The following is a 55,503-nucleotide window of genomic DNA, read 5'->3' on the forward strand; positions in this document are numbered from 1 at the left end:
AAAAAGGGCGCCATCGAGGTTTTTTGCTTTGTTGTGGGGTTGGGAGATTTTGAAAAGACACAGCCCCCGAGACCGACCCGCACTACCTGCCCCGCCTCACCAAGGCCCTCAAGCTCAACAGCGCGACGAGTCACCGGCTCACCATCCCCGGCGCCGCACACCTCACCTTCATGGACGGCCCCCTGTACCTGCCGCCCGTGCCCTCCCTCGTGGGCTCCCTGGGCCGCACCGAGAGCCCGCGCGTCGTCGCCGCAACCACGCTCGCCTTCCTGGACACCACCCTGCGGCACGAACCCGGTGACCTGGCAGACGTTCTGTCTGCGTACGGCGACCTCAGCGTCCACCACCCGGGCAACAGCCGCTGATCAGCCGTGCCGTGACTGCCGAACGAGCGGCTGCCTTCCCGGTCGTGAAGGGGGATCTCCTTGTCGTGCGTCGGCGCTGTCTGCACCGGATGGTGTCCGCCCGCGTCACGCCGAGATGAACGGCTCCGTCAGATGCGGCGTCGCCAGGTGCAGCGGGGTGGCGGTTGTGCGGCTGAGCATGCGCTCTCGTGACTGCCTTGCCGCCTCCGGGTCGTTCTCGTGCGCGTAGGCCAGCTCGGGGTGGAGGAGTTGGAGCGCGTGCACCAGCAGGTCGCCGGTGACGAGAGCCAGCTCGCGCCCGTCGGCGACCAGCACACTCTGGTGCCCGGGCGTGTGACCGGGCGTGGCGACCGCGCGTCCGGCGCGCAGCGCAGTGTCCCCGTCCAGGAGCCGGAGCCGACCGGCCGCCGCGAGCGGTTCGGTGAGGGTCTCGCGAAGCTGCGGGTTGAGCGCGTCGAGGGCGTCGAACTCGGCACGCTGGAGCAGGTATTCGGCGTTCGGGAAATAGGGGCGTCGGCCACCGGTCGCACCGGCGGGCGAAGGCGTACCACCCGCTGAGGGGACGGCCGCCTCGGTGACGACCGCCCATCCGACGTGGTCGGTGTGCAGATGCGTGAGGACCACGGTGTCGACCTCGGCGGGGTCGATGCCCGCGGCGGCGAGCGACTCGGGGAGCACACCGGGCACGGGCGCCCATGAGCCGGCCGGGCTGTCCGCAGGTCCGATCCCGGCGTCGACGACGGTGAGGCCCTTGTCGCCACGGATGGCGTAGGCGCGGAACTGGAGCCGCCAGCGGCCCTCGGGGTCGACCGCTCCCGGGTCGTATCGGTCGGCCTCGGCCCAGTGAGCGGCCGTGGCCTCGGGGAAGGCCTCGCCGCGCGGGGAGAAGAACGGTCCCTCGCCGTCGGCGAGGGCGATGATCTCGGTCGAGCCGATCCTGAGGCGGGGCACGCTGAGGGACATGGCTGCGATCCTGCCACGCCGGGATTCCCGGCCAACGGCCTTCCCCGGCCCAGAGGTGTGGTGGGAAGGGATTCGAACGATCCTGGTCTGCTGACGACGGGCGGACCTCGGGCCTGAGGTGAGCCGGTGATCTTCAAGAGGAAGCGGGAGGCTTCGAGTCTCACCGCCCCCGAGTCCGAGTCGGCCATGTTCGACCACGTCGGCGGGCTGCGCCCCGAGGAGGCCGCCCGCTGGGTCACACTGGTCGAGGAGTCCCGGCCCATCCTCGCCAAGGACGGGATGGAGGCTGTCCAGACCTTCCTGGCCGAGCGCGGTGTGGGCATCATCCCGGCGATCGCCATCACCCGGGCCCTGCTGGGGATGGCGGAGACGCCTCTTCGAGTCGCCATCGACATCGTGGCCACCAGTACGGCTCGGCAGTAGGTCCGCAGAGCTGCGCCCTGCTGCCGAAGCGGGCCTGCGCGCGCCTCCTCGTCCATGACGCGACCCGGGCGGTCCGATTCGATGCCACCCACCTGCCTCGCACGGGTTGTACGGCGGGGGCAGCAGGCGCCGGGATGTCCGCGGCCGGGAGCCGGGCACGCGGAGATGTGCGCATCGGCGCCTGGCGACGGCTCTACAGGCCGAGCCGCTCCGCGAGTTCGCGGGTGCCGACGCCGTAGGTCTCCCGGATCCGTACGCCGTCGGGGCCGACGTCGAAGACGCCGCAGTCGGTGTAGACGCGGCTGACGCAGCCGACGCCGGTGAGCGGGTAGGTGCACCGCGGCACGAGCTTGGGTTCTCCGGAGCGGGTGAAGAGGGTCATCATCACGTAGACGTCCTTGGCGCCGATGGCGAGGTCCATGGCGCCGCCGACGGCCGGGATGGCGTCGGGCTTGCCCGTGTGCCAGTTGGCGAGATCGCCGTCGAAGGCGACCTGGTAGGCCCCCAGGACGCAGACGTCGAGGTGGCCGCCGCGCATCATGGCGAAGGAGTCGGCGTGGTGGAAGTAGGCCGCCCCCGGCAGCTCGGTCACCGGGACCTTGCCTGCGTTGGTCAGGTCGGGGTCGATGGCGTCGCCCTCGGCCCTCGGACCCATGTTGAGCATGCCGTTCTCGGTGTGCAGGACCACCCCGGAGTCGGCCGGCAGGTGATCGGCGATCTTGGTGGGCTGCCCGATACCGAGGTTGACGAAGGAACCGGCCGGGATGTCGCGTGCGATGACGGCCGCCAGTTCGTCCATCGTCAGCCGGTGATCGACGTACGGCTGTGTGCTCGGTGTGGTGGTCATCGGGCCCCCTGCACGGTGTAGTGGCGGGCCTGGACCTGCACGACCCGGTCGACGTAGATGGACGGGGTGACGACGGCCTCGGGGTCGAGCTGTCCGGGCTCGACGACCTCGTCGACCTGGACGATGGTCGTCGTCGCGGCCGTGGCCATCACCGGTCCGAAGTTGCGGGCCGTCCTCCGGTAGACGAGGTTGCCCATCGCGTCCGCGAGGTGCGCGCCGATCAGCGCGTAGTCACCCCTGATGGGGTACTCCAGCAGGTACTTGCGGCCGTCGATCTCACGCTCCTCCTTGCCCTCGGCCAGCGGCGTGCCGACCGCCGTCGGGCAGTAGAACGCGCCGATACCCGCACCGGCCGCGCGCATCCGCTCGGCGAGGTTGCCCTGGGGGACCACCTCCAGCTCGATCTTCCCCTCGCGGTAGAGGCCGTCGAAGACCCAGGAGTCGGCCTGGCGCGGAAAGGAGCAGAGCACCTTGCGCACCCGGCCGGCGGCCAGCAGGGCGGCCAGTCCGACGTCACCGTTGCCGGCGTTGTTGGACACGATCGTGAGGTCCTTCGCGCCCTGCCGGATGAGCGCGTCGATCAGGTCGAACGGCATGCCCGCCATGCCGAAGCCGCCCACGAGGACCGTGGAGCCGTCCTCGATGCCGGCGACCGCCGCGTCCGCGCTGTCGACGATCTCCGCCCTGCTCATCGGTGCGCCCCCGTGACAGCGCAGTTCTCCAGCACGACGGCCAGGCCCTGTCCGACCCCGATGCAGATCGCGGCGACGCCGTAGCGCTGCCCCGTCTCGCGCAGCACCTTGGCCAGCGTGGCGAGGACGCGTCCGCCGGAGGCGCCCAGCGGGTGCCCGATCGCGATGGCGCCGCCCTTCCGGTTGACGAGGGCGGGGTCGACCTTCCACGCGTCGAGGCAGGCGAGCGACTGCACGGCGAAGGCCTCGTTGAGCTCGACCGCGCCCACCTGGTCCCAGCCGATCCCGGCCCGCGCCAGCGCACGGTGGGCGGCCTCGACCGGGGCGTAGCCGAAGGCCTGGGGCTCCAGCGCCATCACGCCGCGGCCTGCGATACGGGCGATCGGGTCCGCCCCGATCGTGGCCGCGGCCTTCTCACTGCCCAGCAGCACCGCGCAGGCACCGTCGTTGAGCGGGCTGGCGTTGCCCGCCGTGATGGTGCCGCCCTGCTCCGCCGTACGGAAGACCGGCTTGAGCCCGGCCAGGACCGCCGGTGTGGATCCCGCCCGGATGCCCTCGTCGCGGGTCAGGCCGACGCCCTCTACCGGCACCACCAGGTCGTCGTAGAAGCCCGACTCCCATGCCGCGTGGGCGAGTCGGTGGGAGCGGGCGGCGAACTCGTCCTGCCGCTCACGGGAGATCCCGAAGCGTTCCCGGAGCTGCTCGTTGGCCTCGCCGAGGCTGACGGTCCACTCCTTGGGCATCCGTGGGTTGACCAGCCGCCAGCCGAGCGTGGTCGAGACCGCGGTGACGTCGCCGGCCGGAAACGGCTTCGCCGACTTGGGCAGCACCCACGGCGCACGCGTCATCGACTCCACGCCGCCGGTCAACACCACCTCGGCGTCGCCGGACTCGATCGTGCGGCTGGCCGTCATCGCCGCGTCGAGGCTCGAACCGCACAGCCGGTTGACCGTGGTGCCGGGCACGCTCACCGGAAGCCCGGCGAGCAACGCCGCCATGCGGCCGATGTTGCGGTTCTCCTCGCCGGCGCCGTTGGCGTTGCCCCACACCACGTCGTCGATCGCGGCCGGGTCGAGGCCCGGCACCCGGGCGAGCGTCGAGGTGATCGCGGCGGCGGCGAGGTCGTCGGGGCGGACTCCGGCCAGCGCGCCGTTGAAGCGGCCGAACGGCGTCCGTGTCGCGGCGTACAGGAAGGCACTCATGGCAGCGACGCTAGTGCCGAGCCGCGATATTCTGAAGTACGCATATACGAGCTGATTGATACGGACGGCATATGGATCTACGCCACCTGCGGTACTTCGTGGCGGTGGCCGAGGAGCGCCATTTCGGTCGCGCCGCCGAGCGGCTCCACATGGCCCAGCCGCCGCTCTCCACGCAGATCCGCCAGCTCGAAGCAGAGCTCGGCGTCGCGCTGCTGCACCGCACCACACGCCGCGTCGACCTCACCGAGGCCGGCCGGGCCTATCTGGAGCGGGCGCGCGCGATCCTCGCCGACGTCGACGAGGCCGCCCATCACGCACGGCTCGTCGCCGCGGGCTCGGTGGGCCACCTCGCGATCGGCTGCGTGGGCTCGGCGACGTACAGCCTCCTGCCCGCGCTCTCGCGGCGGCTCACCGAGGAGCTTCCCGGCGTCGACTTCTCCTTCCGCGGCGAGATGCTCGCGCCCGACCAGGTCGAGGCGCTGCGTACCGGCGCGATCGACGTCGCGCTGTTGCGCCCGGTGGCGGCCGACGTCTCCCTCACCGTGCACGTCGTGCGCCGGGACCGGCTCGTCGTCGCCGTGCCCGTCGACCACCCTCTCGCCCGCCAGAAGCGGTTGCGGGCCGCGGACCTGGCCGGTGCCGACCTGATCGTGCACTCCGCCGACCGCCGGTCGGTGATGTACGACGTCGTGCTGGGCCTCCTGCGCGACGCCGGCGTCGAGCCGCACATCCGCCACGAGGTCGGCGAGACCTCGACGCTGATCACGCTCGTGGCCGGTGGCCTCGGCCTCGCCATCGTGCCCGAGCCCGTGACCGCGCTGGCGCTCGACGGCGTCGCCTACCTGCCGCTGGCCGGGGCCGACGCACGCGTGGAACTGGCCGTGGCCCACCGTGCCGACCGCTCCGAGCCGCATCTGGCGCGCACCGTGGGGATCATCCGGGCGATGTTCTGAGACGTCCACCGCCGCTGGACGGGCCACCTCGGCGCAGGACACTCACGGCGTAGCCGTCCCGTCGGACACCGGCGGCGCGCCCCGTTCCCTCGCGGTCGCCGGAAAGCCGTGGCGGCGTCCGCACCGTGCCGCGTGGGTCCTCGACCCCGACCTCGACATCGTCGGACCCGTCACCGACTTCGTCCACCTGCTCTTCGACCAGGACCCTGCCGACGAGTGAGCGGATCGCCGCCCCCCGCACACATCGGTCCGCCCCCGCACACGTCGGTCCGTCCCGGAGGACCGGTGCCGTCCGCCACCAGGCACACAACGGCACTGAAACGAGGTGACCACTCCTGATCGCCTCCGGCGGACGGGTCCATCGACCGCCCGCCAAGGCCGGTGGTCGGAGCGCGAGTTCTGCGGCTCGGCGGGGGCCTGAACCGCGAGTGGCGAAAGCAACTCGATCCGCACGGCATCCGGAAGCAGACGGAGGGCCGAGTGCGCGGACACCCGATCGGTGGAGGAGGAAGACGCTGAGGCGGAGGAGAAGCCAGGCGGCTCATCGCGGGATCGGCAGCTCAAGCAGGCCGGTGAGTTCCGTGTCGGTGGCCGGCCTGAGCGTCGACAGAATGTGCCGGGCGGCGGAAAGATCGGTGCGGGAGCCCTCCACGGTCACGGTGTAGACGAGCGCGTCGCGGCGCAGGCGCAACTCCTGATGCTCGTAACTGCCCACGAAGGTCACCAGTTGGCGGCCTCCGCCGTCGTCCGTGCACCGGATGGGATCCCCGAAGGGAACCGGGCAACCACGGGCGTCGACGCGGCGGGTGTCGTGTCCCGCGGGCGCCACGTGGAGGTGTACCCGTGCGGAGTTTGGCCCCTCGTAGTCGACGCCGAAGCCGTCCGCGCTCGCGCCCATGACGTTCAGCGCGTAGCCGGGCGGCGGGTCCCCGACCCGCAGCAGGATACGGTCCACGCCGTTGGCCGTGATCCACTCATCGAGGGTAGGAGGCTGCCCGGCCGCCCAGGCTGCGTACATTCCACCGATGGTGAGGGCGCTCGCCGCTCCGAGAGCGCCCATCCTGACACGGAGGCCCTCCAGGAAGAGTGCGGCTGCGAGCGCGTAGCACGTGCCTCCGGCGAGGTAGAGCAGAAGCCCGTTCTCCAGGTGATCGATCTCGAAGCGCACCGCGGCGGCCCCGCACGCGCCGGCGGTGCCGAGCGTGTAGACGCCCGCCGCCCAGGCCCACCGTCCGTGCGTCCGGCGCAGGAGCGGCACGAGTGTGCGGGCGGCGGATCCGAGCCACGCCAACACGGCCACCGCCCCGACGACCACGCCACCGCCGACGACTACGACACCGAACAGCCCCGGTCCGTCGGCGAACAGGGCGATGAGCACCGCCTGCGACTGCAGGTGGGTCAGGGCACATCCGATCAGCCAGACCGCCGTCAGGTGTCCGACCGCACGCTCCGGTGCCTGCCTCTGCATCATTCCCGTGATCACGCCGGGGCGGCCGCCTCCGGTTCCCGGACGGCGGCACACACGGCACGGCACGGCACGACGGACCCACGGCACCTGGGCCATTGTGCGGATCTGCCCAGCGCACCCGGCGCAGCGCCCCCTCGGGGCCTTTCCGCGCCGGCGTGCGACACTCCTGCCATGTTCGGCGTCAACGACCTCCCCACCTACCTGGCGGGCCTCGCCCTGATCATTCTGCTGCCCGGCCCCAACTCTCTGTACGTTCTCTCCGTGGCCGCCCGGCGCGGGGTTCGGCCCGGCTACAGCGCCGCAGCAGGCGTGTGGTGCGGCGACGCCGTGCTCATGACCCTCTCCGCCGCCGGGGTCGCCTCGCTGCTCCAGGGCAACGCCCTGCTCTTCGGCATCGTGAAATACGTCGGCGCCGGCTACCTGACGTGGCTGGCCGTCGGGATGCTCCGGGCCGCATGGGGGATGTGGCGCAGCCGACGGGAGCGGACCGCGCCCGGCGCCCCTGCCGCCGCCGTCGCCGACGAGCGGCCTTTCCTGCGGGCCTTGGTCATCAGCCTCGTCAACCCCAAGGCGATCTTGTTCTTCGTGGCCTTCTTCGTGCAGTTCGTCGACCCCGGCTACGCGCACCCGGCCCTGTCGTTCGTCGTTCTGGGCATGTTCGCGCAGTTGGCGAGCGTGCTGTACCTCAGCGCGCTGATCTTCAGCGGGACGCGCCTGGCGTCAGCGTTCCGGCGACGCCAGCGGCTGGCCGCGGGGGCCACTTCGGCCGCGGGTGCGCTCTTCCTCGGGTTCGCCGTCAAACTGTCGCTGGCCAACGCCTGATCCTGAACGCGCCGGCAGCGCTGTGCCGACAGGTCAGTAGCGCACCTCGCGGGCCTCGTACCCCTTGAGCGCGCGCTCGTCCCCGCCCTCATCGTTGCGGGGCAGGTACCAGGCAGGGTCGGTGAATCGTGCCATTTTCCCGAGCGCGGTCAGGATCGCCGACTCGGCGTTGTCGATCTTCTTCGACCACAGCGTCGCGCGCCGGCCTCATCGACCACTGCCGCCCAGTGATGCCCCTTGCCCGCGTCGATGGCGACCCAGACCCGCGCCCGTCGCTCGCTCACTTGCCCCTCCTCGCTCCGAACAGCATGCCGTCGGCCCGAGGAACACACCCCGCTGTCATCTCCTAAAAGGCGACGTGGGCGCACTTCTCAATCAGCAGCCAGGGCGCCCCGAAGAGCCGGGCGGCCACTCATCCCCGCACGACTCCCCCGCGCCGACGAGGGCGCGTACAGCGGGCCCCGCGCCCAGGCCGCACAAGGGGCGGCAGGCCCCGTCCGCGCCCGCCCTCTCCACGGCATGGTCTCCGGGAGGGCGTGGACTACGCCTCCGCCAACTCCGCCCACCTGATCTCTTCGGACCGGCCCCCCGCCCGGCCGCGCGTCGCTACAGTTCACTGGACGCGTGTGAACGGGGGTGGCGTCGTGGGGACCAGGACGATTCCGGTGGTGCTCGTACTCGACGTCGGAGACGACGAAGAGTACGCCGAGGAACAACTCCAGCAGCTGATCGCCGAGTTGAGCGAGCTGGATCTCGACAGCCTCGACCGGGTGACGCAGGGCCCGCCACCACCGGGCGCCCGCTCCACCGAGGCCGTGCAACTGGGCGCGCTCCTCCTCGGCCTCGGCGGCAGCGGCGCCCTGCTCCCGGTGCTGGCCGCCCTGGTCCAGGACTGGCTGAACCGGCGCCGCTCGGGCAACGTCCGCCTCAAGATCGGCGAGGACGAGATCGAACTGACCGGGGTGAGCGACGAGGTGCAGCAGCGCGCTCTGGAGGAGTTCCTCCGCCGCCACGGGGACTGATCCGCCGTGACGAGCCGCGCCCTGATCATCGCCAACAGCGTCTACGACGACGACCACTTCGCCACGCTCCCGGCGGCCACCGCGGACGCGACCGCCCTCGCCGAGGTGCTCGGCTCCCCCGACATCGGCGGCTTCGAGGCCGAGACGCTCGTCGACGTAGCGCAGCGTCCCGCGATGCGCGCCCTGGAGTCCTTCTTCACCAAGGCGGCCCGCGACGACCTGCTCCTCCTCCATCTGTCCCTGCACGGCTGGAAGGACACCAGGGGCCGCCTGCACTTCATCATGCGGGACACCGAGCTCGACTACCTCCGCTCGACAGCCGTCCCCGCGGAGGTCCTCGGCGACTGGATGGGCGCGAGCCGCTCCCGCCGGATCGTCGTCCTGCTGGACTGCTGCTACAGCGGCGCGTTCCCCATGAACGCCCTGCGCCGGAACTCAGGGACGCCCACGGTCGACGTGGCCGAGCCCTTCGCGGGCAACGGCCGGGTGGTCCTGACCGCCTCGACGGCTCTCCAGTACGCGTACGAGGGTGAGCGCGACGTCCGCCACAGCCGCGCCCCGGCCCAGCCGTCCGTGTTCACCTCGGCGGTCGTGGGCGGCCTGCGCGACGGCTCCGCCGACCTGGACGGCGACGGCTTCGTCTCCGTCGAGGAGCTCTACGAGTACGTCCACGGCCAGGTACGCAACCGCATCGCCGGCCAGACCCCCACCCTCAGTGTGGACAACGCCCAGGGCACGATCTACCTGGCGCGCAGTCCCCGCCACCTGGACATCGACCGCCTGACGGAGATGCGCGCGGCGGCCCTGGACCCCCAGCCGTGGAAGCGCATCGGCTCCCTCCACCTCGTCGAGCAACTCCTGGGCAGCGTCCGGGAGCCCACCCGGGAGGCGGCCCGTACCTCCCTGCTCGGCCTGATCGCCGACGGCGACCGCGAAGTGGCCCGCAGAGCACGGCAGTTGTGGCACGAGCGAGGCTTGGGCGAGGTCCCCACGGCCCGCGCACCCCGCCCTGCCGCTGCCCGCCCACCCGTCGGCGGCTTTGGCCACGGCCCGGTCGTCGGCATCGATTTCGGTACGACGAACTCGGCGATCGCCCTGTTCGAGGGCGAGGACGTGCGCCTGATCCCCAACGCGGAGGGCGCCCTCACCACACCCAGCCTGGTGGCCATCACCGAGACGGGCGACATCCTGGTGGGAACTCCCGCCAAGCGTCAGGCGATCACCAATCCCGACTACACGATCCGCTCGGCGAAGCTGAAACTGGGCACGGACTGGAGCATCACCCGGGGCACGGTCCGCCTGACGGCGGAGGACGTGGCGCAGCACATCCTGCGGCGGCTTCGGGAGGATGCGGAGGCCTATGCAGGGGGCCCGTTGCAGGGCGCGGTGCTCACGGTCCCGGCCAACTTCGCCCGGGACCAGCGGGCGGCCCTGGTGCAGGCCGCCGACCGAGCAGGCATCCGCGCGTTGCGGGTCATCAACGAGCCGACGGCGGCGGCGATGACGTACGGACTGAGCCGCGGGCAGGAGGCACTCGTCCTCGTCTTCGACCTCGGCGGTGGCACCCTGGACGTCTCCCTCATCGACGTGACGGACGTCGAGGTCGTCGAGGTGAAGGCGACCGCGGGCGACAACCACCTCGGCGGTGACGACTGGGACCAGCGGATCGTCCAGTACCTCCTGCGCCGGGTGTGGGACCAGTACGGGGTGGGCCTCGGCCAGAACGTCGAGGCGATGCAGCGGCTCCAGGCGGCGGCCGAGGCCGCGAAGATCGAACTGTCGTCGGCGAGCACCACGACCATCACGCTGCCCTACCTCACGGCCTCCGAAGGCACTCCGCTGCACGTCGAAGAGACCCTGACCCGCCGGCAGTTCGAGGCCTTGACGCAGGACCTGCTGGAACGCTGCCGCAGGCCTGTGGAACGCGCGCTCCACGACGCCATGGTCGAGCGGTCCGAGCTGGACCAGGTGATCCTTACCGGCGGGGCCACCCGGATGCCCGCGATCGGCGAGCTGATGAGCCGGATCATGAACGGCAGGCGGCCCTACCGCGGTCTGATCCCGGAAGGGATCGTGACAGGCGCCGCCCTGCAGTGCGGCGTCCTCTCCGGAGGGCTGAAGGACATACTCCTCCTCGACGTGTGCTCGGCCTCCCTCGGCCTGGAGGTCTCCGGCGCAGCCATGACGAAGATGATCGAGCGGAACACCACCATCCCGACCAAGCGCAGCGAGGTCTTCGTCACCGGGGCGGCGAACCAGGCGACCATGGTCCTGCACATCCTCGAAGGCGAGGGCGAGCGGTCCTCGGAGAACACCTCGCTCGCCGTCCTCGAACTCACCGACCTGCCACGCCATGCGAAAGGCACCCCACTGGTCGAAGTGTCCTTCGACATCGACGCCAACGGGATCCTGTGCGTCGAGGCCAAGGAACTCCGGGTGTCCGGCACCCCCGCCTCGGCGGCCACGTTCACCGGCCGGACATGGTCGGTGAACGTGGACCGCTCCACCACCGCTCGGGCCGCCGACCTCGTCCGCTCGCCCCGCTGGCCGTCGCTCCGCGACCTCGTCCCCGGGGCCAAGGTCCCGTCCGACCGCCCCGAATCCTGACCCCCGAGACTGCACGCCGGCAAAGACCCGATGCCCGTGCTCGCGGTCGTACGTCGGCCCGATGCGGCTGACGCCCAGCCGACCAGGACCAACCCGAGCACGATGCAGGCGACACACCACGAACTGGCCCCGCCCCGCCGGCGCATGCCTCAAGCAGACCAGCGACGGGCGGGCTTCGTACGGGCAACGCGGATCCCCCGGTCGACACGGAGACACGCCGGGCAGCCGCCGTCCAGCCCCTCGTGAACATTTTGTTGCAGGTCGCACCACCGCCCTCCGCGAACCCGATACTGACCGGGTGACGAGGCAGGGAGCGGGGGCGTAAGTGGACTGGACAGTACTGGGAGGGCTGGCTGCCGGGCTGCTGATCTCGACCGTGACGGCACCGGCCGGCGTGTCCGGCGCCGTGTTCCTTCTCCCCGTCCAGCTGAGCGTCTTCGGCGTGCCCAACCCGGCCGTCACTCCGACCAACCTGCTGTTCAACGTCGTGGCCGGGCCCGGCCCCCTGTGGCGCTACCGCCACGACGGTGCCCTGCGCGGCGGCCTTGCCCGGCGTCTGGTGCTGGGCACCCTGCCCGGCGTCGTCCTCGGCGCCGCCATCCGCGTCTTCGCCATCCCCGGCCCGGACGTCTTCCGGCTCCTGATCGCCGCCCTGCTGCTGCCGCTCGGCCCGTGGCTGTGCCTGCGCGCCCTCACCCCGGTCCACCACCGGCCGCCGCCCAAGGGCGAGTTGTCCCCGCGTACCCTCACCGGCCTGGCCCTGGTCGTCGGCGTGGTCGGCGGGATCTACGGCATCGGCGGCGGCTCCCTCCTCGGGCCGATACTCGCCGGCCGCGGCCTGCCCATGGCACGCGTCGCCCCGGCCGCGCTCGCCGCCACCTTCGCCACCTCCCTCGTCGGCGCCGCCGCCTACGTTCTGCTGTCCTTGGTGAGTTCCGCCGACGTCACCCCGCACTGGTGGCTCGGGCTTGCCTGCGGCACCGGCGGACTGATCGGCGGCTATCTCGGCGCACGCCTGCAACCCCGCCTCCCCGAACGAGGCCTACGGCTCCTGCTCGGCACCCTCGCCACCGCCCTCGGCGTGCTCTACGCCGCGCAGACCCTGAGCTGAGGCCTCGGGGCACGCGCGCCTTTGCAGGCAAGGCCCAGATCTGGCCGGCGAACTCACCCCCCAAGGACCGGTGATCGCAACCGGACTCGGTTGACCTTGACACGGTGACAGGGTCTTCACTGCCTGGCAGGAGGTGCTCTCAATGACGATCACGGGACACGACAGGGATGCGGATGCGGATGCGGTACGGGTGCTCAAGGGGCTGGAGGACAGCTGTTCGTCCGTGCGGCTGCGGGCCGGCCTGGCGGCCGGCACGGCACCTGATCCTCGTTTCGTCGACAGGCTCGTCGAGCGGTGCGCGATCGAGCCCGAGTTCCTCGTCCGCGACATGCTGACCTGGGCGCTCACCCGCCACCCCGTGGCCATGACGCTCCCCGGACTGGTCCGTGAAGTCCGCTCGGAGCGGGCGCAGGCACGGAGCCAGGCGCTGCACACACTGTCCAAGATCGGGGACCGGCGGGCATGGCCGGCGATCACGCGGAAACTGCTGTCCGACGCCGACACCGACGTGGCGCGGAGCGCTTGGCGTGCCGCCGTCGTGCTCGTGCCGGACGGCGAGAGGCCAGCCCTGGCCGAGGTGCTGGCGACACAGCTCGGGCGCGGTGAGCGGGAGACGCAGCTGAGTCTCAGCCGGGCACTGGTCGCGTTGGGTGACGTGATCGGACCGGCCGTGAGGGCCGCGGCGACGTCCCCTGACCCGTATGTGTGCGCCCACGCACTCGCCACACAGCGGCTGCTGCGCGACCCGGACGCCGGATTCGAGTTCGCGATCGAGGAAGCGAAGCGCGTCATCGCCCTCGGCGGCTCCCACCAGGGGGGACGCTAGGGACGTGTTGATCGGTGAGGTGGCGCGACGGTCCGGGGTCAGTGCCCGCATGCTCCGCCATTACGAGTCGCTCGGCCTGGTACGGCCCTCCGGCCGCACGGGCTCCGGCTATCGGGAGTACTCCGGGGAGGACATCCGGCGGATCTTCCATGTCGAGAGCCTTCGGTCGCTGGGGCTGTCGCTGCGCGAGATCGGACGCGCGCTCGACGATCCCGGCTTCACACCGACCGAGCTCGTCGGCGACCTCATCGGCCGGACACGCGAACGCATCGCGGCCGAGACCGAGTTGCTCACACGGTTGTGTCGGATCGATGCCGCGGACCCTGACGGCTGGGAGGACGTTCTCCGCGTCGTCGCGCTCCTCCAGGCCCTGGGCTCGAAGAGCGCCGACACGCGCCAGCGCGCGGCCCTTTCCTCGGTCGACGAGGCCGGGGTGCCGGTGGAGGCGCTGGTGGAGGCGGCACTGAGCGAGACGGAGCCCAACGTGGCCGGAGCCCTGCGGTGGGCGCTGGCGCGATCGGGCGACGGAGGTCCGGCACTGCTGGCGGAGGGGCTCGGATCACCGGTCGCCGCGGTGCGGGAACGTGCCGTTCGATCCCTGGCCGAGATGCCCGGCGGTGACGCTGCCGCCCAGCTGCGGCAGGCCCTCGCGCACCCCGATGTCGTGGTCCGCGGATATGCGGCCCTGGCCCTGGGGACACGGGGAGTGCCCGATGCGGTCCCGACGCTCATCGACATGATCGTGGACGGCAGGAACGACGTCGACGCGGCCGACGCGCTGGGTGTGGTGGCGAGGGACACCGCGAGGGCGGATGAGATCGCGACCAGGCTCGTCGACCGCCTCGCCCAGGGCACCGCTCCAGCGCCGGTACGGGGACGGCTGACTCAGGCGCTGGCCTCCGTCCCGGGGCCGAATGCCTCGCGTGCCCTCGTGGAGCTGTCGCACGACGAGGACCGTGCCGTCGCGCTGACTGCCGCGTACGTCCTTCGGCTACGCGACGCGCGGTGACCGGACCGGCGTACGTCACCCCGTCGGCACAGGGCGGTCTCAGCACCTGCGGCCGGCGCGCAGCTCCAGCTGCTCCCCTTCGAAGCCCTCCTGAAAGCCTCGGTCGTGCGACGCCATGACCACCGCTCCCGGGTATGCCGCGAGCGCGGCCTGAAGGTCCTCGACCAGGTCGAGCGCGATGTGGTTGGTCGGTTCGTCGAGGACGAGGAGGTCCGCGGGCAGGGTCACCAGGCGGGCGATCTGAAGCCGCCGCCGCTGTCCCGCGGACAGGGCGGCGACCGGGACTCCCAGGTCCTCCTGGCGGAACAGGCCCAGTGCCAGGAGCTGTCCGGCGTGTTCGTCGGCCGGTCCGGGCCGCCCGGCCGCGAAAGCGGCGAGCAGCGGGAGCCGCGTCGAGTGAGTGGGCAGTTCCTGTGCGAGGTAGCCGATCCGGGCGGGGCGGCGTGCCGTGCCGGCGTCCGGCTCCAGGTCTCCCGCCAGGACGCGCAGGAGGGTCGTCTTGCCGGCGCCGTTCTCGCCCGTGACCAGCAGCCGCTGTCCGGCAGCGAGGGTGAGGAGCCCGTCCAGACACAGCCGCTCGCCGACCTGTACGCCGTCGTACTCGGCGAGGGAACCGTCCTCGGCGGGGCCGGGGGGCGCCGGCAGGGCCGTCGTGAAGCGGAGCGGTGCCGGCGGCTCCGCCACCGGGTTGCGCCGCAGCCGGCCCAAGCGCTCCCGGACGGAGCGCACCTGCCCGCCGAGCTTCGCGTCGTGCGAGCGGCGGTGCTTGCCGAAACCCTGCTTCGGGTCGCGGCCGGTGGTGGCAAGACGCCTGCCCGCGGCCTGCAGCAGTTCCTCCGCGCGGGCCACCTCCTCGACCCAGTCCGCATACCGCTGCTCAGCGCCGCGTCGTGCGGCGGCCTTCGCGGCGCGGTAGCCGGCCCAGCCGTCGCCGTACCGGAGCACCGTGCACGCGTCCCGGTCGACCTCGAGGATCGTGGTGGCGATGCGCTCGAGGAAGCCGCGGTCGTGGGTGACCGCGACGACGGTGCCGCGGTGTGCGCGCAGGTGCTCCTCCAGCCAGCGCACGGCCGCCGCGTCGAGGTGGTTCGTCGGTTCGTCGAGGAGCAGGAGTTCGGGGGCGGCGGCCAGGACGCAGGCGAGCGCGAGCCGCGACTGCTCTCCGCCGGAGAGCGAGCCGAGCGGGCGGTCGCGGGTGATCCGGGCCAGCCCGAGCCCGTGCGTCGCGGCATCGACACGGGCGTCCGCCTCATAGCCGCCGCGATCCTCATAGACGGTCAGCAGTTCGCCGTACGCGGCCAGATCCTCGTCCCCCGCGTCACCGAGGGACTTCTCCATCACCCGCAACCTGCCCTCCATGTCGCGTAGTTCGGCAAGGGCGAGGTCGACGGCGTCCTGTACGGTGCGATCCGGGTCGAGGTCGAGGGTCTGGGCGAGATATCCGGCTCCGCCGGGGAAACTCACGGTGATCTCGCCGGCGTCCGGCACCTCGGCTGCGGCGAGCAGCCGCAGCAGGGTGGACTTGCCGGAGCCGTTCTCGCCGATGACGGCGGCCTTCTCTCCCGGACGGACGGTGAAGCAGACCTGGTCGAGGACGGTCCTGGTGCCGTAGGACTTGGTGACGTCCTTGACGGACAGCTGCGCCACGGAAACGGGGGCGGCTGTGGGTACGGCGGTTTGGGCGCGGTCGCGCATATGACTTTCCCTGGGCATGCGAAGGGTCTACGGGCGGCGGTGACGGCGGCATCGGCCGTGCCCGGACTCAGACGAAGAAGAGGAAAGCCATGCCTCCACTATAACAAGACGATGCGTATCGTCTCTACTCGCGCGGGTCGCGGAATCGGGCCGCGTTCCGCAGCCGGGTTCGGCCTGCCCCAGCTGCGGGCGGTATTCGCCGCGCGCTACGCCGCCGGTGAGCTGATGCTCTACGACAGTCAGGGCGAGCAGGCCACGGGACGGGGCGCTGTCATCGCGTGCGTCGACACCTCGCACTCCATGTACGAGGCAGGGCCCGGCGGGATCACCCGCGAGGCGTGGGCCAAGGCGTGCGCTCCGGCGCTGCTGGACCAGGCACGGGGCGGAGCCCTGCCGGGGTCAACGGCCGTCGCGGCGCCACTCGTAGCGCCACACCGCGTCTAGGTAGTGCTCCTCGGAGAACGCGCCGGGTTGCGGCGGACCGAGACGGCGGGCGGCCTTCACGCACCGCTCGTCGTCGTGGAGGGCGAGCCCGTGCACAGCGGCGACCTGGACCTGGCGGTCAGCGTCGCCGAGCAGCGCGGCCATCGCCTCGGCGAGTACCGGAGCGCGGTCACTGCCCTGTCCGACCGTGAGGCAGGCATCCCGTCGTACCGCCGTGTCCACGTCCGTCATCAACATCAGGAGCGCCTCCCGAACCCGGTCGGAAAGGTCAGGCAGCTCGCGCCATCCGCCCAATCCGGCTGCCACCATGCGCCGGACACCGCCATCGGGATGGCCGGCACAGGCCAGGAGTGCCTCCTGAGCGCGTGAATCGGCCTGCTCCCCCAGCGCGTTCAGCACCTCGGTGAGGACGACGAGGTCCGTCTCCGTCCTCGACCAGTCGGCGAAGATGTCCAGGGCAGGACCGGCGTACGCATCCGCGTCACTGTCGTCGAAGAGGTGGGTCAGTCTCAGCACCTCGGCACCGAACAGCCTGTGAGACGGCCCTGGATGCGTACGCAGAGCCGCGGCAGCCTCCCAGATCTCCCGGTCGCGCCGGTGCGCCAGCGAGATGGTGGCCCGGCCCCACGCAGGGTGGTCCTGGTCGTGGTGGAGGGCGCGGGCCATCAGTTCCCCGAACGAGGCGCGGATGCCGAGCAGTTCCTCCAGGTCCGTGAGGATCGCCGCGTGCCCGTCCCGTACGGACCGGCCTCCCAGGGTGAGTTCGCCGACGCGGTAGTACTCGTCGTCCTGGACCCGGGTGTGGACGAGAGCCTCCTCGGCGCCCGTGCGACGCCGCAGTTCCGCTGCGGCCCCCGCCTCGTGCCGGCGGCGCGCCAGGTCCAGCATTTCCAGCAGCTCCGTTTGGGGGTACCTGCCCCGGATCCGCTGGTCCAGGAGCGCCTCGACCAGCGCGGGCGACCCCGATTCGACGGCGTCGCGCAGCGGCAGCAGCTCGTCCGGCCCGCACTGGCCCGCGTCCGCACCGTACTGGAGCAGCAGTTGGGCGATATCCCCGGCGTACGTGCGAACAGCGAGACCGAACGCGGCGTCCCGTACAGCGGGGTCGCAGTCCGCTTGGAGGAGGCGCCTCACCAGGGCGGGGTCGCCGGCCCGAACCGCGGAGATCAGGCCCGCCTCGCCGTCCGTCACGTTGCTCGAAGCACCCATGCCCGTGGCCCTGTCCCCCGTCGTGTTCTTCCGACTCAGTGGAGGTCCGCGGACGCGCGCGGGCTCTCACCGGTCGGCGAAGGCATCGTGTGCGGACGCAGGACCATGAGTGAGCCTTCCAAGGTCGCCACCATGGCGAAGGGGAACCGGTCGACCTCGAGGCAGAGTGCGACGTCGTCAGGATGGACTCCTTGGCGCACTCCCTCGGCCAGTTCGGCGGCGGCGCGAGAGTCGGCGGCGCGGCGGAGGAACGCGGCGGCATCCGTCTCGGTCTCGGTCACCCTCCGAGCGATGTACTGAGCACACGCCAGGTCTTCGTCGGCTCGCCCCTCCTCCCCGGTGACCACGAACGTCACGCTGTCACTCGCGCGCGTCCGCAGCAGCCGGGCCGTTGCCTCCGCCACCACGAAGCTGGCGCACAGCACGAGTGACGACTCCTTGACGGCGAGGGCGCCGACCGTCCCTGCCGTGGTCTTCTGCACGACGGTCCGTCCGCCGACGTCAATGGTCCGCAGCAGGCCCGGGGAGTTGACGGTGTCGAACCCGGGCGCGGGCGGACCGTCCTTGAGCGCCATCCAGTCCGGGTGGCGGGCTTTGAGCGCCAGGGCTTCGTCCAGCGACCCGGCGAGAACGATCTTTTCCGCCCCTTGGGCAAAGGCCCAGGCGGCCACGGTGAAGGCGCGCATGACGTCGACCACGACCGCCACGGACGGGGCTTCGGTCAGATCAGTGATGCCAAGAAAACGAGCGTCCATTCCGATCATGATCGCGCATGCCCGACCCGAAGCACCCGAACAGTGATGCGCGTCACTTCGGCGGACCGGCCCTCCGGTCGGAACGGACCGAACCTCACCGGTGAGTCGAAGGGTGCCGCCGTCCAGGTGGCGCAGGAGGCGCACCGGTGCGGAGTTGTCAGCCCTCGGTGTCGTAGCGCTCGCGGGCGGCGTGGACCTCGTCGAAGTGGGTCTCCGCCCAGTCCTTCACGGCGACCAGCAGCAGGGCGAGGTTGCTGCCGAGCGGGGTGAGGGCGTAGTCGACGCGGACCGGCACGGACGGGGTGACCGTGCGGGTGAGGATGCCGTCGCGTTCCAGGGTGCGCAGGGTCTGGGTGAGCATCTTGGGGCTGACGCCGGCGATCTTGCGGGCAAGGTCGCTGTAGCGCTTCGGGCCGGGGGCGAGGGCGGACACGACCAGGCTGACCCACTTGTCGCTGATGCGGTCCAGGAGCTGGTTGGTCGGGCACGCCTTGATGAAGGCGTCGTACTCGGCGCGGGCCTTCTCGCGCCGCTGGGCCGCGGTCATGGTCGGCATGGCGGTCCTCTCCCCTGTCGGCGGGCTCTCCCGTGTCGCGGGTGCTCTCCTCACGGTGAGGTAGGCACCTGCGGGTAACTACTACCTCCTGGATAGTAACTCTTCCTAGGGTTGTCACTGCAAGACGGAGAGCACTTCGATACCTGGATGTCAGGAGAGTTGTCATGCGTGCAGCAGTGGTGCGTTCGTTCGGCGGACCCGAGGTCGTGGACGTCGTGGAGCGGGGACTGCCGGAGCCGGCCGCCCGGCAGGTGCGGATCAAGGTGGCGGCGGCCGCGCTGAACCCGGTCGACGCCGGGGTGCGCTCCGGCGTCTTCGGCGGCGCGGGCAAGGAGATCGGGCTCGGCTGGGATGTGGCCGGGACCGTGGACGCGGCGGGCGTGGCCACCGCCTGGAGCGTCGGCGACAAGGTCGTGGCCCTCGCCTACGGCGTCGACAAGGCGCTCGGCACGCACGCGGAGTACGTCGTGGTGGACGCCGGCGCGGTCGCGTCGGCGCCGGCGACAGTCGACGCCGTCCACGCGGCGACTCTGCCGCTGAACGCGCTCACCGCCGCGCAGGCTCTCGACCTGCTGGACCTGGCGCCGGGTGCGTCGCTGCTGGTCACCGGAGCGGCGGGGGCGGTCGGCGGGTACGCCGTCCAGCTCGCGGCACGGCGGGGCCTCGCGGTGACCGGGCTGGCCCGGTCGGACGACGAGGAGTTCGTGCGGTCGCTCGGGGCGGGCGGGTTCGTCGCCGGGGAGGCCGCGGCGGGCGCGTACGACGCGGTCCTGGACACGGCGGTACTCGGGGAACCGGCGCTGCAGTGGGCGCGGGACGGGGGCGCCTATGCGGGAGTGATTCCGCAGGCCGAACCCGCGTCCGTGCGCGGCGTGCGGACGACCGCGGTCGAGGTGAGCGCGGACGGGGCACAGCTGGCGGAGTTGGTGCGACTGGCGGACGAGGGAGTGCTCTCGCTGCGCGTGGCGGAGGTGTTCTCGCTGGCCGACGCGGCCAAGGCGCACTCCCGTCTGGGGGAAGGCGGGGTGCGGGGGCGTCTCGTCCTCGTCCCCTGACGGGGGTGCGCGGCGGGGGGCGTGGCCGGGCGGAGGCGCGCGGTGCTCGTCAACGGCCTTCCGGGGATGGTCGCCCGGGGCGAGGACGGCACGCCTGTCTCGGTCCTCGCGTTCACCGTCGCCGTCGGCCGGATCACCGACATCACGGTCGTGATCGACCCGGCCAAGCCGGCGCTGATGAAGCCGCCGGATCCGGCGTGAAGCCCCTGGCGGGGCAGGTCGCGCCGCCGGACGGCCAAGCCCGCCAATCATTCGAGGTGGGCACGCATTCAGGGCTTGTCGCTAGGAGGCCTTGCTCAGGGCAGGGTCGGTGCGCCAGACGGCGGCCAGTTCGGACAGCGGTACGCCGAGTACCTCACTGAGCCGGACGATCGTGCCGAACGCGGGCGTCGGCAGCCGGCCGGTCTCGATCTTGCGGAGGGTCTCGGGCGAGATCCCTGCCGCCAGGGCCACCTCGACGGGGTTGCGTCCGGCTCGGGCAGAGCGCAACGCGGCTCCGAGACGTCGGCCCGCCTCGATCTGTTCGGGGGCGAGCGGATAGCGAACCATCCGCACATGCTAGAGCCGCGGGTGGTCGGCGGCAACCACTCTCCTGGTATAAATATACCTGTCGGCCACCCCCAGGAATCGAGGATCGCAGTGATCGAGCACAAGTCTCCCGAAGACATCGAGCGCATGCACGTCACTGGACAGTTCGTCGGCCAGGTGCTGGCCGAACTGGCCGACCTCGCCGCCGTGGGGGTCGACCTGATGGATCTGGAACATCACGCTCGCCGCCGGATCAAGGAACGCGGCGCCGAGTCCTGCTACTGGGACTACGCGCCCTCGTTCGGCAAGGGCCCGTTCCGTAACGTGGTGTGCCTCTCGGTCAACGATGCCGTGCTGCACGGCTTGCCGCACAGCTACCAGCTGCGTGACGGGGACCTGCTGACCATGGACATGGCGGTGAGCATCGACGGCTGGGCCGCGGACTCGGCCCACTCCGTCATCGTCGGCACCCCGGCAGCGGAGGACCTGCGGCTGATCGAGGCCACCGAGGTCGCGCTGGAAGCAGCGATCAAGGTCGCCCAGCCGGGCAACCGGCTGGGCGACATCTCGGCTGCCATCGGCGCGGTCGCCGCCGAGTACGGCTACCCGGTCAATCTGGAGTTCGGCGGCCACGGTATCGGCCGCACGATGCACGAGGATCTGCACATTCCCAACGACGGTCGCCCCGGCCGTGGTTGGAAGCTGCGTCCCGGCCTGACGATCGCCATCGAGCCCTGGTTCGCCGCAGGCACCGACAAGATCGCCTTCGACCCGGACGGCTGGACGATCCGCTCGGCCGACGGCTCACGCACCGCCCACTCCGAGCACACGGTCGCCATCACCGAGACGGGCCCGCTGGTGCTCACCCGGCGCCCTGAGAGCAACGAGCGGCTCAAGGACCAGCGGGAATCATCGGCGACCGGACGCTGACGAGGCTTCATCGAGAACGAGGCTTCATCGAGGACGAACCCCGGTGGCCGACGACACCCGGCCATGGTGACCAGCCGCGAGCGTGGCCGGGTCGGGCCGCTGAGGCCGAGCCCGAGGCGGGGCCTGCACCCACTCCGGCCCGCCTCGCCTCGCCCCCCCTCGGTCCGCCCCGCCTCCGTCCGATGTCGGTCAGAGGGGGTTCAGGCGGGCCTTGAGCAGGCAGAACTCATTGCCTTCGGGGTCGGACAGGACATGCCACTGTTCCTCCCCCGTCTGGCCGATGTCGGCAGGGCGCGCACCGAGCTTCAGGAGGCGTTCGAGTTCGGCGTCCTGATCGCGGTCGGTGGCGTTGACGTCGATGTGCAGCCGGGACTTCCCCGGCTCCGGCTCGTCCCTGCGACTGAGGATGATGGTCGGCTGCGGACCGCCGAACCCTTCGCGCGGCCCGATCTCGAAGCAGTCGTCCCCCTCCTGATCGAGCACGACGTAGTCCAGAACCTCGCACCAGAACCGCGCCAGCGCCTCGGGGTCTCGGCAACCGAGGACGAGTTCACTGATGCGACATGCCATGACGAAACCTTTCAGCCCGGGGAACTGCCGGAGAGCCACACACGAACCTCATGGGTTCCCGGCAGCGAGAACCCCGCGACCGTACCGGACGAGGCGAGCACCGGCGAGATGATTTCGGGCCGCCACTCCTGGTCGGGCAGCCGGGCCGCGCCGTTCCCTGCCCGTCCCCGGACTGCGTGTGGACACGCCACGCCGTCAGTACGCCCCGAACGACCAGAAGACGCCGACCTCCTCGTCGTTGACCGCGATGAGACCCAGGTCGTCGAACAGGTCGAGGCCGTTCACGTACGCGGAGGTGAGGAAGCTGCGGGATCGCGTGCCCCGAAGGCCCGCCGCGACAAAGCCCGGGGCCGAATCCGATGCGGCGGCCGTCGCGTTGATCCAGTAGCGCGCGGCGGGGCCGTAGCGGTCGAGCAGGGTTCGGGCGTCCGCCAGGACGGCGTCCCGGTCCGGACGGGAGCGGACCGGGCGGGCCCGCCTCCCCTCGGGGGGGCGGGCCTGCCCGGGTTCAGGGCCGGTGGCGACCGAAGGTGACGTAGGCGTAGGTCTCGCCGTCGCGTGGTGCCCTCGTCCAGGAGCGGGTGGTGAAGGTGTGCAGTCTGCCGTGGGTCAGCGCGAAGCGGGGCAGTGAGAGGCCGAGTTCGGTGTGCAGGGCCCGCAACGCACGCACTTCGCCGTCGAGTTGGGTGTCCTGCGGGCGGAAGAGCCGTGCGGGGTCCAAGGCCTCCGGTATCGCGCCGGAGCGCTGGATCTCCGTGCCCCGCACGGTGAACGCGTAGAGTTCCTCGCCCTGTTCGGCCATCGACACGTGGAACGCGGCCGGGTGGTCGCCCGGGGCGGAGAACGTCGGGTCGCGCCACACCACCACCGCGCGGCCGGACGGGGAGGCCGCCACAGCCGGGGAGAGGAACCGCTCGTTCAGGTGGCGGGAGTCGCCGTCGAAGGCGAAGGCCCATCCCTCGGCGGTGCGGCCGACGGCGACCACGGCCCGGTCCTCCCAGCGTTCCACACCCTCCCGCTCTTGGGGCCTGGGTGCCTGCCAGGACGCCAGTCGCCGATCCACGGGCGCGCCGAGTTCGGCGCCTTCCTCTCCGATCAGGGCGGGCAGGCCGACGGGGTCGATCCCCTCCACCCAGACACAGCGGTATCCCTCGCGCGACGCCCGGTTCGCCACAGGCTCCGCCAGCCATGCGAGGCCCGGCGGGTCGAGATCGGGCACCGGCTCCGCAGAAGGCCCTCTCTCCCCCGCCCTCGGGGTCGCGAGGATCTCCCGCCCGCGCTCCGGCGTGATCAACGGACCCAGGACCGGATCGGCGAGCAGGCCGATCGGGGCGATCAGCGAGGGTCCGGGCGCCTCCCACGAGGGAAGTGCGTCACGCAGCACCCGCCACGCGGCGTCGGTCGCTCCCCATCGGGCCGCCTCCCGGGCCTCGGCGACGGCCTCGCCCCATGGGCCGGGAGGCGCGTAACGGTACGTGGCGTCCCGCATCGCGCTCAGTACGGCCTCGACGGTCTCGCGGGAGGCCCCGCGGGCGGCCATCATGCCCAGCCAGTGGTCGTCCCCGCCCAGCCGCCACTCGTCGCGTGCCGGCGCCATGGCCTGCACCGGCAGAAGCTCGGGCAGGTAGCGCGGGTCGGCCACCAGGTTGCCGTACTCCTGGGAGCCGTGCGGGGCCAGCAGGTGCCGGAGCTGCTTCAGCAGGACTGCGCTCCGTGGCCGTCCGAAGGACGCTGCTTCCTCGATCAGGAGCCGGGCATCCTCGTGCCGTCCGCGCAGGGCCAGCAGGCGGGCCTCCTCCACATGGGCGTCCTGGGCGCGCGTGGTCGCGTTCACGAAGTCGGGTCTCTCCACCCGGTCGCGGTGGAAGCCTCGGTACATGGCCTCCATGTACGCGCGAAACGACGGGTAACGGTCCGGGAATTCGCCGCTCCAGCCTTTGTAGACGTAGAGCGCCCATTCGCCGTTCCGGTCGGTGTCGCCGGGGTCGAGCAGGGCGTACGACATGTCGGAGTCCGTCTCCAGTCGCAGCGCCCGCTGCCACATCCCGGCCAGCAGGACGTCCTCCTGACGCGGGTCGTCGCCCAGATTCTCCTCGTACATCGCCGTCATGTCGTGGGGATCGCGGAACCAGTCGATGTCCGCGACTCCTCCGAGTTGGTAGACCCCGGCGATCTGGTCGACCCGCCACCCGTCACTCACGGCGAGGAACTCCCGGTAGGAGGGCGGCAGCCGCCGTCCCAGCCGCGCCTCGGCCGCGGCGATGGCCGCCTCCTTCGCCGCGGGCCTGCCCGGACGGACAACGGCCTGCACGCCGTCCCCGGAACCACCTTCGTCCTCCGCCTCCGCCTCGTCCTCGTCTGCGCGGGGAACCCACTCCTCCTGCCAACGTCCGAGGAACTCGTGCCAGTTGAAAGACTCGCCACTCATGACCGGATGGTGTCATCCGGCACTGACATCGCCGCTGATACCCAGGCTCCGGTGGTCGTGACCCGGGCCCTGACCGGCGGCGGGGTCTCGTCAGCGCACGACGTCGAAGACGTTCATCTGCAGGCCGTTGGCATAGGCCTCGTGCTCGACCAGCTCGAGCTTCTGGGTGTCCTTGTCCGACGTGCTGAACAGGCGCTTGCCCGCGCCCAGCAGGAGCGGGAAGACGAGCAGGTGGTATCGGTCGATCAGGGCGGCGTCCGAGAGGCTCCGGTTCAGTGCGGCGCTGCCGTGGACGATGATGGGGCCGCCCTCGGTCTCCTTCAACGCGGCGACGTCGTCGAGGGAGCGCAGAATCGTGGTCTCGCCCCAGTTCGTCACCAGGTCGTCCTCGGTGAGGGTGGTGGAGACGACGTACTTCGGCATCACCTTGTAGTCGGCGAAGTCCTCCATGTCCGGCCACACCGGGCTGAACGCCTGATAGCTGGTGCGGCCCAGCAACATCGCGGTGGCTTCCTTCTGCTCCCGGCCCTTGATCGCGAAAGCCTCGGGAAGGAACTCGACGTCCTTGAAGGTCCATCCGGAGTTCCGGTAACCGGGCTCCCCGCCCGGGGCCTCCACGACGCCGTCGAGTGAGACGAAGGCCGTGCTGATCAGGGTGCGCATGTCAGGTTCCTCGGTATCTCGTGATCTCGTAACTGGTTCTCAGCAGTTCGGCAGGTGCGTGATCGGTCCGCTCTCGTGGCTCTCGCGCACCAGTCGTGATCTCTGACCGCGGATCGCCGTGAAACTCATCGGTCCGACCCGTTTCGGTCGCTCGCTCCGACTGTCGCCCTACCTCGCCTTGGTGGCGATCTGGATCAGGTTTCCGCAGGTGTCGTCGAAGACGGCGGTGGCGACGGACCCCATCTCCAGGGGCTCCTGGACGAAGCGGACGCCGAGGTCACGCAGGCGCTCGTATTCCGCCGGCACGTCGTCGACGGCGAACTGGGCGAGCGGGATGCCGTCACCGGCGAGCGCGTCGCGGTAGGTCTTGACCGCCGGGTGACCGGCAGGTTCGAGCAGGAGCTCGGTGCCGTCGGGCTCGTCGGGTGATACGACGGTCAGCCACCGGTCCTTCTCCCCCACCGGCACGTCGTGCTTCTTCACGAAGCCGAGGATCTCGGTGTAGAAGCGCTCGGCCTTGGCCTGGTCGTCGACGAAGACGCTGGTCAGGTGGATCTTCATGGGGTGCTCTCCTGCGGTCCGGATGCGTGGGGCACGAGCCAGCGCTCGGCGATCTGGCGGAGCGGGGCCGTGTTGAGGTCGTGGAATTTGTAGCGGCCCTCTCGCCTCGTCTCGACGAGTCCGGCGGCCTCCAGCACGGCGAGGTGCTGGGAGACCCCCTGGCGCGAGATGCCCAGCTGATGCTTCATGCTCAGCCGCGAGCAGATCTCGAACAGGGTCTGCCCGGATTTCTCCGTCAGCTCGTCGAGGATGGTCCGGCGGGTGGGGTCGGCCAAGGCTTTGAACACGTCGTCGGCCACCACTCCAGCATAGGCAACCATTCACTTGCCTATCAAGTCGAAGGAGCACCCACGGCGAGTCGGCGCCCCCACACACCGGCCGACCCGCCGGCCTGTCGGCCCCACGACCGGTCGGCGCCGCGGGGTCGCGGTCGGCGGCCCGTCGTGCCGCCGACCGGCCGCCGACCGCGTCACCGTATCTGGACCAGCTTGGAGCAGGGCAGCCATCCGCCCTGGTCGTCGGTGGTGGTGAACAGGCCGCCGCCCGGACCCCAGCCGATCCCGTCGGGGGTGCGGAGGCCTCCCGCGACGGGGCTGATCCGGCCCGTCTCCCGTTCACCTTGTACGTGGTCCCGCGACCGGGTGCCGGCTGCGGTGTGGTGGTCGCACCGCCGAGGTCGATGGCGACGGAGAGGTTCACGTAGAAGTGGCCGTCGCGGTGGAGGAGACACCGGCAGCCGCGAGAGCAAGACAGGACAACTGCCTTGCCCAACAGGCCTGTTGCGGGTTGATGATCCCGGACGCTGATGACCGAGGGCCGATGGGGTGCGGCGATCCCACGAGCGGCCCGTGGGGCGGACGGAGCCTTTCCCGCGTATGGCAGGAAGCCGGGGCATCCCTGTGCCGGTGCCGCCCGGAAGAGCGCCGGGCGGGGCTCCGACAGGCGGTTCCGTACCCTGGTGGCATGCGCATGCGCCCCACTCTGAGCTGGTCCCCCGCCGAGGACCTGCCGCCGGGCACCACGGACCTCGAGCCGGTCGTCGACGCCCTGACCACGGGCGGTGTGCTGGTGCTCAGCGGGGCGGGCATCTCCACGGAGTCCGGCATCCCCGACTACCGGGGCGAGGGCGGAAGCCTGAGCCGCCACACCCCCATGACCTACCAGGACTTCACCGCCGGCGCCCCGGCCCGGCGCCGGTACTGGGCGCGCAGCCACCTCGGCTGGCGCACCTTCGGCCGCGCCCGCCCCAACGCCGGGCACCGGGCTGTGGCCGCGTTCGGACGACACGGCCTGCTCTCGGGCGTGATCACGCAGAACGTCGACGGCCTGCACGACGCCGCCGGCAGCGAGGGCGTCATCGACCTGCACGGCAGCCTGGCCCGGGTCGTCTGCCTCTCCTGCGGTGCCTCCACCACCCGCGGCGAACTGGCACGACGGCTGACGGAGGCCAACGCGGGCTATGAGCCGGTGGCCGCCGGAATCAACCCGGACGGTGACGCCGACCTCACGGACGAACAGGTCGGGGACTTCATCGTGGTGTCCTGCACGGTCTGTGACGGCATCCTCAAACCCGACGTGGTGTTCTTCGGCGAGGCCGTTCCACCGCCGCGGGTCGAGCGATGCCGTGAGCTGGTCCGGGAGGCGACCTCACTGTTCGTCCTGGGTTCCTCGCTGACGGTGATGTCCGGACTCCGGTTCGTCCGCCAGGCCGCCGAGGCGGGAAAGCCGGTGCTGATCGTCAACCGGGACCCGACCCGGGGCGACCCGCACGCCGTCACCCGGGTCGCGCTCCCCCTGGGAACGGCCCTCACCGCGGTGGCCGGCCGACTGGGCATCACCGTCGACAACGACACGACGGCGGGGGCGCGGGACGGCGCGTGACACACGACGCGGCCGGCGTCGCGAGGATGCGGCAAGCAGGCGTGAGGATGCGGCAAGCAGGCGAATCCGCAAGCCTGTTAGGCCGGCTCCGGGCCGAACAGCTCGAGCGCACTCCCTGGGCGTCACTTCCGCGGGGCTTCCCGAAGCGCCGGTAGATCTCCTTGCCCCATACGTTCCGGGCTCGTCGGCGTCCGAGCCCGACTCCGGAGAACGTCACCACGAACGTGCCGGCGGCGAGAAGGATGATCTCCTCGCCGAGCAACGCCTCGACACCACCGGCCGCGTTCTCGACTCGACTGCTGTGGGCTGGGCTGAACCGAGGTTGTGGGGCTGCTGGGTTCGAATGCGCTGCACCGCGTGCGGCGTTGCGGTGCGGTGCGGCGGTCGAACCCGGCCGGCGGGGAGGACATCTCGTCCCCGCGCGAACCGCGGACGCTCCGGAGACACACGTTCAGTCATGTGATGAGCCCGATACGTCCCGGTTCATCGCACCACGGACGTGCGTCGCAGGCGAGGCGAAAGGCCGTGTGGGCTGCCCTCGGCGTGCTTGTGCTGGTCCGGAGCGGCGGTCTGGGGCGAGATCGTCCGGGAGCGTGGGTGTGCGTCTCCCGCCCGCCGTCGCGGGTTCGGTCCCTACGCTCCGGCGCTGACGGACGCCGAGCTGCTGGGGAAAGACTGACGCGATCACCGAGCGCCTGCCGCACAGACCGACCCGCCGCCGCGCCGGCACAACGCTCCACGATCCCGCCGCTATCGCCCTTGACCTGCGGAGGGAGGCTGCGTGGACTCCGTCCCCGTCGGCCTCCGACCCCGATATCGCCCGGTGGGACGGCAACGGCTCCGCAGGCGTTGTCAGCGGCGCGGCTCGCCCTCTTCAGCGAACGTGGTCGCTCTTCTGCCCGATGCCTTTGATCCTGGTCGGAGTCCCGTCCGGGGCGAACGAGTCGTGGAAGGTGAAGGCGTGCGGCGCGGAGCCGTGGTCGTGGAGGTGCTCCAGCCTGGAGACCCCGTCGCGCCAGGTGGGTATCAGGTCGTCGGAGACCCACCAGAACACGTGATTCGCGTGCCCTGTCCTCTCGAACCAGTCGTAGCGCCTGTTCAGCGCCTCACGGTGCGGACCGGTGTAGATCGCGTCGAAGGCGGAGCGCAGGTCGGTCCAGAGCGAGAGGGTCGTGGCCAGGGCGGTGGTTTCCACCGTATGCCCCTTGTCGTACCAGGTCGGTACGGCGAACTCTCCCCACGCACCCCAGTCCGCCTCGAAGAGCATGCCCCGGTCACCGTCCGCCGCTTCGGCACGCGCGAGGTATCCGGGGCGCTGACTGATCTTCCGGTAGACGGCCTCACCGATGTCGTAGAACTCGCGCGTGAGAGGTGCGGGATCGGCGAGAGGTGACTTCAGGACGCCGAATGTGTACAGAGCAAGATGGGGCATACGTCTCTCCCTGGTGGGGGCTGCCTGGCGTGGACCGGTTCGGTGGCTTACGCCTGGGACGAGGGTTCGTGGGGCATGACCGGCTTGGTCCCGTCGCGGGTGATTCGGCTTGGAGTAACTCCCGCGCCAACATGGGCGATTGCCGAAGACCAGGTGAAGGTAACTGCCTCTGCGGGCCATGTCGAAGTTGCGATTTCCCTGTCCACGTGGCCTCTTGCACGGGACCTTGCGGGAACTGGGGCGGTGGCGCTACCTGTCGGCGTGGGAAGTCCGCATCGGACCAGCACATGCCGGGAAGCAGCATCGGCCGCCCCGCTCAACGAGTTCTGCTCAGTGGCGGTGGAGTCCCATGCAGCCGAGCCCGCCGATGCAGCGGCCGTAGCGGACGATCGCCCTCACCCGCCGCGTCGATGAGGATCGCTGGTGAGCAGATGCCCGTGTCGCCGTGTGCCGGCTGAAGTCTTCGGCACACGGCGACACCTCGAGCGGGAACCGCGCGCGGGGGGTGCGGGTGCCGGGCAGCTCCGGGAAGACCACGACGGACAGGGATCCGGCGAACAGCCCGCCCGCCACGTACGAGGCGAGGGCCGCCTGGTGCTGGCCGAACCAGTCGATGCCGGCGCCCGGGAGGCCTGCTTCTGCCCTTCGGCGACGCGGGTCACCGTCTTCGGCCACAGGGAAAGGCCGGGCTTCTCCGGATCCGCCGGACGCGTTCCCAGCTACGCGGAGGCCGTGGCGACGAGGACCGAGGAGAGCGAGAGCAGCGCGGGCGGCAGCACTGCCTGCCGCTCCGAGAGGGGAAGGACTTCTTCGGCGATCTGCAGGCCGAGGGTGTGCGTCATGAAGGTGCGGCGGGCGGTGACGCGTGCCCACATCTGCGGGTAGCGCTCGGCGAGTTCCGCGCGCAGGCCGGCGTCGGCGATCGCGACGGCGTCCTCGCAGTTGGCGGCCAGATCGGGGGTGGATCCCACGGGGATGATGTCGGCTTGCAGTGACATGCCGGAGTGGACGGTGCCGTGGGATCCGGCGGCGAAGGGGCTGTCGAGCCATTCGTCGATGTGCTGCAGGTGCCCGGGGTTCAGCAGCGGGCGGATCGACGACTTCGCCAGCTCGCGCGTGGTCTGCTCGGCGATCTCGGCGGTCGATGCCCCCAGGGTGAGGCCCCGGTACCAGGTGGCGATGGCGGCGAAGTAGCCGGCCGCGAAGTCGGTCTGCAGCTGGTCGAGTTCGCCTGCGCGCAGGACGTATCCGGCGCGCGAGGTCAGTCCGCCCTGGAGTCCGACCGCGGTCGACAGCAGGTCTCCGTGCCCGATCACGCGGTCGCTGGGGCTGCACAGACCCACGATCCTGCCGGACCCGGTGGTCAGCATCACGTGCGCGGTCAGAGGCAGACCGTTGAGTGCCATGTGCTCGGCGGTCGCCAGTTCCGAGCGTCCGGGCTCGAGGGCCTCGAGTGCTCGCCAGGCGTGGCCGGCGGCGCGGGTGGAGCGGTGCTCGTTGAGCGCGATCTGGTCGGCCTCGTTGCGGGAGCGCAGGCCGTCGATGCCCATGAGGATCGACGTGGCGTCGGTGAGGTTCTGGGTGACGTCGAGGATCTCGCCGATCACGAAGGCAGGTACGGCGTAGGCGTACGGCGAGACCGGAGAGTCACCGGCCGTGATCTGCCGCCATCCGACGAGCCCCACGTGGGATCGGGGGCCGACGCCGACCTGGCGCAGGGCTGCGGAGACGCGCTGCTGGATGCTGCGGTCCTGCCCGGGCAGGCTGAGCGACTGGCACAGCACGGCGGTCGCGGTGACGGGCAGGCCGGGAATCATCGCGCTCGACTCGTTGCCGGCGAGGATCCAGGGTGCGTTGTCCAGGTCCAGCACCACGAGGGCTTCTTCGAAGCGGGGGTCGAATCCGGTCAGGTAGAGGCTGTTGCCGGGGTGTTCCCGGTCGGCGTAGGCGATGAGGTGGGTGAGACCCAGCTCGCGCATCCGCACGCGCGTGCGGTCGATCCGGCCGGCGTACACCTCGCCCGACAGGACCGGCTCGGGCTCGAGCACGGACAGCGGAGGCAGCTCGACGTCGCGCAGTGTGATGTGATCAGACACGGGAGTCCCCCTTGGAGACGAGAGCGACCGCGCGGACCGGGGAACCGGTGCCGCCCGCGATCTTCAACGGCAGGGCGGCGAACAGGATCACCGGGGGCAGCCCGTCGAGGTTGGTCAGATTCTCCAGGACCAGGACGCCGTTGGGCAGGAACTCGTAGTGCGCCTTCAGGTCGGCGCCCGACACGTCACCGGGGTCGATGCTGATGCAGTCGATACCGACGGCCTTGATGTTCTTGCCGCGCAGATAGGCGGAGGCCTCACCGCTCAGCCCCGGCCAGCCGCGCAGGTAGTCGAAGCCTTCGGGGACGCGCTTCCAGTGCCGGGCCCAGCCGGTGTTGATGATGACGATGTCGCCCTCACGGACCGGCTCGTTCGCCTCCTCCCAGGCCCGCACGTCCGCCAGGCCGATGTGGTGGCTGGTGGCCTCGAACGGGCCGAAGGCCATCACCACGGCGCGGCCGATCAGCTGGGACACGCTCAGGTCGGCGGTGGAGATCCGCCGGGGATCCTCGGGATCGGGGACGAAGTGCGAGGGCGAGTCGATGTGCGTGCCGGAGTGGTCGCACATGATGAGCTGCTTGAATTCCGCGACGTCGTCCATCGACACGTAGTCGGCGATGATGTACTTCGGGTGCGTCGGGAAAGTGGGGATGCCGATTTCGAGCGTGTGGCTCAGGTCGACGATGTCGAAGCCACACAGGGTGTCGGCGAGACGGTCTATCTCACCGAGGGCTTTTATCCGGGGAGTCATACGAGTAGCGAAACACGCCCGCCAGAGGGTTAACAAAGACCACTTCCCGCTTACCTAATAGGAAACGGCTATAGGGCGGGCCTATGAGGCGGGTATTAGACTCCCCCTATGACAGTCACCCTGCGGCAGATCGAGTACGCGCTCGCTGTCGATGCGGCGGGAGCCATCTGCGCCGCCGCGAAAGCACTGCATGTCGCCCAGCCGTCCCTGTCCCAGCAGATCTCCAGCCTGGAACGCTCCCTGGGTGTCGTGCTGTTCGAGCGCACGGCGACGGGCACTTCCACCACGCCCGCCGGGCGGGCCTTCCTCGTCGAGGCCCAGCAGGCGATGCATGCCGTCGAACGTGCGCGGGAGGTCGCGGTCCGGGCAGCGAGCAGCACGCGCAGGGACGTCCTCATCGGCGCGAACGAGATGACGCCGACCCTGTGGCTGGCGAAGTCCGTGGCGACTCTGCGGGCGTCCGTTCCCAGGCTTTCGGTTCGCGTGGTGAACTTCGCCGACGGGGGATCGCTCATCGAGGCAGTCAGCTCGGGGGGCATCGACGTCGGTGTCGGTCCGCTTCACGCGGTGTCGTGGCGGGAGCGAAAGCACCGCATCGGCTCACTGGAACTCGGGATGGCCGTTGCCCACGAGTCCTCCCCCACGGCATCTGTGCCGGCCGGGAACCTCGGTGCACAGGATTGGGTCACCTGCCCGTCGAACGCCCCGGTCCTGACCGAACTGCGGAAATCGATCGGTGACACGCGTACGGACGACCCGTCCGCGGCCAATCTCAATGCCGCCGTTTCCTATGCGGACGCCGGCCTGGGAGCGACCCTGGTGCCCTCCGGTTACACCCTGCCCGCATCGCTCGACCTGGTGACCATCAATCCCCCGCCGACGGTGGACGTCTATGCGTTCGCCCTGCGCAGCACCGACGCTGTGACGTTCAACCGGATCGCTCGAGAGATCACCGAGCACACCCCCTCCTGAACCCGGCCTCTCGGTCCGCGCAGGACACAGACTTGCCCCGGACCGCGGTGGAGGCAGCAAGCCGTGCGGATCCGGGAACGATACGGCGTTCCCGGATCCAGGGGCCGAGTCCAGGCGCCGGGAACGGTCCCCGGCCGTTGAGGCGGGGCCTACTCGAGGCCGGCCTTCTTGCAGGCGGCGGCGTACTCGGCGGTGCAGATGTCGGCAACCGTGTACAGGCCGTCCTTGACGACCGTTTCGTCGATGTTGTCCACCGTGACCGACACCGGGGTCAGCAACCGGGAGGGGACCTTGTCGCCGGAGCCGCTGGTCTCGGTCCGGGTGGCGAGGGAGGAGACGTCCTTGCCCTGCAGCAGGTTGACCGCGAGCTGGGCGGCGGCCTCGGCCTCGGGCTTGAATGCCTTGTAGATGGTGGCCGACTGGGTGCCGGTGAGGAGGCGCTGGATGGCGGCGAGCTCGGCGTCCTGACCGGTCAGGGGGATGCCGCTGACGCCGGCGCCCTTGAGCGTGTTGGCGATGCCACCGGCCATGCCGTCGTTGGCGGCGTAGACGCCCGCGATGCTCTTCGCGCCCAGCTGGGTGATCGCGGCGGACATCTTCTGCGCGGCGACGGTGTCCTTCCACAGGCCGGACTGCTCATAGGCGATGTCGACCTTGCCGTCGAGTGCGTTGTGGGCACCTTCCTTGAACTTGGCGGCGTTCGGGTCGGCGTCGTCGCCGTTGATCATGACGACCTTGGACTTCGTGGTCGCCTTCGAGCCGAGCGCGGTGAGCAGGGCCTGGCCGTGGAGCTCGCCGACCTTGACGGTGTCGAAGGAGACGTACGCCGAGACCGGGCCCTGGGCCAGGCGGTCGTAGGCGATGACCTTGATGCCCTTGTCCACCGCGGACTGGATGGAGGACTTGATCGCGGCGGAGTCCTGCGGGTCGACCACGAGGACCTTGACGCCCTTGGTCACCATGCTGCTGATCTGCTGAGCCTGCTTGGCGGGGTCGCCGGCGGCGTTCGCGTACTCGACGGTGCAGTCCGGGCAGAGAGACTTGACCTTGGCCTCGAAGTACGGCTTGTCGAACCTGTCGTAGCGCGCGGTGACGCTGTCCGGCAGCAGCAGGCCGACGGAGTTGCCGCCGGAGGAGGAGCCGGTGCTGTCACTGCCGGAGTCGCCGTCCCCGGCCTTCCCACAGGCGGCCACGGAAAGAGCCATCGAAACCGCGGCGGCACCTGTAACGAATCTGCGCATCGTTGCGTTCATTTCGGAATTCCTCCGAGAAAGGGCCGCAAGGTGCGGCCGGCGAGGGACTGGAACATCAACAGCTGACAAGCAGGTGCAGAACATGGAATGGTCAATCCGCGCACCGAGACGGCTGGGTATCCATCTCCCCGTCGCCCCGGCCGGACGGGCATTGCACCGCCTTGCCGTAAGCCTTTAGCAGTGCAGTCAAGCCGCATTCATTCCCTTGTTGCAAAGACGGGTTTCCTCTTCGCCGATAGGGCCGGCCTCTTACCTGCCTCGCGGGCCCTCCCCCAATCACTGGACGCGACCACTTGCCAACGCCCGACGACTCACTCTATGGTCGTACGACCGTAAGGCATACAGTCGTACTTCAAAATCTAGGGAGCTCGTGATGGCGGCAACTCGGCCGGTGGCGCTTGTGACAGGTGCCTCATCGGGGATCGGCAAGGAGACGGTCGGCGCCTTCGCCGCGGCGGGCTTCGAGGTGATCGGAACCGCTCGCAACACCGCGCGGGTCACCGCGCCCGCCGGGGTGACCTACCTCGACCTCGACGTGACCAGCGACGAATCGGTCGCCTCCGTGGTCAAGCAGGTGATCGACCGGTTCGGGCGGATCGACGTCCTGGTCAACAACGCCGGTGTCGGCGCGAACGGCGCCGCCGAGGAGTTCTCCGTCGCCAGAACGCAGGAGGTCTTCGACGTCAACGTCTACGGCATCATGCGGATGACCAAGGCGGTTCTGCCGCACATGCGCACCCAGCGGCGCGGACGCGTCGTCAACGTCTCCTCCCTCAGCGGATTCGTCCCCAGCCCGTTCATGGCCATCTACACCTCGACCAAGCACGCGGTCGAGGGCTACTCCGGGTCGCTGGACCACGAGGTCCGCGAGCACGGGGTCCGGATCCTGCTCGTCGAGCCCGGCCCGATCAACACGCCCTTCGGAGACCACAGCGTGCAGGGCGACACCCCGATGCCGCTCTACGCGTCGGGGCGGCGCACCTTCGACGAGGTCCTGGCGAAGAACACCAGCGGTGGCGACGATCCCGCCACCGTGGCCAAGGTGATCGTCACGGCGGCCACCGACAAGAACCCGAAACTGCGGCGGACCGCCGGCTCGACGGCCGCAGGCATCAGCGTGTTCCACCGCGTCCTTCCGGCCCGGATCTTCGACCGCATCGTCCGCCGCTTCAACCGCATGCCGAACTGACGCTGCCCCATCGCGTGCCCGAACCGGTCCGAGAACGACGGCGCACCTGCGACGAGGTGGTCGCGGAGGCGATGGAGGACGGCGACGGTCCCGCCGTACCGCCACGCCGTTGAGGTCGCACGCCGTGGCAGAGGAGACCGGCCACAGATCTGACCGAGCGGTGCGAGGAGTACGGGAAGTGCCGGCGCGACAGTCGGCTGGGTCCTGACAACCCCGCGCCCGCCGCGGTCGAGGACGCCTGCGCCGCACTGCGCGGACTGGCCGAGCGTGCAGCGACCTGCACATCGACGTCGACCGCATCGCGATCGGCGGGGCCATCGCAGGCGGCGGAATCGCCGTCGCCCTCGCCCTGCTCGCCCATGACCGGGGCGAGATCCGCCCGGCGTTCCAGCTGCTCCGCTGCCCCATGACCTGGTGTCTCCCAAGGCCGAGGTCTCCCGGGAGTTCTGGCGCCGGCAGGCACGAGCGCTGAAGGACGCACGGTGAGACCGACCGAGAATAAGGGCAGACCGACTCCGCACGGCGGCGGGACCGGGTGGCAAGTGGTGCCCGGAGGACGCCTGGGATCGTCGAGGCCGTCGGCACCGGAGTCAGCCCCCTTGCTTACTCCGTGACCTGCGCCACGTCGTCACCGACGGATTCAGCCGGGACAGGCGCCGGTACGTCACGGGCCGACTGCACTGCGACGGCGTAAGCCGCTTCCCGACGCCATCCACAAGACCTTGATCCAGAACGCCCGGTGTGACCTGGGATATACGCTTTGGCGCCCGATTATGCGTAGCCTGACCGACTGCTCTCGCCTGCAGTGGCGCGACACCGGTGCACGTTCCCTCGATCCTTCAGGAGACCTGTGCGTCCCCGAGTACTCTCCGTCCCTCGCATGGCTTCTCTTCCGCCCGCCGCTCTGGCGGGCGGCGCGCTGGCCGTGGGCGTCGGCAGCCTCTATGTCGCCGCGCTGCTGCTCACCGGCGGTGAGATCGGGGCGGGTACGACGGTGCGCGGCGTGGCCATAGGGGGCCTGACCCATGCGGAAGCAGCCCGGAAGCTGGAGCAGCACTTGCCGGCGGCCGGCCCGCGGAAGCTGGCCGTGCAGGTCGGCGACCGCAGGGGCACGGTCGATCCGCGGCAGGCGGGGCTCACCTTCGACATCGAGGAAACCCTGGACCGGGCGACGTCCACCGGAAACGATCCGGTCAGCTTGATCGGCGGGCTGTTCCGCTCGGGCGGCGACCTGGAGCCGGTCGTGCGGGTCGACAGGGACAAGGCCCGTGCGGCCGTCGGGAAGCTGGCGGAGACCCTCGATGAGAAGGTCCGTGACGGCGCCGTCTCGTTCGACGCAGGCCGCGTCGTCCAGACCGCCCCGCGCACCGGGTACGCGCTGGACGTGGACGCCGCGATCGGCGCTCTGCGCGCCCCCTTCCTCCGCGGCGAGGCTGACTCGGTGACGGTGCTGCCCGCACGCGAGACCAAGCCGAGAGTCACGGCGGCGGAGATGCGACGGGCGGTGCGTGAGTTCGCGCAGCCGGCGATGTCGGCACCGGTCACACTCAGTGCGGGTGGCAGGCGGTTCACGATCACCCCGGCCGTGCTGGGCGAGTCCCTGACGATGCGGCCGGACGACGCAGGCAGGCTCACCCCGAAGCTCGACAGCAAGGGCCTGCGCGCCGCCCCCGCGGTGACCGCCGCTCTGAAGGATCTCCCCGCGACCCCCCGAAACGCCCGGCTGGGGCTCGAGGGCGACCAGGTCGTGGTGGCCGCCGACGCCAGATACGGCATAGAGGTCACCGACAAGGCCCTGAGCAAGGCTGTCCTGCCTCTGCTCACCAAGTCGGACGCCACCGCCCGTACCGCCCAGGTGGCCACGCGCCAGATCCAGCCGGAGGTCACCCGTGAGAACGCGGCGCGTCTGGGGCTGACCGAGAAGATGTCCTCCTTCACCGTCAACTTCGAACCGGCCGCCTACCGCACGACGAACATCGGCCGGGCCGTGGAACTCATCAACGGCTCCGTCGTCATGCCGAACAAGACCTGGAGCTTCAACCGGACCGTCGGCGAACGCACCAAGGCCAACGGCTTCGTCGAGGGCATCATGATTCTCGACGACCAGTACACCAAGGCGCCCGGCGGCGGGGTCTCGGCGGTGGCCACGACCGTCTTCAACGCGATGTTCTTCGCCGGCGTCAAGCCCGTCGAGTACGGCGCTCACTCCTTCTACATCGAGCGCTACCCCGAGGGCCGCGAGGCGACCGTCGCCTGGGGCAGTCTCGATCTGAGGTTCGCCAACGACTCCGGCAACGCCATCTACATCCAGGCCGAGTCCACCGACACCTCGGTGACCATCACCTTCCTCGGCACCGACAAGTACGACGAGATCACGTCCGTCAAGGGGCCGCGCACCAGCGTGCAGAAGCCGGCGAAGAAGGTGAACACCTCTGAGAAGTGCGTACCGCAGACCCCGCTCGACGGCTTCGACGTCACCGTCGAACGCGTCTTCAGCGACGACGGCCGGGAAGTGAAGCGGGAGCCGTTCCACACGCGCTACAAGCCCCGTGACGAGATCACGTGCGAGGAAGAACCGAGCGAACGCCGGCCCTGAGGGCGCAACCTCGCCAGTCGCTTGCAGCCGACGGCGTCGGGACGACCGGTGCGAGTGGCGCACATCGGGGCAGCGCTTCACCCGTATGGCTCGAACTCCTGCTCAGAAAGTGCCCTGCACCGTGCGTTGATCGCGCCGGCGCCGGGGACTGCGTCACTGACGCGCTGCCGAGGACGCCGCTGTGCCGGGCATCGGCCGGTACCGCCTGGCCTCAGCCGAACAGGCTGTCCAACCGGTCTGCGAGCCGGCTGGTCCACGGCAGCTTCTGAGCTTCGTGGACGGCCGTCCACTGCGACTCCTTGCTGGGAGCGACGATCGGCGCGGTCACGAGCGGATGGTTGACCAGCCAGGCGAGCGCGAGACCGGCCGAGGTGACATCGTGCTCGGCCGCGAGGCGGTCGAAGGCACGGATCTTCACCATGACCTGTTCGTCGTCGAGGTAGCGGGCGTGACGGGAGGCGATGCTGGCGCGGCTTCCGTGCGCGGGCTGCTCCCCGTTGCTGTAGCGGCCGGCCAGCAGTCCGGTCGCCAGGGGGGAGTACGGGGTGTAGGCCAGCCCTTCGCTGCGCACGATGGGCAGCACATCCTGGTCGTCGCTGCGCGCCAGCAGGGAGTACTGGTTCTGGACCAGTTCGGGCCGGACGAGCTTGAGACGGTCCGCGGTCTCCAGCGCGGAGCTGAGGGCGGCCGCGTCGACGTTGGACAGGCCGTAGGCGCGGATCACGCCGCTTTCGACGGCGTGGCTGAACACCGGCAGTGATTGGTCCCAGGGTGTGTTCGGGTCGACCTGATGGGCGATGTAGAGGTCGACGCGGCCCAGTACCGCGACGCTGTGCGCGAGCTGGCGGCGCACGCGGTCGGGCGCCAGGTTCGGGCCCTCGGCCGTGACGCCGGTCTTTGTCTGGATGAGGACGTCCGCGTCCGGGTGAGCCGCATTCCAGGTGCCGACGATGCCCTCGCTGGCACCGGCGGCGTAGATGTCAGCGGTGTCCAGGACCTTGAAGCCCTCCTTGTCGAGGGCCCGGTCGATCAGCTTGTGACCTTCCTCCTGCGACAGGCCGATCCCAGGTCCCGTGGCTCCGGCGATCCCGCCGATTCCACCGGTGCCGAGCAGGAAGCTGCCGAGCTGCCTGCGGCGTTCCTCGGGGGTAGTGGCGATCCAGCCCATGTGGTGGTCCTCTGTTTGGGTTGTGGCCGCAGGGCGGCGCCTTGTCGGGGATGGTGGTCTCGAAAATCCGGCATACACGCCTGGCTCTGAACGGACGGCCCAGTGCCTCGCAGCGGCGCTCATGACGCGGGGGCGGCGCTGCGCCGACGGGTGGCACTCCGTGTGACGGCGCACCGTTGGGGCCGCCCCCGGGCTATGACCGGGTCAGGCCTGTGCGGCGAGTTCGTCGGTGAGCTGGGCGACGACATCGGGGAGGTTGAGTTCGGTCTCGCTCTCCTGCCCGAAGCCCTTGGAGATCATGAGGCCGATTCGGGCCTGGGCCGCCGGCGTCTGGATCAGCTCAAGGATGGTGCGGAACGACTGCAGCAGCTCGCCCTCGCTGGGAGGCGCGGTCCGCTCGTTGACCAGGCGCTTGGCGGTGGCCAGCGCCCTGCGCTCGAAGCCGGCGATGCGGCGGGCGAAGGCGTCCACGAAGGCGTCGAGTTCGCTGTCGGGCACCGAGCGGTTGATCCAGCCGTAGAGCTCGGCGGTGTCGGCGTCGTAGTCCTCGCCGCCGACCGCGATTTCCAGTGCCCGGGAGCGGCCGACCAGGCGCGGCAGCCAGTCGAGGCCGCCGCCGCCGGGCACCACGCCCGTGCCGATCTCGGTCTGCCCGAACAGGGCGCGCTCGCGGCTGGCGAACCGGATGTCGCAGGCCAGCGCGAACTCGTTCCCGATACCCCTGGTGCGGCCGCGGACGGACGCGATGCTGATGACGCCCGCATGGGCCAGGCGGTTGACGAAGTGGTGCCAGTCGGCGGACAGGTCGGCGGCTCCGGGCACGTCGGGCACCTCGGCCATCCGGACGACATCGAGGTGGGAGATGAAGTAGTCCGGGTTGGCGCTGTCGAACACGACGACGCGGACCTCCGGGTCCGTCTCCAGGTCATCGAGCAGCACCCGCAGGGCTGCGAAGGTCTCCGGATCGAAGAGGTTGATCGGCGGGTTCTGGAAGGTCACGCGCCAGTAGCCGGACGTGACCTTCTCGACGCCGAGAACGCCCTGGGTGGTAGTGGCAGTCATGGTGAAGCTCCTTCTGTGTGCGGGAGGGCCGGGGGCACGCGCCGGGTGACGGCGGTGCACTCCGAGGACGGCGGGGAACAGGCCCGGGCTTGGATGCCGGCTCCCTTCCGGTCCGGATGGCGCGGTGCACGGAGTACAGCGCTCCGCCTTAGTGAGTTCGATTAACCGACTCACATAACCACCGTAGCATAGCGAGTCCGAAAAACAGACCTACTTCCTTGGGGGCTTCCGCTGCAGGCAGGTCGCCCACGGCGGCCCTGGCTGCGGCCCGCGGCAGTGGCGCAGTGGAGAAGTACTGCCTGCGCGCGGAGCACTCCTCACTGCCTCGGGGACCGTCGGCACGGTGACGAGTCAGCCTTGCGGGTGGCAGGTCGGGCCGCACGGTGTCCCGGTCCCGGTCGCGGGAGGACTGGTGCGGCAAGGGCGCCCAGCGGTCGGACCGAGGTGTCCGTGGTCGGCGCCCGGCATCCTTGGACCTGTCGGGACGACCGATGTCACACAAGGCGACGAGGTGGTCTCCCCCTCGCCCCGAGGCCGTTCTGGAAAGGGTGCGCTCAGCCAGAGAAGGAGCGGACGGAGGGCTCGCCGCGAACCCCCGGCGTCACTGCGCGTACGTCTCTCCGCATGCCTGCAGCTCTCGCAGGGCGGGGCCCATGGCCTGGCCGGCTGGGGTGAGCACGCACTCGTCGCGCGGGGGGGGTGCTCGCAATAGCGATGGCGGACAACGAGTCCTGCTCGTTGCAGTTTGCGCAGTCGCATGCTCACGGAACTACGCGGGGCACCGGTGTCGGCCTGATTGTCCCGCCTGGACGCTCGTGCCACGCCGCCGACGAGGGCCGTGCCGGGTGGCACCGTTGTATTTCAGGATGCGCGAGTGTGCGGGGTGACGTGGGTCTCGCCCCACTCGCGCAATGCGGCCAGAACAGGAATGATGCCCTTGCCCGCCTGGGTGAGCAAGTACTCGTCGCGCGGCGGATGCTCTGAATAGCGGCGGCGCTCGACCAGTCCGGCCTCCTCCAGTTTGCGGAGCCGCAGCGCGAGCGTCTCGCGGGGCGCGCCGGTGTTCGTCCGGATGTCGTTGAAGCGGTGCACGCCGAAGCCCAGCTCGCGCAGGACGAGCAAGGTCCAGCGCTCGCCTACGACGCCGAGCGCATCGGCGATCGAGCACACGCGCGGCGCCCCGAGATTCGTTGGTTCGCTTCCCTGACTCACTCCTCCATAGTAAGGCCACCCCTGGTGCACAGGACCGGGCAGCTGGTTGCGCAGCGCGGGGGCTGCGCGCCCCTGTCCAGCCCCGGCCGACCTGTCCCGACTTTCGCCTGGGCGCTTCTGGGGCAGTGTCAGCGGACTTCGGGGGTGTGCCCGTGGCGGTGGGGTCAGGAGCCGCGCAGCCCCGGCGAGGACTGTGAGTGCCCGATGCCGACCAGGCCTGGCGCCAGGCTGTTCGCCTGGGTCATGCCCGCAGATCCTCCGTCAGGGCAGGCACTCGGCGAGCAGGTCGACGACGTCGCGCCAGGCTCGCTGCGCGTGCTGTGGGTGGTAGCCGACGCCGGGGACCGTGGGGTGGTCGACCGGCGGGTGGTGGAAGGCGTGCAAGGCGCCGCCGTAGACCGCGAGGCGCCAGTCGACGCCCGCGGCCTGCATCTCGGCCGTGAACGCTTTGCGTTGCGCGGGAGACATGATCGGGTCTTCCGACCCGACGCCGGCCCACACCGGGCAGCGAATGCGCGCCGCCTCGCCCGGTCGGCCCGTGGTGGTTGCGTTGACTGTCCCGATCGCGCGCAGGTTGACGCCGTCGCGCCCGAGTTCCAGCGCGATTGCGCCTCCGGTGCCGTAGCCGACGGCGGCGATCCGGTCGGGGTCGGTCCTCGGTTCGGCGCGCAACACGTCGAGCGCCGCATGGCCGATGCCCCGCATCCGGTCGGGATCAGCGAGCAGGGGCAGACAACGGCCCAGCATCTCCTCGGGGTCACCCAAGTAGCGCCCGCCGTGGAGGTCGAAGGCCAGCGCTACGTATCCCAGCTCGGCGAGAGCATCGGCCCGGCGGCGCTCGACGTCGCTGAGCCCCATGCCCTCTGGTCCGAGCAGCACCGCGGGCCGGCGGTCGACACCGGCCGGGAGCGCAAGGTGCCCGATCATCGTCAAACCGTCCGCCGGGTACTCGACCGTCCGCGTCGTAATCGCCGTCATGAGACTGGACCGTAGTGATCGTCGAGCCCGGTCCGGCCGGTGTTCTGCCGCTGGCAGAACAGCGCGGGTATCCCTCTGAAATGCGGCGAGGGCTGACAAGAACCGTCACCCAACGACGACCACACCCGCGCCGCCAGGAGCTCTCCCAGCTCTGCCTCAGCCGCAGAGAAGGCGGGGCCGCTCCAGGCGAGAAGTCCGGGTCGGCACACGGGGATCAGCCCGTGCTCCGCGCGATGTTCAGCGCGAGCGCCTGGAGGATCGCGTCGGTGGGTGTCTCGGGGTCCGTCCGGTCGTACGCCTCCGCGACCGTCTCGAAGGCCAGCAGGAGGCCGTTGATCAGGGCGCTCAGCGGCTCGGAGAGCTGGTCCAGCACGGCAACGCCGACCTCCGCCGGGTCCTCGGTGTCAGGGACGAGGAACTGCGTGGGGATGACCTCGCCGAGCAGGTCGGAGACGTACTCCGTCTCGACGCCACCGCGCAGGGCCGTGAGTGCCGCGATGGCCTTGAGCTGGATCTCGTTCTCGGTCATGTGTCGAGCGTAGGGGGAAGCGCGGGTACGACGCGCCAAGGCCGTGAGCGATCAGCGGATCGGTCGGATGTACTGTTCCCTCGCGGCTGGGGCGGAGCCTCGCCACGTTTGCCTCCGTCGGGCGACCGGGGCAGTTCCACCAGCTGGGCCGGTGATGACACCGCTGCAGGGCATATGACCACCCTTTCTCCTTTACTCACTGCTTCCCTGCGGGCAAAAGAGCAAAGGAAATCCAAGGAAAAGCATGGGGGGACAAAACTCTCCCTGCCAAGGGAGTCGTGCACGCCGTCATCGTCGACGCGAGCATCGGACGCGGCCGTATCAAGGCCATCGACGCGCGCGCCGCCGAGAAACACGCCGGTGTGCTGCGGGTGATCCACCACGGCAACGCGCCGAAGCTCCCGTACCGCGACAACGCCGGGTCCAACAACCCGCAGGGGCGCAGGCTTCGGGTGTTCCAGGACGACCGGGTGCTCTTCCACGGCCAGCCGGTCGCCGTAGTGGTCGCCACCACCCTGGAGGCCGCTCAGCACGGGGCGAGCCTGGTCAAGGTCCGCTACGACGCCGACAAGTCCTCGACCGACATCACCAAGGCCGAACCCGGCGAGCCGACCCCCTATGCGCGCGGGGACGCGGAAGCGGGGCTGAGCTCCTCGGCCGTACGACTGGACCTGAAGTACGAGCTGGCGCGCAACCACCACAACCCGATGGAGCCGCATGCCACCGTCGCCCGATGGGACGGCAACCGGGTCACCGTGTGGGACAAGACCCAGTGGGTGGTGGGCACGCACGCCGGCCCGCCCCTGGTCGGCACGGTCATCGCCGTGCTCACCCTGCTCCCGCTCCTCGCGCTCGCCGTCCACGGCACCGCCGGCGGCAGTCGCATCGTGGCGCAGCACACTGCCCCGGCCCACGCGCTGGATGACCCTGCGGTGCGGACACCGTCGCCTCGCTGAGTCCGGTCGGCCCCACGACGAGCCGCCCGGGAACGTCCGGCCGCCGGACTCGGGAGGGTTGCCCGTGTGGAGGGTGGCGGAGCCGACGCCGGCCCTGGCCGACGCTGCGGGGCCGCAGGCCGTTGTGGCTGCGGCCCCGCTCGGGTTCTACGGTCAGGACGGGTCGCCGTACTGGAGGCCGCGTCCGTTGGTGCCCACGTAGACGCGGCCGTAGGTGTCGGGGTCGCCGGTGATGACTCCGCCGCCGCTGATGTTGCCCCACTGGTGGGCGTCGTCGTTGACGCGGACCCAGGTGGCGCCCTTGTCGGTGGAGCGGAAGACGCCGGTGACGTCCTTGACGGTGCCGATCAGGTACAGAGCCTGGTAGGCGGTGCCCGGGGCGGCCTTGCCGAAGCCGAGGGCGGAGGCGGACTGCACTGCTCCGGGCGCGGTGAAGGTACGGCCGCCGTCGGTGGAGTGCAGCAGCCCCTTGCCGCCTCCGGAGATCCACAGGTCCCCGGCGATGCCCGGGACGGCAGCGAGCCGGCCGGAGGGCAGGTTGGTGGCGCGGGCGGTGAAGGTCGCGCCGCCGTCGGTGCTGGCGTGGAGGGTGCCGTCGGCCAGTGAGTAGAAGGTCTTGGCCGAGGAGCGGTCGGCGACGACCACGGCTCCGTTGCCCAGTCCGTTGACCTTCGACCAGCTCGCCCCCTTGTCGGTCGAGCGGTACGGGGCCTGGCCGGCCTCGGTCCAGACGATGGCGGAGCCATCCGCGGAGAGCGCCACCTGCCCGCTGTCGGCGCTGCCCACCGGCTCCGACGTGAACCCGGTCCAGTTGCCGCCGCCGTCGGTGGAGTAGGCGCCGTCCTGCTTGCCGCCACGGCCGACGCGGACCATCAGCGAGGGGTTGGACTGGGCGAAATCGATGTCGGTGCTGGTGATCATCATCGGGTTGTCCAGCCGCCCGGCGGGCACCTTGGTCAGGGAGTTGGAGGAGCCGTAGTGGAAGCCGCCCAGGTCACCCACGGAGGAGACGACGGTCGCGCCGCCGGGCGGAGCGACCGCGTCCTGCACCGCGGTCTCCTCCAGCCCTCGGGCTCCGATGATCCAGTGGCTGGTGCCGCCGTTGTCGGTGGCGGCCGCGTCCTTGCTGCGCCAGATGCCGCTGCCGGTGCCGTACAGCACGTGCCCGGAGTTGAAGGGATCGATGGCCAGGGCGGTCATCCAGTGCCCGGTTCCGGTACCGACGTAGGGAGCGGCGGAGGCGTCCCGCACGGACTTGTCCGCCAGCGCCTTCCAGGTCGTAGCGCCGTCGGTGGTCCGGTAGATCTCGTCCTCGGGCCACCAGCGGTCGAGGGTGGTGACCATCACCGTGGACGGCTTCTGCGGGTCGACGGCCAGACCGGAGAACCCGTAACTGCCCTGGGACGGCGAGACGTTCTTCCACGCCCCGCCGGCCGGCGTGTACTTCCACACCGAGCCCGCGGTCACGCCGTTGGGTCCGACGACGTCGGTGTACGTCAGGTACAGCGAGCCGTCACCGGAGAGCACGCCGTGCTGCGGCAGCTGGCCGGTGGGCTGTCCGGAGACGGCCTTCCAGGTGCTGCCGCCGTCGGTGGAGCGGTACAGGGAGGTGGACTTGTCGGCGACACCGGCATAGACCGTCTTGCTGTCCTTCGGGTCGTACGTCACGAAGGAGATGCCCGCGCCGCTGCTCGCCCCGTCCTTGACGGGGAACGAGGAGACCTGACTCCAGGTCACACCGTGGTCGCTGCTGCGCCACAGACCGTTCTTGCGGGTACCCAGCAGCAGGGTCCCGTTGTCCGAGGGGTTGATCACCAGCCGTTCGCCCGCCCCGCGGCCGTCCTCGTTGGCGCCCAGCTTGAAGGGCAGGTCGGTGCGCTCGAAGGTGCGGCCACGGTCCGTGGAGCGCAGGATCGAGGCGTTGCCCGCCCAGCCGTTGGTGTAGGTGCCCGCCGCGACGTAGAGCCGCTCGGGGGCGACGGGGTCGGTGGCCATCGAGTCGATGCCGAGCAGGTTCCAGTCCTTCTCGCCGACCCAGTCGGTCAGCGGGATCCACTGCTCGGCCGCGGCGTCCCAGCGGTAGGCGCCGCCCATGTCGGTGCGCGCGTACAGCAGGCCCTTCTCGCGCGGGTTGAACACCAGTCCGGTGACGTAACCGCCGCCCACCACCTGGGCGTTCTTCCAGGCGTACGGTCCGGCCGCGGCCGTGGTCTGCGCGCCGCCGCTCCCGGCCACCTGCGTCTCGGCCACCTTCACCAGCTTCCACTGCTGGTTGGCGCTGCCCTTGCCCGGATACTGGATCAGTGGCGCGCCGTCGGCCTTGGAACCTCCGGCCACGTCCAGGACGTGGCCGCTCCTGCGGGAGGTGAGGGTGACGGCGCCGCTCACATCGTCGATCCGCCACTCCTGGGAGGTGGAGGAACTGTCGCTCTGCTGCTCGACGGCCGCCGACCTGGCGGTCGAACTGCCCGCCACGCCCAGCACTTTGCCGCTGTTGCGGTTCACCAGCTCGTAGTAGCCGTCCCCGGTGGGCTTCAGCCTCCACTGCTGGTTGGTCGTGCCCTGGTCGGTCCACTGCTGGATACGGGTGCCGTCGGCCGTGGAGAAGGCGTTGACGTCCATCACCTTGCCGCTGCGAACGGAGACCAGCCGATAGTAGGCATTGCCGTCGACGGTCGCGGCCTGCGAGTCCTCCTGCGCGAACAGGAGATAGGGCACGACCATGGCGGGGACGCCGATCACCAGGCCGGTCGCGGTCCAGCGACGGCGGTGACGCCCGCGGCGCTCGCCGTTCGTGGGGTTGTTCATCGGGAAGGTGTTCTCCTTGCGTGCCGTTCACCGAAAGAAAAGCCGGATCCAGCTACCGGAGTGGCCGGATCCGACTCCTTGTCGTCACAGGCCCCGCAAAGGTTGCCGTGAGCCGAAAACATGGGGTCTCGCTCCTTCGGTACGGCGGGCCGGTGAGCGCCCGGCCCGCAGCACCGACCGTGGGGGCGCCCGCGCAGGGGCGGGAGAGGACGGTTCCTCCAGGGATCGGCCGTCCCTGCCTCGATCGTCGGCGGCGCTGCCCGGCCCGGAGGTGGACGCGGTGCGGGAGGAGGACAGACACGGGTGCACAGCGTGGGGTCAGCTGACGGCGTGCAGACCAGCGGGCCACACGAGTGTGGTGGCTGCCCAGGTGAAGCCGGCCCCGAAGGCGGCCACGAGGACTCGTTGGCCGGCGGTGAGTTGTCCGTTCGCTGCGGCATGAGTCAGAAGCAGGGGGACGGAGGCTGCGGAGGTGTTGCCGACGCGCGCGATGTTGGACGGGACAGCCTCGGGCGGAAGCTCCAGCGCATCGGCAACCGCCGCACTGATGCGCGCGTTCGCCTGGTGCACGATCAGACGGTCGATGTCCTGCACGGTCCATCCAGCAACAGTGGCGGCGTCCCGGGAGACCTGGCTCAGGTGGCGCACCGCGTGGCGGAGCACGACATTGCCCCGCATGTGTACGTACCGGCCCGCTTCGTCGCCCGGCGGGAGGCCGGGGAATCGGCGTGAGCCCCCTTCGGGGACGTAGATGGCGTCGGCGTGCTCGCCATCGCTGCCCCAGGCCACCGGCCCGAGGGTCCCGGGCTCGCCTGCCCGTCCTGCCCCCAGCACCGCCGCGCCCGCCCCGTCGCCGAAGATCGGCGCAGTGGAGCGGTCGGCGGGGTCGATGATGGCCGACATGGTCTCTGCTCCCACGACCAGGACGGTCTGGGCGGTGCCTGCCTGAATCAGTGCGGCTGCCACGGACGTCGCGTAGACGAAACCGGAGCAGCCGGCCGCGAGGTCGAATGCGGGTACGTGGCGCAGGCCGAGTCTGTGGGCCACCGTCGGCGCGGTCGCGGGTACAGGGTGGTCGGGTGTGGTGGTGGCCAGCACCAGCGCGTCGACATGGTCCACTCCTGCCGATTTCATGGCGCGCAGACCTGCTTCCACCGCCATGTCGCTGGTCGCCGTGGCGGGGTCGGCGATGTGTCGTGTGGTGATGCCGATGCGCGTGCGGATCCACTCCGCGGAGGTGTCCAGACGCGTGCACAACTCCGCGTTGGTGACTTGGCGTGGCGGCAGCCAGCTGCCCAGGCCGATCAGTCGGGCCGCCGGCAGGGACGGTGAGGGCAGGGCGTCAGGTGAACTCACGCGGCTCACGGTAGGCAGGTGGGGCAGGGTGTTCTCGGTTGTTTCGGCGGTGTCACCCGTTTGTGGTGCCCGGAACCGGCCTTGGCTGTCCGCGGGGTGGTGATCGCCGCCGGCGGCGGCATGGAGGGGGTCGTCAGCCGGGCTGGGGAGCGGCGCGTCGGGCTACGAGGTCGACCATGTCCCCGACGGTGGGTGCCTGCGCGAGGTCCTCCTCGGGGATGACGAGTCCCAACTGGTCTTCCAGGGCCATGGACAGTGCCGTGACGGCCATGGAGTCGATGCCGGCCTGCGTCCGGGTCGCGTCCTGGGCGATGGGTGCCGCGGGCAGGGCGGCGTGGTGCACCAGGAGGTCTTTGATGAACGCGAAGTCGACGACGGCTGAGGGGTCCTCGCTGACCTCTGCGGGCGGAGTTCGCCGTGCTTGGGGTCCGCCCGACTGATTCGGCGGTTGCGGCCCTCCGCTGCGCGTCGGGGAAAGTTCCTCCGCCGCGTCGCTGAACAGTTCGGCAAGCGCGTGGAGTCCGGGAAGAGCCGCGTCGGTGACGAAACAGACGCTCGTCGTGTCGTTGTAGCTACAAGCGACGATGGATGCGGGCTGGTTGCGGGGCAGCCAGTTGAACGGCTGGATGTGGGTGATGGGGTGGCGGCCGTGGTGCAGCGGCCGGTGGATCGCGACGTACGAGGTGGTGATCGCTGCCCGGTCGGGTGTGGTGAGCAGGGTGGCCGCGCGGTGGAAGACCCGATTCGGGGTGAGGTCCATCAGTGACCTCATGGCACCGAGTCGGGCAGGGTCTTTGGTGCTTCGGGTGGCCTCGATGACCCGGTCAAGACGGCTGTCGGCCGAAGGGTCGTCGCAGGGCAGCGCGACGGGCGCGAACGTGATCAGATTCCCTGGCCGTTGGTCCTCCTCGGCTCGGCGCAGGTTGACCATCGTGAGGGCGGGCAGGCGCCTGCCGGCGCCTCGGGGCCAGTGGTCGGCGGACCATGTGCGCAGGGCCCCGCTCAGAACGGCCAGGAAGGCGTCGTTGGTGTCGCCGCCGCGCTGGGTCGCCGGGCCGCGCAACCGCTGCGTGGGCAGGTGCGCCCAGTTGACCACACGAGTGCCGTCGAGGGGTCGGGCGGGATCGTTCCAGACGTTGTTGGCGGCGCAGGCGGACAGCGTGCCGCGTAGCGTACGCAGGTACGCGCCGGGAGTGGGGCGGGCAACAGCTCGGACGGCGGGCGTCGTCGCGCCCCCGAACAGCGTGTGCAGGGTGCTGATGAGGCCCATGCCGTCCTGGGTGCTGTGGTGGGCCCGCCAGCAGATGGCGTAGCGGTCCGGGGCGTAGCCGCTCAGCAGCCATGCGTCCCAGAGGGGTCCCTGGTCGGGCAGTGGATGTGCCATGAGGTCGCGCAGGGCCGTGTGAAGGTGTGCGTCGCCGGTCGGGATGCGGCGCTCCCGGACGCGTTCGTGCAGGTCCGGGGCGGGGTCGTACTGCCAGCGCGCTGTGAGTCCCGGGCCGTGGAGGTAGTGGGTGAGGCGCGGTTCGAGGTGCAGGTGGCGGGCGATGTGACCGCGGAGTTCGCCGGCGTCGGGCGGGGTGCCTTCGAGGTGGAGGAGCACGCCGATCGTCTGGGACGTCGGAGGGTGGGTCTGAGCCATGTGGTGCATGGTCAGGTCCATGGGGGTGGGGGGCTGGGACATGTGCATGTGGCGTTCTCCGTGGAGTGACCGAAACAGCGTCAGAGAGCTGGGCTGGATGGATGGCGACGGGTCCGGGGTTGCTGGGCCGGCCGCGGCGAGGCAACTCGGGAAGGCCTGACGCGGCGGCTGAGGTGGGCCAGCGCGAGCAACGCGAAGGCGTCGGCGAGAACCGGCACGTGATAGGGGAAGGGGCGAGGACCCAGCATGTCGGGCGGCGACGCGACGCCGGCGGCGCTGTGGTGCCGCAACCGTTCGAGCAGGTAGTGGGTGGCGCGGGCGGCCGGGACCGGGTCGCCCTGGCCGGTGAGGATGATCAGGCCGTACGACGTGCTGATCGCGTCGCTCTCGCTGCCCTCCTGATGTCCGAAGCCCCCATCAGCCCGCTGGGCGGCGAGTACCAGGGAAAGGATCCGCTCGGTCACACCTCGGAAGGGGGAAGGAGGCCTCGGGAAGGTGTGGTGGATGGCGAGGTGTGCCCGAAAGAGGGTGTGCAGGCGGCTCCTGCTCCAGCCGGGTGGGAAGGAACCGTCGGGGAGCTGGCGCTCTGCCAGGAAGTGGAGGGCCGGCCGGATGACGCCGCGGTGCGAACCGCCTTGTGTGCTGAGCGCGTTGACAGCCGCGGCGGTCATGCACGCCTCGGAGGGAGTGCCCGCGCCGTAGGTGGGGAACCCGCCGTCGGCGCCGCGCACGGCGAGCAGGGCGTCCAGGCCACGCCGGATCGCGTCACGGTAGGCGTAGGGGTCGAGTTGGTGCAGGAATTCGACCGCGACGGTGGTGCAGTCCGTATCGGGCAGTCGCACGTGGTCGGTGTACGACCAGCCGCCGTCTTCGTGCTGCACCTGCGCAAGGTGTCGGCCGATGCGGTGCAGGACACGGCGGGGTGCGCCGGCAGCCTGGAGCGCGAGTCCCGAGGTGACCGTGGACCAGGTGTCGGTGTCGGTGACGAAGGGCATGCCGCCGTCGTCACGCTGGTGTCCGAGGGCGGTGTCCAGACCCTCGTCGACCATGGCGTTCATGCCCGGCACCGCTGCCAGGGCGTGCAGGACCAGAAGGTGGATGAAGAGGTTTCCCTCCCACACGGTGCCGCGCCGCCGAGTGGATGCCAGAAGGGCGAGATCACCGGCGTCTGGCGGCACTTCGCCTGCGGCCTGACGCAGGACGGCCTTGACTGCGGTGACCTGCACGGCGGCCCATGGGTGCAGCGCTTCCATGACGAAGGCCTCCGGGCGCCAAGAGGCCGGGTCGGGGGCTGCACCGAGAATGACGAACACAGCATGGAGCAGGGCTTGTTTGCGGGCACCGGCGAACTCAGCCACCTGGTTTGCGATCCCCTCGAGGATCTCGCGCCTCACGGGCGCGGTGTGCGGTCGCAGCGCGGTATCGGCCAGGGCCGCGTCCAACGGGTCGCCGGAGTTCCGGTGGCGCTCCAGGTATCGCGTGATGCGGGTGCGCGCGACGTCATGACGCTGCTCGTGCCGTCTCATGAGCGCCAGGGTGAGGGCGGATTCGAGGACCCGGCTGCGACAGACATCGCGAACGGCGCCGTCGGTTCCGACCCGCAATGTCAGGCGGGTCAGGAGTCGGTCGTTTCCGGCCGGAAGTTCGGCGGGCAGAAGCGACGCCGGCCACCTGGTGGTCAGTTGCTCGTGAGCGAGCGGTCTCATCAGTCGTGCGGTCCTTCGCGACGGGCACAGGGTGGACGGGCACAGGGTGGGGTCTCGTCAGTGGTGCGGTCTCGCGACGGGCACAGGATGGGTCACGGCAATGGGGTGGGTGTGCCATGGCGGTCCGGCGTCCATCGCGGTTCGAAGCGCCCCGTGACACCGAGCCAGAGCAGCGTCGCGGACACGAAGGATCGCAGCGCGTTCACATAGCGCCGTACCGCGGCCCGGTCGCAGTGAGGTACTCCTTCTCCCACGGTCAGTTCCGCAGCCAGTAGCTGAAGGTCGCACAGCCGGTTGTCCCGCATCCGCACCACACGCTCACGTGCGGTGGACATGGGGCAGCCGTGCTCACGCGCCCATACGGTGACCAGGTTCTCCTGCCGCGCCCGCAGGTCGTCCTCGGCCGATGCGAGGTCGTTGGTCCAGCCCGCCACGTCAGCCGCGGCCATGCGCAGCGTCTTCAGCCTGAGGTCTCCGCCAGGCAGGTCCGGCCAGGGAGCGTCGGCTGTGCACTCCACGATGGTGGCCATCGGCAACGCGGTGATGGTGCGGCGGCGCAGTGCGAGGTAGTCACCGAGCGCCAGTCGCGTCCGGTCGTCGCGGACCGCGGCCTCCTCGCAGGTGGCCGCGGCGAAATCGCGGTAGTCGGCGACGAACCGCTCCTGCCACTGCCGGGGCATCCCGGGAGCCGTGCGCTGCCACAAGTCGTCCAGGGCCGCCTCGGGCCCGCTGCGCACGTCCGCGCTACCGCCCTGGGTGAGCACTCGCAGAATCCGCGCGAACAGCGCACGCACCTCGTCGGGCCGTGAGCCGAGCCCGCTACGGTCCAATCGATCGTCGACCAGACAGATGAACGCGGCCCACTGCGCCGTAAGATCCCGCTGCGCCGCATCGGCCGCGGGCACGATGCCGGAGGCGAACTCCTCCAGCCGCATGGCGGCCAGGCGTTCCTCCTCGCCGACGTCGACGACCAGGCCCGTGTGCCTGGCCCATGCCAGCACCGGACCCTTCTCCTGGTGGGCCCGCGCGTCGGCCGACACCACCGCAACCTCCGGGCTTCCGCCGGTACTTCGCACCACCGGTTCAGTCGAAGGCGGGGAGAACATCGACACGACCCGCGACGGTGGCCGGGCTTTCCCCGGCCGGCACCGGTGGTGCACCGAACGCCTTGGTGAACACAGCCGCACCTTCCGCGGTGAGCACGGTGGCGAAGGGCTTCGCCTCCACGGAACCAGGTGAGCTGAGAGACGGCATGGTCACCGTGATGTCCTGCATGTCGATCGCGTACGTGGAGAGATCGACAGTCTCTGCCGCTTCCTCCGCGACCGCTGCCTCCACAGCCATCGTCCGCTGCGCCAGATCACCGTGGGCCTGGCTGAGGCGGAGGCTGTGTCCGTCCGATGCCCTGGTGAAGGAGACACTCCCCTGCGACGTCCACGATCCCGATGACACATCGAGGCTGATCCGGCCCTTCATCGGCCACTGCACGCACGGCGTCGGCCCGGAGGAGTCGAGCACTGCCGGGGAACCGGCCGACACCACGACGCCGTCCGCCTCCAGCTGCTGCGCGGCGGCTGGAGACAGACACCAGGAGACCGTTCCGGCAACGGGGAACTCGGCGCCCGCGGCCACGGCAACAGCCGCTGCCGCCGCGACGGCGGCAGCTGACACAACAGTGGCGATCACATTACGACCCCGCATGGGAGCACCTTTCGTCGTCGGCCCACCAGCATGGAGGTCGACCGCAGGATCACCCGCCGGAGAGAACGTTTCGGCAGTCCAAGTTCACCCGAATGTGAATGTGCGACTCCCGACGAACCAGCCGGTCGATCATGACCGTGCGTGTGGACCGCCCGCGTCCCAGCCGGCGCGGTGAACTCAGCGCGGCCTTCGCCGGGAGCGCAAGGGCAGGAGCGCAGCCGCCAGGCGGGACGCCGAGTCCGCCGAACCTACTGAAGTCCTCAGGTCGTCGCCACGGAGTGACGGTTCATGATCCCCGCGGTACGCCGGTCGTAGGCACTGTCCGCAGGTATCAGTGCAGTTGCTCGGCCAGTCCGACGATGATGCCCTCCGGACCGCGGACGTAGCAGAGCAGATAGCTGTCCTCGAAACGGGCGATCTCGCCGACGAGTTCGCCGCCGAAGGGGCGCAGGCGGGCCACGGTGTCCTCGAGGTCGTCGACGGCGAACATGACGCGGTGCGTGCCCACAGTGTTGTGCGGCGGGTTGCGCGGCCCGGCGCTGATCGCCGCGGGGCTGAGGTACTTCGCCAGCTCGAGCCGGCTGTGACCGTCCGGGGTCCGGACCATCGCGATGTCACAGCGGACGCCGTCGAGTCCGGTGCACTGGTCGGCGACGGGCCCCTCGACCTGCGCCCTGCCCTCCAGCTCCATACCGAGTTCCACGAAGTACGCGATGGCGGCGTCCATGTCCTCGACGACGATGCCGACGTTGTCCATCCGCTGAATCGCCATGGTGGTCTCTCCTTCTCGCTCGTGCGACCGATGGTGGCCGCCGATGGCCCTGGGACGGAGCCGGCGGCACGTTCTCGACATGCTCGGCCCGCCGAACTTCGAAAGAGTCTGTATCACGCCGGCACCGCTACAGCGGACCGACGAGCCAGGCGCCGCCTACCGCCCCGGTAGCCCGCCCGGTTCAGTCCTGGATGGTGTGGAGCCAGTCGGTCAGCAGGCGGTTGACCTCGCCGGGGCCTCCTGCTGGATCCAGTGGCCGCAGCCGTCCAGGAGGTGGAAGGCGGACAGGGCGGGGAGAGTGGCGGGGTAGGCGTCGATGGCGTCGGACATCCAGGTGGTGGAGGCGTCCATGGGCATGGACGGCGTCGACCTCCTGCGCATCGGCAACGGCAAGATCACCGAGATGTGGCTCTTCTCCGCCGACCCGGCCGCCGAAGACGCCTTCTGGGGCAGCGATGCCCGGGGCCGCGGCCTCACCCGCGTCAGATGGTTCGCCCTCCTCGTCGACGAGGACCGGCTTCTCTGAACCAGTGACCAGCTTCCGTCGAGGTGGTCGGCAAACCTGTGGCGCATGCGTCCCGTCCGGGCCAGGATGCGGCTATGCGTGATGTCCGGAGCGATCCAGAGTTGGGGGAGCTGGTTCGGCGGTTCGTCACGCCTGACCGGCGATATCTTCGGTTGGGTGGGGGCGTTCTGCGGCTAAACCCGGTCGAGCGCTCTGCCTTCGTGCGGAACCTGGCTCAGGCTGCCTACGAGATCACTCCCGCGGAGCTCGGCATTCTCCTCGAGGGTGGCTGGCGCGAGCGCAAGACTGCCGCCTGGCTGGTCACCGTGGCCCACCGGACCGAGTTCCGTGACCTCATCGGCCGCCTCCTGCTGGCCAGCGAGGGCCCGTATGCAGGCGCCGCATACTGTGTTGCCCTTGCGAAGTTCGGCTCCCCAGCGGATGCCGAACTGCTCGGCGCCTACCTTGATCACTACCTGTCACGCCCCGACCTCGACTACGACCAGGCAGTCGTCCTGGGGGCCCTCCTGTACCTCGATGAGATTCTCGGTTCCGCGTACGCAACACGGCTTCTTGCCCCGGGCGGTCCCTGGGACCGATGGCTCGAAGTCCGGGCCGTGGCTGCCCTCGACCCGCATTGCTGCCGGCAGTTCGTCCAGCAACTCTGCGCTTTCGCCGACGAGACCGCTGAGGCCGTCGCCTCGTTGGAATGCGGGAGCTGATCATGACCGAGCGAGACATCATCCTCAACGAACTCGCCCAAGGCCTGCGCCCTATGTCGCAGGGCATCGAGTGGTTCGACACGTACGGCACGCAGGAACAGTCGGAGATACTCCTGTTCCTGCGCCATCACTGTATGCAGGCCCGCGCCGTCACCGAAGACGGACCGGAGAGCATCCGCCGTGCCGGGCTGCGCCCGACGCACACGCCTGCGGTTCTGATCGCCCGCGGCCAGATCGACCAGCAACTGGGGAAGATCGCCGGCCTCACCCCTGTCGACGAACGCCGCAAGGCGTTCCGGCTGCTGGTCGCGGTACTCGCGGTCGCGGACGAACGGCGCCGCGAACGCTTCTGCTCCGGCGGATGCGGTCATTGGTGGCACCGCCTGTCCGTCACGGACGGGTGATGACGAGGGCTGCGCCGCTGTCCTCCTCCCCGGACTCCAACCGCAACAGGAGGGGGCTGACGGCAGCGCTCAGGCGCGCGTGTCGTCTGCGTCCGAACCGGTCACCGC

Annotated in this window: 51 protein-coding genes and 7 pseudogenes; 22 read left to right on the plus strand and 36 right to left on the minus strand. The window is 70.4% G+C overall.

All coding sequences use genetic code 11. From position 1 onward, the window contains the following. Positions 1-71: 71 nt before the first annotated feature. A pseudogene (locus tag P1P75_RS02870) lies at positions 72-365 on the plus strand (hypothetical protein); the annotation flags it as partial. 105 nt (positions 366-470) lie between these two features. Here P1P75_RS02870 and P1P75_RS02875 read toward each other — a convergent pair. Further along, positions 471-1,328: an MBL fold metallo-hydrolase gene (locus tag P1P75_RS02875; RefSeq protein ID WP_319251472.1), complete on the minus strand. Its 858-nt coding sequence runs from the start codon at positions 1,326-1,328 to the stop codon at positions 471-473. Between the two features lie 126 nt (positions 1,329-1,454). Here P1P75_RS02875 and P1P75_RS02880 point away from each other — a divergent pair, with 126 nt between their 5' ends. Then, positions 1,455-1,751, plus strand: a complete 297-nt coding sequence (locus tag P1P75_RS02880) for a hypothetical protein (RefSeq protein WP_319251474.1) — start codon at positions 1,455-1,457, stop codon at positions 1,749-1,751. Positions 1,752-1,944: 193 nt separating this feature from the next. Here the strand turns inward: P1P75_RS02880 and P1P75_RS02885 are convergent, their stop codons facing one another. Genes P1P75_RS02885 through P1P75_RS02895 form a run of 3 tightly spaced genes read right to left on the minus strand, consistent with a single transcriptional unit; the run spans position 1,945 to position 4,492 of the window. Next, positions 1,945-2,598 carry a 3-oxoacid CoA-transferase subunit B gene (locus tag P1P75_RS02885; protein WP_319251476.1) on the minus strand — a complete coding sequence of 218 codons (654 nt, stop codon included), beginning with the start codon at positions 2,596-2,598 and terminating at the stop codon, positions 1,945-1,947. Next, a complete protein-coding gene (locus tag P1P75_RS02890) occupies positions 2,595-3,290 on the minus strand; it encodes a 3-oxoacid CoA-transferase subunit A (RefSeq protein WP_319251478.1) in 696 nt (231 codons plus the stop codon). The genes P1P75_RS02885 and P1P75_RS02890 overlap by 4 nt, the downstream gene beginning before the upstream one ends. Continuing rightward, positions 3,287-4,492 (minus strand): thiolase family protein, encoded by a 1,206-nt coding sequence (locus P1P75_RS02895; RefSeq protein WP_319251480.1) that lies wholly within the window; start codon positions 4,490-4,492, stop codon positions 3,287-3,289. Before P1P75_RS02895 ends, P1P75_RS02890 begins: the two co-directional genes overlap by 4 nt. A 71-nt stretch (positions 4,493-4,563) precedes the next feature. Between P1P75_RS02895 and P1P75_RS02900 the strand changes: the two genes are divergently transcribed. Further along, positions 4,564-5,445: a LysR substrate-binding domain-containing protein gene (locus P1P75_RS02900; protein WP_319251482.1), complete on the plus strand. Its 882-nt coding sequence runs from the start codon at positions 4,564-4,566 to the stop codon at positions 5,443-5,445. Between the two features lie 541 nt (positions 5,446-5,986). On the opposite strand, the gene P1P75_RS02905 is transcribed toward P1P75_RS02900, so the two are convergent. Beyond that, a complete protein-coding gene (locus P1P75_RS02905) occupies positions 5,987-6,916 on the minus strand; it encodes a hypothetical protein (RefSeq protein ID WP_319251484.1) in 930 nt (309 codons plus the stop codon). Positions 6,917-7,084: 168 nt separating this feature from the next. On the opposite strand from P1P75_RS02905, the gene leuE reads away from it, so the two are divergent. Then, positions 7,085-7,735 (plus strand): leucine efflux protein LeuE, encoded by a 651-nt coding sequence (gene leuE, locus P1P75_RS02910; protein WP_319251486.1) that lies wholly within the window; start codon positions 7,085-7,087, stop codon positions 7,733-7,735. A gap of 132 nt (positions 7,736-7,867) precedes the next feature. Here leuE and P1P75_RS02915 read toward each other — a convergent pair. Further along, a pseudogene (locus P1P75_RS02915) lies at positions 7,868-8,019 on the minus strand (transposase); the annotation flags it as partial. A 360-nt stretch (positions 8,020-8,379) separates the two neighbouring features. On the opposite strand from P1P75_RS02915, the gene P1P75_RS02920 reads away from it, so the two are divergent. The 5 genes from P1P75_RS02920 (at position 8,380) to P1P75_RS02940 (ending at position 14,310) form a co-directional block, all read left to right on the plus strand. Continuing rightward, on the plus strand, positions 8,380-8,757 hold the full coding sequence (locus tag P1P75_RS02920) for a hypothetical protein (protein ID WP_319251488.1): 378 nt from the start codon (positions 8,380-8,382) through the stop codon (positions 8,755-8,757). A 6-nt stretch (positions 8,758-8,763) separates the two neighbouring features. Further along, positions 8,764-11,364 (plus strand): Hsp70 family protein, encoded by a 2,601-nt coding sequence (locus P1P75_RS02925; RefSeq protein WP_319251490.1) that lies wholly within the window; start codon positions 8,764-8,766, stop codon positions 11,362-11,364. A 325-nt stretch (positions 11,365-11,689) separates the two neighbouring features. Beyond that, positions 11,690-12,475 carry a sulfite exporter TauE/SafE family protein gene (locus tag P1P75_RS02930; protein ID WP_319251492.1) on the plus strand — a complete coding sequence of 262 codons (786 nt, stop codon included), beginning with the start codon at positions 11,690-11,692 and terminating at the stop codon, positions 12,473-12,475. Between the two features lie 142 nt (positions 12,476-12,617). Further along, positions 12,618-13,301, plus strand: coding sequence for a HEAT repeat domain-containing protein (locus tag P1P75_RS02935; protein ID WP_319251494.1), 684 nt, complete (start codon positions 12,618-12,620; stop codon positions 13,299-13,301). Between the two features lie 4 nt (positions 13,302-13,305). Next, entirely contained in the window at positions 13,306-14,310 is a 1,005-nt protein-coding gene (locus P1P75_RS02940; protein WP_319251495.1) for a HEAT repeat domain-containing protein, read from the plus strand. A 39-nt stretch (positions 14,311-14,349) separates the two neighbouring features. Here P1P75_RS02940 and P1P75_RS02945 read toward each other — a convergent pair whose 3' ends face one another. After that, positions 14,350-16,005, minus strand: a complete 1,656-nt coding sequence (locus P1P75_RS02945) for an ABC-F family ATP-binding cassette domain-containing protein (RefSeq protein WP_319251497.1) — start codon at positions 16,003-16,005, stop codon at positions 14,350-14,352. Between the two features lie 171 nt (positions 16,006-16,176). Here P1P75_RS02945 and P1P75_RS02950 point away from each other — a divergent pair. Next, positions 16,177-16,386: pseudogene (locus P1P75_RS02950) on the plus strand (hypothetical protein); the annotation flags it as partial. An 18-nt stretch (positions 16,387-16,404) separates the two neighbouring features. On the opposite strand, the gene P1P75_RS02955 reads toward P1P75_RS02950, so the two are convergent. The 3 genes from P1P75_RS02955 to P1P75_RS02965 form a co-directional block, all read right to left on the minus strand. After that, positions 16,405-17,658, minus strand: a complete 1,254-nt coding sequence (locus P1P75_RS02955) for a HEAT repeat domain-containing protein (RefSeq protein WP_319251499.1) — start codon at positions 17,656-17,658, stop codon at positions 16,405-16,407. Between the two features lie 35 nt (positions 17,659-17,693). After that, entirely contained in the window at positions 17,694-18,413 is a 720-nt protein-coding gene (locus P1P75_RS02960; RefSeq protein WP_319251501.1) for a 2-phosphosulfolactate phosphatase, read from the minus strand. 157 nt (positions 18,414-18,570) lie between these two features. Then, positions 18,571-18,969 carry a helix-turn-helix domain-containing protein gene (locus P1P75_RS02965; RefSeq protein WP_319251503.1) on the minus strand — a complete coding sequence of 133 codons (399 nt, stop codon included), beginning with the start codon at positions 18,967-18,969 and terminating at the stop codon, positions 18,571-18,573. A 164-nt stretch (positions 18,970-19,133) separates the two neighbouring features. On the opposite strand from P1P75_RS02965, the gene P1P75_RS02970 reads away from it, so the two are divergent. Together P1P75_RS02970 and P1P75_RS02975 are read left to right on the plus strand one after the other, a co-directional pair. Beyond that, a complete protein-coding gene (locus P1P75_RS02970; protein WP_319251505.1) occupies positions 19,134-20,024 on the plus strand; it encodes an NADP-dependent oxidoreductase in 891 nt (296 codons plus the stop codon). A 42-nt stretch (positions 20,025-20,066) separates the two neighbouring features. Further along, positions 20,067-20,225: a hypothetical protein gene (locus tag P1P75_RS02975; protein WP_319251507.1), complete on the plus strand. Its 159-nt coding sequence runs from the start codon at positions 20,067-20,069 to the stop codon at positions 20,223-20,225. 81 nt (positions 20,226-20,306) lie between these two features. On the opposite strand, the gene P1P75_RS02980 is transcribed toward P1P75_RS02975, so the two are convergent. Further along, positions 20,307-20,573: a helix-turn-helix transcriptional regulator gene (locus P1P75_RS02980; RefSeq protein ID WP_319251508.1), complete on the minus strand. Its 267-nt coding sequence runs from the start codon at positions 20,571-20,573 to the stop codon at positions 20,307-20,309. 90 nt (positions 20,574-20,663) lie between these two features. Here P1P75_RS02980 and map point away from each other — a divergent pair, with 90 nt between their 5' ends. Next, entirely contained in the window at positions 20,664-21,482 is an 819-nt protein-coding gene (gene map / locus P1P75_RS02985; protein ID WP_319251510.1) for a type I methionyl aminopeptidase, read from the plus strand. A 189-nt stretch (positions 21,483-21,671) separates the two neighbouring features. On the opposite strand, the gene P1P75_RS02990 is transcribed toward map, so the two are convergent. The 7 genes and pseudogenes from P1P75_RS02990 to P1P75_RS03020 form a co-directional block, all read right to left on the minus strand. Continuing rightward, on the minus strand, positions 21,672-22,052 hold the full coding sequence (locus tag P1P75_RS02990) for a VOC family protein (protein ID WP_319251512.1): 381 nt from the start codon (positions 22,050-22,052) through the stop codon (positions 21,672-21,674). A 195-nt stretch (positions 22,053-22,247) separates the two neighbouring features. Beyond that, a pseudogene (locus P1P75_RS02995) lies at positions 22,248-22,520 on the minus strand (hypothetical protein); the annotation flags it as partial. A gap of 40 nt (positions 22,521-22,560) precedes the next feature. Then, positions 22,561-24,480, minus strand: a complete 1,920-nt coding sequence (locus P1P75_RS03000) for an SMI1/KNR4 family protein (protein WP_319251514.1) — start codon at positions 24,478-24,480, stop codon at positions 22,561-22,563. A 90-nt stretch (positions 24,481-24,570) separates the two neighbouring features. Continuing rightward, positions 24,571-25,143: a dihydrofolate reductase family protein gene (locus tag P1P75_RS03005; RefSeq protein WP_319251516.1), complete on the minus strand. Its 573-nt coding sequence runs from the start codon at positions 25,141-25,143 to the stop codon at positions 24,571-24,573. Between the two features lie 168 nt (positions 25,144-25,311). Further along, positions 25,312-25,704, minus strand: a complete 393-nt coding sequence (locus P1P75_RS03010; protein ID WP_319251518.1) for a VOC family protein — start codon at positions 25,702-25,704, stop codon at positions 25,312-25,314. After that, a complete protein-coding gene (locus P1P75_RS03015; protein WP_319251520.1) occupies positions 25,701-26,003 on the minus strand; it encodes a metalloregulator ArsR/SmtB family transcription factor in 303 nt (100 codons plus the stop codon). Before P1P75_RS03015 ends, P1P75_RS03010 begins: the two co-directional genes overlap by 4 nt. A 173-nt stretch (positions 26,004-26,176) precedes the next feature. Beyond that, a pseudogene (locus tag P1P75_RS03020) lies at positions 26,177-26,430 on the minus strand (hypothetical protein); the annotation flags it as partial. 237 nt (positions 26,431-26,667) lie between these two features. On the opposite strand from P1P75_RS03020, the gene P1P75_RS03025 reads away from it, so the two are divergent. Continuing rightward, entirely contained in the window at positions 26,668-27,585 is a 918-nt protein-coding gene (locus P1P75_RS03025; protein WP_319251522.1) for an NAD-dependent protein deacetylase, read from the plus strand. A gap of 874 nt (positions 27,586-28,459) precedes the next feature. On the opposite strand, the gene P1P75_RS03030 is transcribed toward P1P75_RS03025, so the two are convergent. From P1P75_RS03030 to P1P75_RS03045, 4 genes are all read right to left on the minus strand, one after another. Beyond that, the gene (locus tag P1P75_RS03030) at positions 28,460-29,017 is read right to left on the minus strand and encodes a DUF3291 domain-containing protein (RefSeq protein WP_319251524.1); all 558 of its coding nucleotides are present in this window, start codon (positions 29,015-29,017) and stop codon (positions 28,460-28,462) included. A 330-nt stretch (positions 29,018-29,347) separates the two neighbouring features. Beyond that, positions 29,348-29,692 (minus strand): hypothetical protein, encoded by a 345-nt coding sequence (locus tag P1P75_RS03035; RefSeq protein WP_319251526.1) that lies wholly within the window; start codon positions 29,690-29,692, stop codon positions 29,348-29,350. Positions 29,693-29,736: 44 nt separating this feature from the next. After that, positions 29,737-31,113 carry a hypothetical protein gene (locus P1P75_RS03040; protein WP_319251528.1) on the minus strand — a complete coding sequence of 459 codons (1,377 nt, stop codon included), beginning with the start codon at positions 31,111-31,113 and terminating at the stop codon, positions 29,737-29,739. Further along, positions 31,106-31,864: a cyclase family protein gene (locus P1P75_RS03045; RefSeq protein ID WP_319251530.1), complete on the minus strand. Its 759-nt coding sequence runs from the start codon at positions 31,862-31,864 to the stop codon at positions 31,106-31,108. Before P1P75_RS03045 ends, P1P75_RS03040 begins: the two co-directional genes overlap by 8 nt. Positions 31,865-31,972: 108 nt before the next feature. On the opposite strand from P1P75_RS03045, the gene P1P75_RS03050 reads away from it, so the two are divergent. Then, positions 31,973-32,836, plus strand: coding sequence for a LysR family transcriptional regulator (locus P1P75_RS03050; RefSeq protein WP_319251532.1), 864 nt, complete (start codon positions 31,973-31,975; stop codon positions 32,834-32,836). 149 nt (positions 32,837-32,985) lie between these two features. On the opposite strand, the gene P1P75_RS03055 is transcribed toward P1P75_RS03050, so the two are convergent. Further along, on the minus strand, positions 32,986-34,077 hold the full coding sequence (locus tag P1P75_RS03055) for a substrate-binding domain-containing protein (protein ID WP_319251534.1): 1,092 nt from the start codon (positions 34,075-34,077) through the stop codon (positions 32,986-32,988). 385 nt (positions 34,078-34,462) lie between these two features. Between P1P75_RS03055 and P1P75_RS03060 the strand changes: the two genes are divergently transcribed. From P1P75_RS03060 to P1P75_RS03070, 3 genes are all read left to right on the plus strand, one after another. Next, positions 34,463-35,278 carry an oxidoreductase gene (locus P1P75_RS03060; RefSeq protein WP_319251536.1) on the plus strand — a complete coding sequence of 272 codons (816 nt, stop codon included), beginning with the start codon at positions 34,463-34,465 and terminating at the stop codon, positions 35,276-35,278. A gap of 331 nt (positions 35,279-35,609) precedes the next feature. Further along, on the plus strand, positions 35,610-35,750 hold the full coding sequence (locus P1P75_RS03065; RefSeq protein WP_319251616.1) for a hypothetical protein: 141 nt from the start codon (positions 35,610-35,612) through the stop codon (positions 35,748-35,750). Positions 35,751-36,158: 408 nt separating this feature from the next. Beyond that, positions 36,159-37,874, plus strand: a complete 1,716-nt coding sequence (locus P1P75_RS03070; protein WP_319251538.1) for a VanW family protein — start codon at positions 36,159-36,161, stop codon at positions 37,872-37,874. Positions 37,875-38,085: 211 nt separating this feature from the next. Here P1P75_RS03070 and P1P75_RS03075 read toward each other — a convergent pair whose 3' ends face one another. The 5 genes from P1P75_RS03075 to P1P75_RS03095 all read right to left on the minus strand — a co-directional run bounded on the left by P1P75_RS03075 (position 38,086) and on the right by P1P75_RS03095 (position 42,823). Continuing rightward, positions 38,086-39,042 carry an aldo/keto reductase gene (locus P1P75_RS03075; RefSeq protein WP_319251540.1) on the minus strand — a complete coding sequence of 319 codons (957 nt, stop codon included), beginning with the start codon at positions 39,040-39,042 and terminating at the stop codon, positions 38,086-38,088. Between the two features lie 204 nt (positions 39,043-39,246). Beyond that, complete coding sequence (locus tag P1P75_RS03080; protein ID WP_319251542.1) at positions 39,247-40,104, minus strand: enoyl-CoA hydratase/isomerase family protein; 858 nt, start codon at positions 40,102-40,104, stop codon at positions 39,247-39,249. Between the two features lie 861 nt (positions 40,105-40,965). Then, positions 40,966-41,316 carry a helix-turn-helix domain-containing protein gene (locus P1P75_RS03085; protein WP_319251544.1) on the minus strand — a complete coding sequence of 117 codons (351 nt, stop codon included), beginning with the start codon at positions 41,314-41,316 and terminating at the stop codon, positions 40,966-40,968. A 261-nt stretch (positions 41,317-41,577) separates the two neighbouring features. Beyond that, positions 41,578-42,294, minus strand: coding sequence for a dienelactone hydrolase family protein (locus tag P1P75_RS03090; protein ID WP_319251545.1), 717 nt, complete (start codon positions 42,292-42,294; stop codon positions 41,578-41,580). A 214-nt stretch (positions 42,295-42,508) separates the two neighbouring features. Continuing rightward, positions 42,509-42,823, minus strand: coding sequence for a hypothetical protein (locus P1P75_RS03095; protein ID WP_319251547.1), 315 nt, complete (start codon positions 42,821-42,823; stop codon positions 42,509-42,511). Between the two features lie 230 nt (positions 42,824-43,053). Between P1P75_RS03095 and P1P75_RS03100 the strand changes: the two are divergent. After that, positions 43,054-43,683, plus strand: a pseudogene (locus P1P75_RS03100) (molybdopterin cofactor-binding domain-containing protein); the annotation flags it as partial. 249 nt (positions 43,684-43,932) lie between these two features. On the opposite strand, the gene P1P75_RS03105 reads toward P1P75_RS03100, so the two are convergent. From P1P75_RS03105 to P1P75_RS03140, 8 genes and pseudogenes are all read right to left on the minus strand, one after another. After that, a complete protein-coding gene (locus tag P1P75_RS03105; protein ID WP_319251549.1) occupies positions 43,933-46,587 on the minus strand; it encodes an RICIN domain-containing protein in 2,655 nt (884 codons plus the stop codon). Positions 46,588-46,905: 318 nt separating this feature from the next. Further along, positions 46,906-47,943: a beta-ketoacyl-ACP synthase III gene (locus tag P1P75_RS03110; RefSeq protein ID WP_319251551.1), complete on the minus strand. Its 1,038-nt coding sequence runs from the start codon at positions 47,941-47,943 to the stop codon at positions 46,906-46,908. 133 nt (positions 47,944-48,076) lie between these two features. Beyond that, entirely contained in the window at positions 48,077-49,585 is a 1,509-nt protein-coding gene (locus P1P75_RS03115; protein WP_319251553.1) for a wax ester/triacylglycerol synthase domain-containing protein, read from the minus strand. Positions 49,586-49,665: 80 nt separating this feature from the next. Then, the gene (locus P1P75_RS03120; protein ID WP_319251555.1) at positions 49,666-51,111 is read right to left on the minus strand and encodes a prenyltransferase/squalene oxidase repeat-containing protein; all 1,446 of its coding nucleotides are present in this window, start codon (positions 51,109-51,111) and stop codon (positions 49,666-49,668) included. A 272-nt stretch (positions 51,112-51,383) separates the two neighbouring features. Then, positions 51,384-52,331, minus strand: a complete 948-nt coding sequence (locus tag P1P75_RS03125; RefSeq protein ID WP_319251557.1) for a terpene synthase family protein — start codon at positions 52,329-52,331, stop codon at positions 51,384-51,386. 43 nt (positions 52,332-52,374) lie between these two features. Then, entirely contained in the window at positions 52,375-52,992 is a 618-nt protein-coding gene (locus P1P75_RS03130) for an HtaA domain-containing protein (RefSeq protein WP_319251559.1), read from the minus strand. A 331-nt stretch (positions 52,993-53,323) separates the two neighbouring features. Then, entirely contained in the window at positions 53,324-53,764 is a 441-nt protein-coding gene (locus P1P75_RS03135) for a VOC family protein (protein WP_319251561.1), read from the minus strand. Positions 53,765-53,945: 181 nt separating this feature from the next. After that, positions 53,946-54,115 (minus strand): annotated as a pseudogene (locus tag P1P75_RS03140) (alpha/beta hydrolase); the annotation flags it as partial. Between P1P75_RS03140 and P1P75_RS03145 the strand changes: the two are divergent. The 3 genes from P1P75_RS03145 to P1P75_RS03155 all read left to right on the plus strand — a co-directional run bounded on the left by P1P75_RS03145 (position 54,114) and on the right by P1P75_RS03155 (position 55,395). Continuing rightward, positions 54,114-54,290, plus strand: a complete 177-nt coding sequence (locus P1P75_RS03145; protein ID WP_319251563.1) for a hypothetical protein — start codon at positions 54,114-54,116, stop codon at positions 54,288-54,290. The pseudogene P1P75_RS03140 and the gene P1P75_RS03145 sit on opposite strands and share 2 nt — an antisense overlap. A 74-nt stretch (positions 54,291-54,364) precedes the next feature. Next, positions 54,365-54,991 (plus strand): DUF6000 family protein, encoded by a 627-nt coding sequence (locus tag P1P75_RS03150; protein ID WP_319251565.1) that lies wholly within the window; start codon positions 54,365-54,367, stop codon positions 54,989-54,991. Between the two features lie 2 nt (positions 54,992-54,993). Continuing rightward, a complete protein-coding gene (locus tag P1P75_RS03155) occupies positions 54,994-55,395 on the plus strand; it encodes a DUF5958 family protein (protein WP_319251567.1) in 402 nt (133 codons plus the stop codon). Positions 55,396-55,503 lie beyond the last annotated feature (108 nt).

Source organism: Streptomyces sp. ID05-39B (assembly GCF_033794725.1).
Taxonomy (GTDB): domain Bacteria; phylum Actinomycetota; class Actinomycetes; order Streptomycetales; family Streptomycetaceae; genus Streptomyces; species Streptomyces bobili.

Bases quoted from the DNA above. Each gene is read 5' to 3' on its own strand.
- P1P75_RS02875 (WP_319251472.1), bottom strand. From the start codon at position 1,328: ATGTCCCTCAGCGTGCCCCGCCTCAGGATCGGCTCGACCGAGATCATC.
- P1P75_RS02885 (WP_319251476.1), bottom strand. From the start codon at position 2,598: ATGACCACCACACCGAGCACACAGCCGTACGTCGATCACCGGCTGACG.
- P1P75_RS02890 (WP_319251478.1), bottom strand. From the start codon at position 3,290: ATGAGCAGGGCGGAGATCGTCGACAGCGCGGACGCGGCGGTCGCCGGC.
- P1P75_RS02895 (WP_319251480.1), bottom strand. From the start codon at position 4,492: ATGAGTGCCTTCCTGTACGCCGCGACACGGACGCCGTTCGGCCGCTTC.
- P1P75_RS02900 (WP_319251482.1), top strand. From the start codon at position 4,564: ATGGATCTACGCCACCTGCGGTACTTCGTGGCGGTGGCCGAGGAGCGC.
- P1P75_RS02905 (WP_319251484.1), bottom strand. From the start codon at position 6,916: ATGATGCAGAGGCAGGCACCGGAGCGTGCGGTCGGACACCTGACGGCG.
- leuE (WP_319251486.1), top strand. From the start codon at position 7,085: ATGTTCGGCGTCAACGACCTCCCCACCTACCTGGCGGGCCTCGCCCTG.
- P1P75_RS02935 (WP_319251494.1), top strand. From the start codon at position 12,618: ATGACGATCACGGGACACGACAGGGATGCGGATGCGGATGCGGTACGG.
- P1P75_RS02945 (WP_319251497.1), bottom strand. From the start codon at position 16,005: ATGCGCGACCGCGCCCAAACCGCCGTACCCACAGCCGCCCCCGTTTCC.
- P1P75_RS02955 (WP_319251499.1), bottom strand. From the start codon at position 17,658: ATGGGTGCTTCGAGCAACGTGACGGACGGCGAGGCGGGCCTGATCTCC.
- P1P75_RS02960 (WP_319251501.1), bottom strand. From the start codon at position 18,413: ATGGACGCTCGTTTTCTTGGCATCACTGATCTGACCGAAGCCCCGTCC.
- P1P75_RS02965 (WP_319251503.1), bottom strand. From the start codon at position 18,969: ATGCCGACCATGACCGCGGCCCAGCGGCGCGAGAAGGCCCGCGCCGAG.
- P1P75_RS02970 (WP_319251505.1), top strand. From the start codon at position 19,134: ATGCGTGCAGCAGTGGTGCGTTCGTTCGGCGGACCCGAGGTCGTGGAC.
- P1P75_RS02980 (WP_319251508.1), bottom strand. From the start codon at position 20,573: ATGGTTCGCTATCCGCTCGCCCCCGAACAGATCGAGGCGGGCCGACGT.
- P1P75_RS02990 (WP_319251512.1), bottom strand. From the start codon at position 22,052: ATGGCATGTCGCATCAGTGAACTCGTCCTCGGTTGCCGAGACCCCGAG.
- P1P75_RS03000 (WP_319251514.1), bottom strand. From the start codon at position 24,480: ATGAGTGGCGAGTCTTTCAACTGGCACGAGTTCCTCGGACGTTGGCAG.
- P1P75_RS03005 (WP_319251516.1), bottom strand. From the start codon at position 25,143: ATGCGCACCCTGATCAGCACGGCCTTCGTCTCACTCGACGGCGTCGTG.
- P1P75_RS03010 (WP_319251518.1), bottom strand. From the start codon at position 25,704: ATGAAGATCCACCTGACCAGCGTCTTCGTCGACGACCAGGCCAAGGCC.
- P1P75_RS03025 (WP_319251522.1), top strand. From the start codon at position 26,668: ATGCGCATGCGCCCCACTCTGAGCTGGTCCCCCGCCGAGGACCTGCCG.
- P1P75_RS03030 (WP_319251524.1), bottom strand. From the start codon at position 29,017: ATGCCCCATCTTGCTCTGTACACATTCGGCGTCCTGAAGTCACCTCTC.
- P1P75_RS03045 (WP_319251530.1), bottom strand. From the start codon at position 31,864: ATGACTCCCCGGATAAAAGCCCTCGGTGAGATAGACCGTCTCGCCGAC.
- P1P75_RS03050 (WP_319251532.1), top strand. From the start codon at position 31,973: ATGACAGTCACCCTGCGGCAGATCGAGTACGCGCTCGCTGTCGATGCG.
- P1P75_RS03055 (WP_319251534.1), bottom strand. From the start codon at position 34,077: ATGCGCAGATTCGTTACAGGTGCCGCCGCGGTTTCGATGGCTCTTTCC.
- P1P75_RS03060 (WP_319251536.1), top strand. From the start codon at position 34,463: ATGGCGGCAACTCGGCCGGTGGCGCTTGTGACAGGTGCCTCATCGGGG.
- P1P75_RS03070 (WP_319251538.1), top strand. From the start codon at position 36,159: ATGGCTTCTCTTCCGCCCGCCGCTCTGGCGGGCGGCGCGCTGGCCGTG.
- P1P75_RS03075 (WP_319251540.1), bottom strand. From the start codon at position 39,042: ATGGGCTGGATCGCCACTACCCCCGAGGAACGCCGCAGGCAGCTCGGC.
- P1P75_RS03080 (WP_319251542.1), bottom strand. From the start codon at position 40,104: ATGACTGCCACTACCACCCAGGGCGTTCTCGGCGTCGAGAAGGTCACG.
- P1P75_RS03090 (WP_319251545.1), bottom strand. From the start codon at position 42,294: ATGACGGCGATTACGACGCGGACGGTCGAGTACCCGGCGGACGGTTTG.
- P1P75_RS03095 (WP_319251547.1), bottom strand. From the start codon at position 42,823: ATGACCGAGAACGAGATCCAGCTCAAGGCCATCGCGGCACTCACGGCC.
- P1P75_RS03105 (WP_319251549.1), bottom strand. From the start codon at position 46,587: ATGAACAACCCCACGAACGGCGAGCGCCGCGGGCGTCACCGCCGTCGC.
- P1P75_RS03115 (WP_319251553.1), bottom strand. From the start codon at position 49,585: ATGGCTCAGACCCACCCTCCGACGTCCCAGACGATCGGCGTGCTCCTC.
- P1P75_RS03120 (WP_319251555.1), bottom strand. From the start codon at position 51,111: ATGAGACGGCACGAGCAGCGTCATGACGTCGCGCGCACCCGCATCACG.
- P1P75_RS03130 (WP_319251559.1), bottom strand. From the start codon at position 52,992: ATGCGGGGTCGTAATGTGATCGCCACTGTTGTGTCAGCTGCCGCCGTC.
- P1P75_RS03135 (WP_319251561.1), bottom strand. From the start codon at position 53,764: ATGGCGATTCAGCGGATGGACAACGTCGGCATCGTCGTCGAGGACATG.
- P1P75_RS03145 (WP_319251563.1), top strand. From the start codon at position 54,114: ATGGGCATGGACGGCGTCGACCTCCTGCGCATCGGCAACGGCAAGATC.
- P1P75_RS03150 (WP_319251565.1), top strand. From the start codon at position 54,365: ATGCGTGATGTCCGGAGCGATCCAGAGTTGGGGGAGCTGGTTCGGCGG.
- P1P75_RS03155 (WP_319251567.1), top strand. From the start codon at position 54,994: ATGACCGAGCGAGACATCATCCTCAACGAACTCGCCCAAGGCCTGCGC.